The sequence below is a fragment of the Lyngbya aestuarii BL J genome (genome assembly GCF_000478195.2).
GTDB classification, from domain to species: domain Bacteria; phylum Cyanobacteriota; class Cyanobacteriia; order Cyanobacteriales; family Microcoleaceae; genus Capilliphycus; species Capilliphycus aestuarii.
In genome coordinates this window covers 1-57,671 of sequence record NZ_AUZM01000028.1, presented here as the reverse complement: position 1 = coordinate 57,671, position 57,671 = coordinate 1, and the positions used below count along the sequence as shown (strand labels likewise).

The following is a 57,671-nucleotide window of genomic DNA, read 5'->3' as shown; positions in this document are numbered from 1 at the left end:
CTTCAAAAGTTGTGATTGTTGTCGATTCTTCGGGTTCAATGGTGGGGAGAAAGTTATCGGGAGTTCAGAATACTTTGCGATATTATATCGAAAGTTTGGGGGTGAAAGAAAGAATTGCGCTGATTGATTTTGACTCGGAAATTCGCCCGCCTGTTGTGGTAGATGGAACGTCAGAAGGACGCAATCAAGGAATGCTATTTATTAATAATTTGAAAGCGGAAGGCGGTACAAAATTGTATGATGCAACTTTATCTGCTCAAACTTGGCTGCAACAAAACCAACAACCGGATGCGATTAATGCGGTGATTATTTTGACGGATGGAGAAGATTCTGCATCTCAAATTTCTTTAGATAAACTTCAACAAGAACTCAAAAAAACAGGCTTTAATACGGATCAACGAATTGCCTTTTTTACGATTGGCTATGGAAAAAAAGGCGAGTTTAATTCAACAGTTTTACAGGAAATTGCTGACTTGAATAGCGGTTATTATCGCCAGGGAGATCCGGAAACGATTTCTACTTTGATGGCAGATTTACAAGTTGAGTTTTAAAGGATTGAAAATATATAAAGGAGGGGAACATGATTAAATTAGCGAATCCAATCTATTATCCTATTGCTGTTTTGATGGGAGGAATTACTCTGGTTGCGGGTGTTCGTTTGGCGGGGTTATCTAATAAGATTATCCTTCCTACAGTCGCAGTGGTTACGGTGGCGACTGCATCGGTTTTAAAATCCCGAGAACCGGAGGCGAAAACAATTGCTCAACAGCAACTACAACAAGAAGTAGAACTGTTGAAAGTCTCCAGTCAAAATCTAGCTATCAAAGCCGAAGAATTGCGTCAGGAAGCCAATAAGTTAATGAATAAAACCTCTTTTAATATCGAGGTTTTGGTGGCGGTTCAGGACATTTGCGATCGCACTATTGAATTACCCCAAAAAATTGATAAAATTGCCGAACGTTTACCGGAACAGGAGTCTTTACTCTCGGTTAATGAACTGGAAAAACAGCTTTTAGAGGTGAAAAGTAAAATTCGTTCGAGTTCGGGTATTACCCGTCAAAATTTGGAGCAGTTAGCAGCAAGTTTAGAACGCAATATGGCGTTAGTTCAAGCGGGTCAAGATACTCGCGAAGCTAAAATTATTAGCCTTTCTACGAGCATTCAAAACTCGGCAGGTGTGTTACAAAAGCTTCAGAATAAGTTGAGAACGGCTGACTTGAGTAATTCAAAAGATTTGCAAGAATTGAGAAGTTTGAGTAATGAACTGAATGATTATCAAGCCAATCTGGATATTTTTATTAATTGAGGAATGATCGGCAATTTTACAAGAGATTAGGTTAGAAGTTTAGCAATCTTTGAGTATGACTAGAACCAGGACAAAACCAACCGACAAAAATACTCTATTGATAACAGTTATTGGTTTGCCAATATTAATACTGTTCTTCGGTAGTTCAACTCAGTTAACTTGTGAACGATTAGAACGAAATTATGTCACTTGTCAATTTGATAATCAATATCTATTCGGTTTCTTATCAGATTCATCGCCTCCTTTTCGACTATCAACTTTTCAAGTAAAAACAAAGGAGATCATTCGTAGAGATTCCGAAGGTACATCTTATAAAGAAATCAACTATGAAGCCTACATTACCCCTAAAGAGGGCGAGGAGATTTTTTTTAAAGATTATGGCTCTAATGATTATAAAGCGCGTGAAGATGAGGGGAAAATTATTGAATTGGGTATCAATACGGGAGCATCGGTAGTCACTTTACATGGTTCTTCTTTCTGGATAAAAATACAATATTTAGGAAGGATTATTTATGTTTTTATTTGGTTTGTTCCGGGAGTATTAACTCTATTTTATCGTTTATTCCAAGGAGTAAAAAACTAATGAACTTCATTAAAACAACAGCATTACTGGGTTTCTTGACTGGATTAATTATCCTCATGGGTTATTTACTCATTGGAGGTGTAATGGGTGCGGGGATTGGTTTAGTTATTGCTATTGGAATCAACTTTTATCTCTGGTTTCATTCCGATAAAATTGTCTTGTCGGTTTATCAGGCTCGTTCTCCCAATTCCCCAGAAAAAAAATTACTCGATCCGATTGTTAAATTACTCTGTTATCGTGCTGATTTACCCGTTCCCAAAGTCTATATTATTCCGTCATCTATGGCGAATGCTTTTGCTTCTGGACGCAATCCAGAAAACTCTGTTATCGGGATAACGGAGGGATTATTAAGAATGCTTCACGAAGATGAATTAGAAGCAGTTATCGCCCATGAAATCAGCCATATTAAACACAGAGATCCGTTAATTGTAACCATTGCAGCCACATTAGCCGGAGCCATTTCGCTGTTAACACAGTTGGGAACTACGGTCTTTTTAGGCAGTATTTTTAATTTAAGAAGTGCAAATCCTTTGCGTCAATTTTCCTTGCTGTTAATGGTTCTTTTAGCGCCCATTACTGCAACATTAATCCGATTATCGATTTCTCGAACTCGCGAATATGCAGCCGATGCGGGAGCCGCTTCATTAACCGGAAATCCCCGGGCTTTAGCGAAAGCATTGGAACGAATAGAAAAGAGTCAAAAAATCCCTTTTTCCAGCCAAGCGACCTATGCTTCTCTTTTGATTATTAATCCCTTTCAGGGGAAAATGTTTAATCAGTTATTCTCAACTCATCCTCCTACGGAGTCACGAATTCAACAGTTACTCGGAATGCAAACGAGACAAAAAACGGTTTCAAAAATGAACAATAATTCTCCCCTTAAACGACATAAACGACTGATAACTTCTACGATTTTGGCGAGTCTGGTTGTGGGTTTAGCTTATGCACCCATTCCCGGACTTGAACAGAAAATTGTTGTGGTGAGTGGTAGCGAACTCGCCGAACCTTTACAACAACTAGAAACGAAGTTTGAACAAAAATATCCTAATATTAACCTCGAACTTAAGTTTCAAGGTTCATCGGATATGGTGAATAATTACATTCATCAAAATAATGATTTTAAGCCTACAGTTTTAATTCCAGCTAGTCAAGAATTTTTAGAGGAATTAAGTCAACGTTGGCAAGTCTCAAATGATGGTGAACTCTTTTACAAACCTCCCCAAGCGATCGCCAAAACCTTTTTAGTCGGAATTGCTTGGCCGGAAAGAGGTAAAATATTGTTTCCCAATAATCAATTTTCTTGGCAACGAATTGAACAAGCAATGCAAGCGAAAACCTGGGATAAAATGGGCGGACAAGAGAATTGGGGAAGTTTTGATTTTGTAATGACCGATCCGACTCGTTCTAATAGTGGTCAAGTGACGCTGAGTTTGTGGCTGAATTCCAAGCAGGGAAATTCGCTAAACTTGAATACTTCCAGCGCCGAATCTTTGTTTAAAATGATCGAACAATCTGTTTATCAACCGCCCCGTTCAACTGATATTTTATTGCAAGAATTTATCACACGCGGCCCCAACGATGCTGATGTGACGACTGTTTACGAAAGTATTGCTTTATCTCGTTGGCAACAGGCGGGAATCAATCAAAGCAGACCTTATCAAATCTATTATCTCAATCCCACTATCGAAAGCGTTGCAACGGCTGCAATTTTGCGTCATCATGTTAATTTAAGGACTGCTCATGCTGCCAGTAAATTTGTGGATTTTCTGAGTGAACCTGAGCAACAAAAGGTATTTGTTCAGTATGGTTTTCGACCGATTTATTCTAATGTTAATCTAGAATCGGTTGCTAACAGTCCCTGGAATCAACATATTCCTGGCGCTCAAGTCAATCCTCAAATCTCTGTTTTAGATGCTCCTCAGCCGAATGAACTGCGAGAAATTCAACGATTATGGCAGCGTGTGAGTCCTTAATTCTAACTGAATTTCAACCCATTAACAGTACAATGTATCCTCATGAAAATCTTCACACGATATCGGAGTTACATTTCTAAACCCTAAACTTTCCAGATAGGATTTCCAACTGGTGGGATGATCTTCAATATTTAGATTTCCGAGCAAACGGGCAACATTAGCAATCCAAGGGAGAGTGGAAATCCGATATCCTTGCCAATTAATTGCGACAGATAACCAATCGGGTAAGTTATTGATATCTAAGTCAATTGAGGCTTCGTAACTTGCCCGAAAACAGTAAATTTTGCTGAGATTAGACATTTTGAATTGATGTGACTCCCCATAAAGATTAATCAAGCCAACATTATAAATGATCAGCTCTAAATGACAAGCTTTTAAGACAAATTAACGAACGTAGGAAGCGCCGTTAATATCAATTGTCGTTCCAGTCGTATGGGGAGATAAACCTGACGCCAAAAACGCCACAACATAACCAACATCTTCGGGCGATGCCATTTCACCCATTGGAATATCTTTGGTGAGGTTTGCTTCTCCGTAGGCTTGAATCGCAGTATCAATAATTCGATCAGTGCGAACAAAACCGGGAGCAATTGCATAGGCTAAAATATTATCCTGGGCAAACCCTCTAGCGATACTTCGAGTCAGAGAAATAACTCCTCCTTTAGAAGCGGCGTAATGAATATAGTCGGGTGTATCGCCCCGAAAGGCTGCACGACTAGCAATATTAATGATGATTCCGCCGTTTTGTTGTTTAAAATGATGAATGGCTTCTCGACACAAGTCAGCCACCGCAATGACATTGACTTGCAGTGTTTGTTGCCAAGTTTGGTTCCAAGTTTCTAATTCATCATTAATACTCGCGGGAACAATTATTCCGGCATTATTGACAATGACATCTATTTTTCCTTTCCATGAAATCGCTTGTTTCCATAAGTCAATTGCTGCATTTTTTTCGGCTAAATTTTCCTGAACTAAATAACAAGATTCTTCCCCTAAATTTTGTACAATTTCTTCAGCTTTTTCTTGACTATTTCCATAGTGGAGAATGACATTTGCTCCGGCTTGGTTTAAGATTTTTACTGTTGCTGCCCCAATGCCCTGACTTCCTCCTGTTACCAAAATAACTTTTCCGGTTAAATCAATCATGGTTAAAATTCATTCATCCAATAAATTAACTTTGACTTACTGTTAATCGACGAGCAAAAAATCGACTAATCTCACCTATCCACAGAACAATTGAAGTGCCACCAATAATGATTAGCCAGTCGGTTAAACAGAGTGGAACTGTTCTAAAGACTTCTCCGCCAAACTGAACCATCAAAATTTGACCGATTAAAATAACAACTGCAATGCCAACAAAACTCAAATTTGAAAAGAGATTGCTAAAAGCTGACTGCTTCAAACCAAAACATCTTGCATTAAATAAATTCCAGAATTGCAACATCACAAAGGTTGTAAAAAACAGTGACAATTCATAGGGAGTAATAACTTGATCTCGCTGAATGTAAACTAAAAATCCAATCAGAAACACCAGAAAAATTAGCCCAACACTAAAGATACTGGTTGCCATCGGTTTAGAAATAATAAATGCTTGCGAATCCCGAGGCGGCATTTCCATCACCTTTTGACTCGGGGGTTCTGTGGCTAATGCTAAGGCGGCGAAGGTATCCATAATTAAGTTTACCCAGAGTAATTGAGTGACGGTTAAGGGTAAATCAATCCCAATAAATGGCCCTAACAATGCAATCCCACAAGCGGCGACATTAATAGTGAGTTGAAACAGAATAAATTTCTGAATATTTTGATACAGTGAACGCCCCCATAATACGGCTCGTTCGACACTACCAAAAGAATTATCCAGTAATATAATATCACTCGCTTCTTTACAGACAAACGTGCCACTTCCCATTGCTAAACCGACTTGAGCTTGTGATAACGCCGACGCATCATTGGTTCCATCTCCGGTGACAGCTACTACTTCACCTCTTGCTTGTAAAAGTTGTACAATTCGCTGTTTATCTTGAGGACGAACCCGAGCAATGACTTTCGCATTTTGCAAAACAGATTGAGCGGTTTCATCATCCATCAAACGCAATTGTGAACCCATAATATAAACATCGGGACTATCATCTTGAGTTGCAATGCCAATTTGTTGAGCAATTTGTTGAGCCGTTAATAAACTATCCCCTGTAATCATTTTCACACTAATTCCCGCCTTCAAACATTCTCGTACTGCTTCTGGAACTTCTGGCCTAACGGGGTCAGCAATCGCAACAAATCCCAACCAAATCATGTCTTCATGTTCTTCTAATTTGACATCTTGTTGTTGGATTGTGGGTTCAGGAATATAGGCAAATGCTAGGGTTCGTTTTCCCATCGACTCATAAAGTCTTAACTCCTCTAAGAGTTCATTTCTTTCTTGGAGTTGAATAGAAGTTACACCTTCGGGGGTTAGAATTTGGTTGCAATGGGAGAGCAAGATATCCGGTGCGCCTTTAATATGAAGAACCGAACGACCTGTCGAGGGAGAAATTCCTAAAGTTGTCATGTACTTGCGTTCGGAGGTAAATGCAAGTTGATGGGTGACAACAAACTGTTCACGAGAGGTGACATAATCAACAGAAAAATCTGCTAACCACAGTAATAAAGCGCCTTCTGTGGGATTTCCTAAAGGGTGAGAAGCTTCTCCGGGATGACGTTCGAGGTTAGCGGTACTATTCGCTGTAATGGCTTCAACGAGGAGAGGATTTTCTTTGGCTGAACTATTCCATAAACAAGGAAAATCATAATTACTCACTCGCATTTGATTGAGTGTTAATGTTCCTGTTTTATCTGAACAAATAACGGTTGTCGCTCCAATCGTTTCACAGGCGTGCATTCGACGAACAAGATTATTTTGTTTCGCCATTTTTTCCATGCTATAACCCAAACTTAGGGTAACGCTAAGAGCTAATCCTTCTGGAACTGCAACCACAATCACGGCAACAGCAATCATAAAATAGGTGAGAAATTCAGCCGCGACTGAAGTCGGTATCCATTGCGTCGGAGAACCTGAAATCCAGTTTAATCCATAGCCAATTCCGGTCGTTGTGGCGAATAGAAGACATCCTAAACTTAAGGTTTTTAAAGTCTCGCTCCAGTTATTTTCTTCAGAGTCTTCGGAAGATTTTTGATCAATTCCTGCGAGTTCTAAACCATCAGAAACGATTGGCATCCAAACGGGAATCAGAGCAATTGTTAGACTCCCAAACAAAGAAGTGATGATGTACCATTGGGAGAACGTGAGATTGAGTTCACCTGTGATTATTCCGCGTACAATCAGAGCAATATCAATCAAAATGGCGATCGCTAATCCTAAGACTCCAATTAAGCGGCTAAGACGATCAAGTTGTAAATTTAACGGGGTTTCTACATCACTTTGTGTCGCTACAGAACGTGCTGTTTTACCAATTTCGGTGTGATCTCCAACTGCAATAACTTCAAGAACTCCATGTCCATCGGTGACATAGGTTCCTCGAAGAACTTGATCCGGAGGATAAGCTAAATCTTCGTGCCAATCATCGGAAGTTGCCACGGTGACTTTATTGACAGAAGCCGATTCCCCCGTTAAGTTCGCTTCATTAACCTTTAGAGAAACAGCATCTAAAATTCGAGCATCAGCCGGAATTTCTTCGCCTAATTCCACTAAAACAATGTCTCCGATCACAATATCTTTTTTGGGGACGGTTGTAAAGCTATCATCTCGAATGACTTTAATTGGAACTTCGTCATTCATTTGATTGAGGATATTAAATTCTTGATTGGCTTTATATTCGTTGAGAAAAGCAACGGTTGTTGCCAGTAAAATAGCGACAATAATACCGAATCCTTCTAGAGCATTTCCTTCAAAAATACCGACTACAATGGCGATAATTGCAGCAGTAATTAAAATTCTAATGATCGGATCATCAAATTTTTCTAAAAACTGTTTCCAAATCGGATCACGTTCAGGCGGTGTGAGAATATTGGAGCCGTGAGCTTGGCGACTCGCCTCAACTTCTACGGATGTTAGTCCTTTGAGGTGGTTCATGTCAGGTGTTGGATGAGTAGGTCGGTGTCTGTGCGTGTGAAACAAGCTGAATACCGCTTCAGGATCAATAGAGAATGTACCTTTGGTTCTCTAGTAACAAAACGACTAAACCCAGATGGGGGGAGTTTTTTGATACACAAGCTGAAGGCTCAGTTCGTTGTGAGGAAGTCAAGCGCGGTATACGAGCATATTTCTTCAGCCTAGCAGAATTGCCAAAAAATTGTAACAGAGTGAACTTTTTTGCTCTAAAGTCATAGGTATAAATTCCTGATATCTGCCATGAGTTAACTTAAAGGATGAGATGCGCTATTCTAACAGGTTTACTGACTCTAGATTTTTATTGAAACTCAATCATAACATTTGAAACTTTGATATTTTTGAGAGCGGTAAATTTTAGAGATTTTTTAGATTTTAACTCACTTGAACACCATAGACTCACTCTTTAAATTGTTAATTTTTTAAGTCAAATAAAATGTATCAAAATGATCAGAAGTAAAAACTAAATTATGCTTTAAGGTTAATTTCTTTTCCATTAGAGTTAGGTTGTAGTTCCAAGCGAGGAACACCAATTGAAATTCCGACTTGATCAAATCTTCGCTTCAAACGACGACGAAATTCTCGACCAACATTCCACTGTTCTATCGGTTTTGTTTTAACCCAAGATGGAAAATTAATCACCACAGGTTATGCAGGAAAAAGTGATGATGCTTGATTGTGGTGGTTCAACTCAATTAATTGTGACTGGAACAGAGTTGGTTTCTTAAAGTTATACCGTACCTCGAACTATTCCGCAAGCCATTGGAGTTTTAACAGGAAGAAAAAAGGGAGAATGATCTGGGCTTCTCCCTGAATAATCTCTAATAAGTTTAAGCTTTTAATTCTTACGACTTCTGAGCCAGCTATCAATAGAAATTTGGTTAAAAGTGTAACCCGCTAACAAGATAAACAACACAACACAATAAATTAATTGTGAGGAGGCTGTATCCCATTTCTGAAGCAAGCAAACTCCAAACATTAAAGGAAGCATTAACACAAAACTGGCAATAATTGCATTACGAGTCTGAAAGCCAATAATCATTAAAACACCCGCAATTAATTCAACGATGGGAATAAAAAAAGCAGGAATTGAAATCATAAACTCAGGGATAGGTAATCCTTCATACAAAGCCACTTGGGAGGCTACAAAGCCAGGAATATTACCAATTCGGACTAACCCATGTACCATAAAGTTAATCCCAAATACCAGACGTAACAGGGTGTAAGCTAAGATGATATCCTGACGACGAAGTAAAATCGGAGTCTCGTTAAATTTCATGGTTTTACTGGGAGTAGATGTTATCTTCTATAACTATTGACTTGCTTTCCCGAGATTGGTTCAAAATATCAGTTTATTGGATTATTCACACTCACTCATAATAACATTATATAGAGAGTCTGGATATTCTGAGTGATTAATTTGCAACCGATTTTAAATGCTGATTTAGGAAGGTAATTGTCTTTTTCCAAGCATCTTCAGCAGCTTCGGCATTATAACGAGTACCCGAAGGATTTGCAAAAGCATGATCTGCATTTTCATAGATGTAGATTTCGGGTGACTTTCCTAAATCTTTTAACGCCGTTTCAAACTGACGAACTGTTTCTACAGAAGGATTATCATCAAGTTCTCCAAAAATTCCTAAAATGGGCATTTCTAAAGCTTTAAGTTGATTCGGATTGGTTTCAATTCCACCTCCATAATAAATGACGGTAGCATCGAGTTCTTTAGGAAAAAGCAATGCTGTGTTTAGTGACCAACTTCCCCCAAAACACCAACCTATACTCCCAATTTTGGGTACATTTTGTTCTTGTTCTAAATATTGATAAGCTTGACGAATATTATTTTTTAACTGTTGTTCATTATTTCTCGCTGCGGTCACTAATTCTCTGGCTTGTTCGGGAGTATCCCCAACTTTTCCTTCATACAAATCAACAGCTAAAGCTACATAACCTTCTCCGGCGAGTCGTTCAGTCATCATTTTAATATTATCATTGAGTCCCCACCATTCATGGATAATAATTAAACCCGGTAAAGACTCCTCAGCTTGTGCTGGACGAGCAAGATATCCCACTAAATCTTGATTATTTAAACTTCCATAGGTGACTGAATTTGTCTCAACAGGTTGACTCGGTTCAACCGCAACCAGAGGAGAAGAAATCGGAAGATCTTGCTGATGAGATCTCCACATCTGGATAACTGGATCTGGAGTTGGGTTCTCACTCGCGTTACCTGAGTATTGATTTCCCCACAATAGGATTCCTAAAAAGATAACTAAAGCAAGTCCTAAGAACCGACGCATAGTTTTTTGTTGTCATAGTTTTACTGTTCAGAGTTTAGCGCATCTCATCGACTTTTTCACGGAATATTAATTGAATTCGTTCTCTTTACCTGAGAGAAGTCTTGAAACAAAAACATTGAGTCATCTAAAAATAAAATTTTGGTAAAAATTGCAACATTTTAAGATGGGCTTTTATGTTAGAAAGAGATTGAACTCACTCACAAAAAATATCTTTAAAAATAAGCTTTAAATAAACTTAAAACAAACCAAAATTTTAGATTAAACCGATTTTAAATGATATAATCAACCTAGACCAACGCTTAGGAGAACTGTTATGATTAAACCTCATATCCTCTGGGGAACCTTAGCCTTAGTATTCAGTTTCAGTGTACCTGTTAACGCTCAAAATTGTACACCTTTAGCGGTTGTTAAAGGAGAAGGAACATCGGTGACAAAACGAGTTTCTGCCCCCAATGCAGGTATTCTTCCGTTTGTTCCGGTAGGTTTTCGAGGAAATTGGGATACTGACTTTGCGATTTCAGGTAATGCGAGTTATCGATACTTTATTGGTACGATTCAATCCGCTTCTGAAGACCCTGCTCCATTTAAAATTCAAATGTTCCTTAAATATAGTGATGGAACAGCCGATAGAGTCTTTGATGAAACGGTAAGATTGGAACCGAATGAATCTCAACAAATGACAGGTCGCCCTCGTCCTGGTGATCTTCCTTTTCAAGTTAACTTAAATGTTGGTGGGAAGAATGCAATTGGACATAGTTATACAATTCAGGTTGAAGGTTGTCAATAAAATTGTTAAGTCAAATAGGAGTTCTCAGTCTATTCTTTCTGACCCGCTAGAGATGCAGAAAAGCGGGTCTATTCTCCTGAATCTGAACACCGTTTACCCAAATCTAACGCGGTTTTGGCCCAGAAAATAACCCCAATATCGGGCCTAAAATTGCTCCAAACACAAATCCACCTGCGTGCGCCCAGTATGCAACTCCTCCCGGTTCAGAACCCATCACGGCATCCACATTTAGGCTTGCTACCCCATTCATCAACTGCGTCACAAACCAAAATCCGAGAAAGAAAATTGCAGATAAACGAACGGGAATCGGAATCAATAAAAAGGGCAAAAGCGTAATTTTAGCGCGAGGAAAACGAATAATATAGGCTCCTAAAACCCCTGCAATTGCCCCACTTGCTCCCAATGTTGGTATGGCGGAATCGGGTGCAAAAAAGCCTTGAGTCAAAGCCGCCAACATCCCACAAACAATGTAAAAAATCAGAAACTTAAAATGACCTAAACAATCTTCAACATTATTCCCAAAAATAGCAAGATAGAGCATATTCCCGATAATATGTCCAAAACCCCCGTGCAGAAATTGAGACGTAATCAAAGTAATCCATTCGGGAAAAGGAGAACCCGGCAGCGCAACCGGACAAGAATTCGTCAGTTGACAAGGGACAAATGCCCAAGTATAGAAAAAATCTTCAAGTTGTTCTGGGTCTAACCCTAACTCAACAATAAAGAAGATAATATTGGCTAAAATCAACACCCTCGTTATCCAAGGCGTAATACTAACTGGATTTTCGTCATGTATAGGAACCAAGGAACACCTCACTTTAAAAATTTGTGCTTACATTAGCTTATTTATCATATTGCTGACAACTGCCACTTTGCCAAAATCAATCCATAAACAATCTATCAAAAATAATTTACTGCCCGATCTTCACAAAATTTTATTCGTTTTGAGGTTCAGAATCGATTAAAATTTTAACGAGGATAATTTTATCTTCTCAACTGACCGCATCGCTGACCGACTCACAACAATGGAAACAGCCTTTGATCAATTTTGGTCTTTAGTTTGGGGAACGCTCACCCTCAATCCTGAAGTCTACACCCAAATTAGCACGATTTCTGGAGGAAAAACCGTCGCCCTCACAATCGTCATTATTGCGGGATTATCCCAAGCGATTGGTCAATGCGTTGTTTTGTTTATTAACCGAGTCAAACCGCTACGTTTTTTCTTCAGTCTGGGTATCGCCGCTATCTTATTTGTTTTTGCCTACATTTTTTGGGCAATTAGTGTGTGGTTAGGGAGTCATTTATTATCTGGAACTCGACTGACTGAACTAGAACTAATTGCTGTTCTACGAACCTTGGGACTGAGCTATGCTCCATTATTATTTAGCTTTTTAACCGGATTACCTTACTTTGGTATACCCATTTTTATTTTACTTTCACTCTGGAGTTTGTTAGCAGAAATTGTTGGATTACAAACCCTAATTAATTTGGGAACTTGGGAAGCTTTTGTCTGTGCGGGAATGGGTTGGGTGGTGTTTCAAAGCCTTCAACGAACTGTTGGTCGTCCCATTGTTGCTTTAGGACGATGGATACAAAATAAAGTCGCTGGAACACAACTGGTTACAGATCGTCAAGGACTTGAACAAATCGTTTTAGCTGGAAACCCAACGACGCTCAAAGACGTCAGTAATGAAGTTTTAATCGAAGCCAGTACCACCGTAAAAAGTGGACGTTCACCGCGAAAATTATTGAGATGGCAACTGATTTTAATTGCATTTTTTGTGTTTGCAGTCGTCATCTTTTTATCAACAAACTCTCCTAGTAATATTTTTACCTGGTATCGAACATTAGGCGTTACCGTTAAACTTATTTTAAACCTGATTGGGATTAGTTTAGTTGCTCTATTTATTTCCATTCTATTAACCCCTTTAGAAGCATTAGGATGGTGGGCTGGATGGTATGGAACAGAACCTTTAGAATACTTAGGAAGTCCTGTTGAGACGATTTCCTCCTCGACTCAAATTGATCGCTACATTATGTATTTAGACGGAATTAACCAGGGTTCCTCTGAATATCTTCCGAGCGTTCAACAGTTACTGAATGAATTAGCCAGCGGTCTTCCTAAAAATGTTTTAATTGTTCAGGGAATTATGCCCTATTCTGTTAACAACCAATCCCTCAGCGAAAATTATCAAGTGGGTTTTTTATGGCGAATTATTGAGTCGATCTCCCTGAAAAATCCCGCTAATCCTATTGGTTTGATCATCAATATTCGTAATATTGTCGCCGTTGCCATTTCCGCAGATCCTCGTTACGGCCCGATTCAAAATCAAGGTTTAGCACAGGTTTTATTTAATAGTTTGGTGAGTTTTGGTTATCCCGTCGGCAGTCAAACGCCTGTCACATTAATTGGCTACAGCGGTGGGGGTCAGATGTCGATGGGGGCAGTTTCATATTTAAAACAAACTCTCAACGCACCGATAGAAGTGATTTCCCTCGCCGGGGTAATGAGTGGAAATACCGGGGCGATGCAAGTTGAACAGCTTTATCACCTGGTTGGCGACAAAGATACCGTTGAACCGTTGGGGCCGATCATGTTTCCTGGACGTTGGCCGCTGTGGTTTCTCTCCTATTGGAATTGTGCCAAACGTCGAGGTAAAATTTCCCTGATTTCTCTTGGCCCTGTCGGTCATAACGGTTTTGAGGGACCGATGGCAGCAGAGACTTTTTTACCAGATGGTCGGACTCATCTTCAGCAAACTGTCGATATTATTACTGGAATTTTACTAAAAGATTGGGAAAAAACGGGCTTAGATCCGGAAAAATTCAAAAGAATTAGCAACTATGAACGCTATAAAAAGGCTTTATTTAATCAACCCAGTTATTATCCTCTCCATCAATCTATTAACCGAGAATATTATCAACCTGTTGGGACTTGGATCGGACGTTTAATTTTACCTCCTGTCGAAGAACGTCAAAAGATTAAAGGGGTTTGGTTAGAAATTTATCAGGCTAGTCATGCCAATCAACATCGTATCGGTCAAATTGTTAATTTACGTTGGCATCATGAGACTCGGGTACAAACTTACGTTAAATTAGTCACTCAAGATGTTAATTTTATCGATCAAGCTTATCTCAGTCAACGTCAAGGAAATATTCACCCAGAACGGATTAAGGGTTGGCAAAAAGTTGATCCGTTAGAGTCCTTAGCAGGGGCTTTACCGGAAGATGATATTATTGTAAAATTACCCGATCCTGTTCGAGTAGAAGATAACGGATCAGAACGTCCTAGCGTTTATATTAATCGCGATCCCATTCAAATTATTGGACGGTTTTATGGATTGGTTAAAATTGTGCAGTTTAAAGGCGGTGATTTATTTGCTGTTCGTCACTACAACCGTCAATCTAAACAGTTTGATCGCTTAGAAGAAATCGTTTATATTCCCACCGTGATCGCGAATAGAAATGGTGTTTTTCCATCCAGTAATTATGAACTTGAAAAATCTCCCCTCAACTCATCCGGTTGGTACATTTATGGGGCAAAAAATTCACAGGGAATGTTTGTTGTTGAAGCGATTGCACCCCGTTCACTATTTTCTGTCAAACCGGATCGTGTGATCAAAGGGAAAAAAGCAACACTCAACTTTATGAACTTTCATGCTTGGGATAATACAGTTGAAAATAAAGGTCACGCTTATACCACGTTTCTCAATCCAGAAATTGAAAATAATATTAACAAAAAATCACAAGATTGGCAAGAAGGAGAACAGGCGTTACTGATGCACGTTTTTGGTGGAATTGGGGGAAAAAATCCCGAGTTTTCACCCTTCGGAATTTATTTCGGTCATTTTGCTTTTGGATTTGCCAAAGTCATTCGAGATCCCCTCAGTGGTGAATTGCGATTTGATATTGAATATCGCCAAATTTATACCCATAATAGCAGTGGAATTACCTCTGGAACATTAGATTGGACACGATATATGGGGGCGCGTCAGTGGGGATGGTTAGGGTGTCGTCCAACTTGTGATATTTTGGTTAAATTTAGTCCTCTAACCGAAGACTATGATTTTGATGGGTTAACCTTTTCTCCTCTGAATTATGTGATGAATGAACTGGAAATTATGGCGGCGCGATATCGCATTGGGGACGGCACTGGAACAACATTTGTGAGTGCGATTAATTCTTGTGTACAAGATTCAAGTCAAGCGTTTTATACTGCTTTATCGCGGATGATGGCTGAGATTGAGTTAAATCCTCTAATTATGAAATGGTTGAAAGAACATCCTCAGCATGAACAAACTCAACGATTTATCTTATTAGTTGATTTGGTTAAAAATTTACAGCGATATCTCACACCGATCAAAAAAGTTAGACCCGATTGGCGGTATAATATATCTACATTAGGCAGTTTTCCTCTAGAAACTCCTGGAGAAACTCTCTTAAAAGTAATAGCGAGTTGGCGAACTTTACTTCCCCGTTGGACTTGCGATCAAGTGGCAATGATTTTCCTTCAGTTAGGCGCTTCACTTTTGCTCATTCGGACAAACCAAGTTGGGGGAAATGATCCGAGTCTTCAACCCATTGCACCTACCGATTTTTCGATTTCTGTTCCCAAAATTAAACAATCTAAACACATTCATAAAGCGATTGGGTAAAAGATTTTTCTCTAGAGTTTATATTCTCCAAAATTTACAAAAAATTAGCAAAAACTTCTTCTTTTTTTAAGAATAATTATTCTTTGGGATTAACTAAATTAATCATTGGATGAACAATTGTTTCGTTTTGCCTTTGACCCTCTTCGTTTTTACTCTTTCCACATGGTATAATACTCAATATAATCAAAAAAATCCCAGAAATTGATCACTCTCTTAACCCCCTAAATCTTGAACGAGTAAACATTTATATGACTGCTACCCTTGCCCTGATTGCTCACGATCGCAAAAAAGACGAACTTGTTGATTTTGTCCTTCAATATCAAGCCATTTTTTCTCGTTATCGCTTGATTGCCACTGAAACAACTGGACAACAAATTCAGCAAGGAACAAACCTACCCATCGAACAAATGCTTTCAGGACAACAAGGGGGAGATATACAAATTGCCGCCCAAGTTGCTGAGGGAGAAGTATTAGCCGTTATTTTCTTGATTGATCCGCTTTTTTCCAAACTCCACGAACCCGATATTCAAGTCTTACAACGCATTTGTGCGATTCATAATGTTCCTTTAGCGATTAATATTGCTACCGCAGAAGCTATTCTTGAAAAACTGCGTCATTCACGAGTCGCCCATCTAATTTTTAATCCGGTTGCCGGTTCTGGAAATGGCAATCAAGACTTATCTTTAATTCGCCAATTACTCAAACCCCATATGCACTTGCGAGTCTATCAAACGACAGCCGATGAAAGTGCAGAAGAACTGACAATCAAAGCAATAGAAACCCATCCTGATCTGATCATTGCGAGTGGAGGTGATGGTACAATTTCTGCGGTAGCGGGAACATTAATTGGAACTCAAATTCCATTGGGTATTATTCCGAGAGGAACTGCTAATGCTTTTGCAGTGGCTTTAGGAATTCCTCTGGCTTTAACGCCCATTAGAAGTGCGTGTCAGGTGATTATTAATGGGAATACTCGGGTTGTTGATGCTGCTTATTGTAACCAAAAGCCAATGATTTTACTCGCAGGCATTGGCTATGAAGCTGAAACAATTGATAAAGCAAGCAGAGACATGAAAGAACAATGGGGGGCTTTAGCGTATTTAATTGCCGGTTGGAAGCAACTCAATGAACAACAATTATTTGAAGCAGAAATTGAAATTGATCATGAAGTTTATCAACTCACTTGCGCTGCAATTACGATTGCTAACGCCGCCCCTCCAACCTCTATATTAGCTCAAGGAAAAGGTGAAGTTATTTTTGATGATCATCTCCTAGATGTAACGATTGGAACAATCAATACAAATCCTCAGCAACTCGTTAATAATCCGAAATTACAAGCGGTGACTACCATGATTAATATGCTCGGTGCAGCCTTAATTAAAACTAGCCCTGATCTTCCGAATGTTTATCACTTGAGAACCTCAAAAATAAAAGTGACTGCAAACCCTCCGCAAAAAATTGTGGTTGATGGGGAAATGATTGGTACAACTCCGGTGGAAATTGAATGTATTCCTGATGGGTTAACTGTATTTGTTCCTGGAAATAATGGTTCACCGAAGTAGAATTGCCAAAACTCAGCCCACAGAATTATGATCAATTCAAGACTTAATTTAAGACTCAAACTCTCTGGTGAAAACGATGCAACGATCTACCCCTTCCCAACCCCTGGCTCAAGCTTTACGTTCTCGTCGAGAACACCTGGCAAAATTAATCGATTTTCCGGCTATTCTGTGGTCAGGGGGTGATTATTCTCGCAATTTTCCCGCCAATACTTACCCCTTTCGCGCCAGTAGTCATTTTCTCTACTTTGCCGGACTCGCGCTCAAAAATACGGTGATTCGCCTAGAAGGTGGTAAACTTGAACTGTTTAAGGATGATCCACCCGCGAGTTATGCCCTCTGGCATGGAGAAATGCCCAACCGTGATACAATAGCTGCAACAATTGGCGCAGATGCAGCATTTCCTCTGGCTGAGTTAGAGTCTCGGGTCAAAAATGCGGCGACGATATTACCACAAAACCCGATCACCCAAACTCAACAGTTTCAGTTACTCAAACGTTCGGTTCCTCTGCCAAAAGCAGCGACAGGCATTGATTTAGAACTCATTAAAGCGATTATTACGTTACGCTCGTGTCACGATCAGGCTGCTTTAACAGAACTTCGCCAAGCCGCCAAAATTACCGTAGAAGCTCACAAAGCAGGTATGGCAGTCACGACACAGGCAAAAACCGAAGCGCAAGTGAGAGCAGAAATGGAAAAGGTTATACTTTCCCACAATACAACTTGCTCTTACAATAGCATTGTCACGGTTCACGGTCAAGTTCTGCACAACGAACAGTATTTTCACCCTCTACAAACGGGGGATTTACTATTAGCTGATGTGGGTGCTGAGACTCCAATGGGATGGGCAGGAGATGTTACCCGAACTTGGCCTGTTTCTGGTCAATTTTCCCCAACTCAACGGGATATTTATGAGATCATTTTAGCCGCCCATGATGCTTGTATTGATCAGATGAAACCTGGAGTAGAATATCGGGATATTCATCTGTTAGCGGCTTTAAAGATAGCAGAAGGATTGGTTGATATAGGAATATTAAAAGGTCAACCGAGTGATTTAGTCGAACAAGATGCTCATGCTTTATTTTTCCCCCATGGAATTGGTCATTTATTGGGGTTAGATGTGCATGATATGGAAGATTTAGGAGATTTAGCCGGATACGAAGCAGGAAGAACAAGAAGCGAACGGTTTGGGTTAGGATATTTGCGGTTAAATCGTCCGTTAAAAGCAGGAATGTTAGTGACAATTGAACCCGGTTTTTATCAAGTTCCGGCGATTTTAAATAATCCAGAAAATCGGAAAAAATATCAAAATGTAGTGAATTGGGAGAAGCTAGAACAATTTGCGGATGTCCGGGGAATTCGTATTGAAGATGATGTCTTAATCACAGAAACCGGAACCGAAGTCTTGACGGCAGACTTACCGAACTCAGCCAGTCAAGTTGAAGCCCTTGTTCAAAGTCATCGGTACTCCGGCGATGATCGCCGGAGCCGGCGATGACTCGATTCCCGAGTCAATATTAACCTCACTCAAGAAAACTTTACCTTTTCTGAAAACAGCAAATATTGCGAAACTTGTATTGAGTAGTTCTGAACCCCAAAGAGCAATTGCGATTAATCAACTGAGTTTTGTAACCGTTACCACAGATATTCCTGAACCCATTTATACAAAAAGTTTACTTAGTCTGGGTTTACTGGGTTTTGGGGTAAAATCAAAGAAAAAATGTCAAAGCTAACCCCTAATATTTACAAATCCTCAAAAAGATTGTAAGATCTAAAAAGATAAATTACCTCAGACAAAACGCCTTTTATTTTCGTGAAACGAGCGTCTACCTTTACCCCAAATTAGAAGTCTGTGGCTTATCGATTTTATAGCTTTCAATCCAACGGACAAAGTAACCCCGATGGTTCACTCTGTCAGGGAATCATTTATCAAAGTTTTACATTACAATCTTTCGCCGATCAAAAGTGGTTAGAAATCCATCAATATGTTGCAGGTTCTGCAAGATTACAAGGAACATCTAAATTCATACCCCTCAACTTTTTTGAACCCCAACCCATTCTCCCCAAAAAGCCGATCATCAAGGAATCTTTTCAACCGATTTACGCATCTGCTGGATTCAGATGAGCCATTTTCCAAGTCACAAACGTACCCACAGGACTCCAGAGAATATAGGGAAGTAAAAGAATCATCGCCCATTGAGAAATCGGTAAAACACTAATCGCTAACATCACACACAAAATCGCCCCTGTCCCACCAATAATCGTCCCAACTTGTAGACTTCTGGTTTTACACATAACAGGAGTATAAGCAATCGTCACCACCTCAACCAACAAATACAATCCCATCAATAACCAAGTTCGCAACGTTCCCGGTTCTTGTTCCCAAACAATCACCGCAGACCAAGCCAACCCAATAAAAACCACCGTCCAAATCAGAGGAATAAGCCGTTCAAATACCAACCAACGCGGGCGTTGTAATCGTCGAAACCATTTCTGATCATCAGATTGAAAAAAGAGATTTCCGCCAAAAGCAACCAGAAAAGCAACTCCTCCAATCACCATCCAAGACTTAATCATTAATACTGACTCCTAGCGGAATAGTGAAGCTGGAATGCGAGAAAATAGAACGAGGGAGTCGTTCTGTTCGTTGAAAGTCAACCTTTCATCCGACTGACTTATTTTAATCGGTTTAGACGACTCCCCAGTTCTTCCTTGAGACAGATTTACCTAACCCAAACGATGGGTATTTTCCATCTGTAAACCCGAATCTTCCGAAGGAGAACCCATCAACAATCTCTTATTTTTAGATTGAAATACGCCTTCAATAACTTTCATGAGACGATTCGACCTCACTTGACCATTCATAGTGAACCGTTGTTGTACCTTTCTACTGAGATGTCGCATCACAGAAGCATCCAACTCCTCAATAAATTGGTCAGCAATTTGTTCTCCCATGTAGTCAATTGCTTCTGAATATTGTTCCATCAGCATCTCAATCGCCCCGGAAGCTTGTTGAGTCAATTCTTCTGAGTTTTCAGATAAATTATTCTCAGCGGAATGATTAGCAGAATGATTAACAGAAGGCTGAGGGGGGAAAACAGGTTGTTCTATCGGTTGAGAGTGAGGCGCAGAATTCACCCCAGAAGACGGCGCAGTAGAAGAACGATTTAGACGACGACTAACGAGATGTTTGTACTCATCAATACTCATTCCCAAATTTTGTAAATGATGATGAACATGATCAATTAACTCCACTTCATTCGGCGCATACATCCCGTGATTTCCATTCAACCCATGCAATTGCGCCCAAGTTCTCAGCGTTGCTTCATCACCAATCCGATAACGTTCTAACAATTGAGTTGTTGTTAAATTTGTTTCAGGTGTCGGTTTAAAATCACTCATTGGAACATCCTCCTCTTAGTAGTAGATTACTCCCCAACACAGTTCTCAGTTTTCAGTAACCCGTTCTTGATTTAGGACTGTCCGTTTCTAGACATCACAACTTCGTGTTCAAGGCTTCGTTAACAAGCAACATATTGGCTTTGTGAATAGGTCACTGAAAAAGCGGTCATGTGAGAGGAAAGGTTCAGCTTTCGTATTATGCCCGATATTGCGATTAAATGAGCGTTAAATCTTGTTGATCAAATTGGGGCAACTGTCTGTTTTACCCAAGTCAAGCTAAAATTAGCAATAATAGAGCCTACACAATGCCTTACCCTAAACCTTACCATGCCGATCTACGACTATTTCTGTCCGAGCAATAACCGAAAAGTCGAAGTTATGCACAGCATTCACCAAGACGTTAAAACTTGGGGTGAAGTCTGTCAGCTAGCCGAATGCGAGTTAGGAGAGACACCCGAAGACGCCCCTGTACGTCGAGTTTTGAGTGCGCCGATGGTGTCTGTCCCTCTCACCAATAGTGATTATCGTAACGCTGGATTTACTAAATTGGTCAAACGAGATCAAGGCGTTTATGAAAATGTTACCGCTACTGATTAACACATTCAATTGATTCCAAAACATGACATGACAAAAACCACCCCCGTTGCCATTTCAGCCGACTCTCCTTTAACTACAAAAGCCGGAGTTCAAATTGCCCAACTGGGGGGAAATGCAATTGATATTGCAGTTGGGGCTGCACTCGCTGCCACCTTATCAGAAATTTTAATGTGTTCTCTGGGGGGTTCAGCATTTTTAATGATTCATAAACCCGGACAACCCCCGGAATTGATTGATGGTGCCGATGCTATGCCCAGTGGTCATCTCAAACTTGACCCCAATTCTGCCGGATGGCAAGAAGTTGATCTTCCCTATGGCGATGGTATCACAGTCAGAGCCGGACTTGCCTCGATCGCGGTGCCGGGAATGTTGGCCGCCTTAGAAACCGCTTGGCAACGTGGGGGTTCTCTCCCCTGGTTAGAAATCGTCGCCCCAGCGCTAGAATTAGCCCGGAATGGGTTTAATTTGAGTCCAACTACGGCGCGTTGGTTGTCTTTGGCAGGGAAACCGTTATTTTATCCCCAACAAGCCAGTCGAGACTGCTTTTTCCCCAACGGTTGTCAAGCGGTAGCTAACGAACCTTTTAATATTCCTGACATGGCGGAAACCCTAGAATTAATTGCCCAAGAAGGCGCAAAAGCTTTCTATCAAGGGGATATCGCCGCTGCTTTTGTTCAAGAAATGGCTGAACATGGCGGGTTTGTAACTCGTTCGGACTTAGCGAATTATCGCGCTATTGTTCGTCAACCGCTACAATTAACCTCTATGGGCTTTGAACTCGCTTTAAACCCTCCCCCAGCGGTTGGAGGCGCTGCGGTGGGAAGTTTGATGAAACTATTAGAACTCACCACCCAATCCGATTTTACCCCCGCCCAACGCACGTTACAACAGGTGAAAGCGATAATTGCGTTATGGGAACTGCGAACCCAAGAAAACCCCGAAGTCTTCCTCGCCGAAGAAACCCTACGCCGCTATTTACCTGCGATACAGTCTCCCAACACGATGCACTTATCTGTCGCCACAGGTTCAGGGGAAATGGTTTCTGTGACTATGAGTAATGGTTATGGTTCAGGTATTACCATTCCCGGAACCGGAATAACTTGCAATAACAGTTTAGGCGAACCGGAGTTGAACCCCCAAGGCTTCTTAGGCGCTGCGGTTGGCGAACGGATGATATCGAATATGGCGCCGAGTTTAGCATGGCATCCAGACGGGCGCTGTTTGGCGTTTGGAACTCCGGGGGCGAGTCGAATAACCACTGCTATGGCGCAGATGTGGACTCGCTACGCCCGAGAAGGGGTTTCCCTGGAAGAAGCGGTAAAGGCACCGAGGCTACACGTTGAACCGAAAGAGAATAAATGGCGGGTTTTGTATGAACCTGGAATTGATACAACGCTGTTAGAAACTGAAGGGAAAAATCTAGAACTTTATCCCTTTGAACAGCTTGATATGTTTTTTGGCGCGATTAAAATTGCTGGAATTAATGCAGAGGGAACATTAGAAGCGGTTGCTGACAATCGACGGGAAGGTTCTGTAGAAATAATACCATAAGCCGAAAATATTGTGAAGCTTTTTCAGCGGAAATCCGATAGAATAAGTCACAAAGTTGTTCAAGCGCAGCATCTATTCAATCAATGTATCCTCGTTTACTAGCCCTTCCCACCTTAGCAACGTTGACCACAATTTGCTGTGCAACTACAGTCACAGCCCAGATTATCCCAGATAACAGCTTAGGTTCAGAAAACTCTGTTGTTACACCTAATGTTAACATTCGCGGGATACCTAGCGATCGCATAGATGGGGGAGCGGTTCGGGGAGGAAATTTATTTCACAGTTTTGAAGAATTTAACGTAGAAGAAGGACGGGGCGCTTATTTTTCAAATCCCGATAATATTATTAATATTCTGACTCGGGTTACAGGTGGGAATATTTCAGAAATTTTAGGAACGTTAGGCGTTTTAGGGAATGCAAATTTATTTTTAATTAATCCTTCGGGGATTGTATTTGGGCCAAACGCACGGTTAGATGTAGGCGGTTCATTTTTTGCAACAACAGCCGATGGAGTATTATTTGAAAATGGTGTTGAATTTGCAGCAAGTAACCCCGAAGCCCCGCCATTATTAACGATAAATATTCCCATCGGATTAAATATTCGAGAAAATCCGGGAACAATTGTTAATCAAGCCACTCTAACAACCTTGGAAGATGGAAGTTCCTTAAGAAATGATGCAGGATTTCTAGTTCCTCAAGGGTTAAATGTTCCTCAAAATAAAACATTAGCTTTAGTTGGGGGCGATGTATTCTTTAATAACGGAGTTGCTATTTCTCCCGGTAGTAATATCGAACTCGGCGGATTATCAGAACCGGGAATAGTTGAATTAAATAATGTAGGGGCGAATGGCAATACGCCCATTCTTCAGTTTCCCACAAATATTCAACAAGCAGACATTATATTAACGAATCAATCTCAGATTAATGTTCGTGCCGATGGTGGTGGAGATGTTAACATTAATGCTGGTAATTTTGGGATGGCTAACGGGAGTATTATTAGAGGGGGATTTGATGAAGGGTTAGGTTCTCCAGAGGTGAAAGGCGGAGATGTTAATATTAATGCTCAAGAAAACGTTCTTCTAACAGATAATAGCTTTATTTCCAATATCATTGATATTGATTCTCTAGGCGAACCCGGTGATATTAACATCAAAACTAGCTCATTATTCATGGAAAATGGCGCAGACCTCAGCGCCAGCACTTTCGCCCCCGGAAATGCAGGTTCGGTTTCTATTTTAGCAACAAATTCGGTTGAATTATCAAATGCCAATATCTTTAGTTCTGCCGAAGTTGGTGCGGTGGGTAATGGAGGAGCGGTTGAAATTATTACAGAGAATTTATTGCTGTCTAACGGTTCTCAAGTGATAACCGACACATCCGGAGAAGGAAATGCGGGTAATATAACCGTACAAGCTAAATCTATCGAACTTACGGGAACTTCTGCCAATGATAGCGAGATTATCAGCGGTTTTTTTGCGGATGTAAATGAGACAGCCATCGGCAATGGTGGTAAAATTACAATTGAAACTGAACAATTACGATTGAGCGATGGAGCGCAAATCTCCAGCAGTACATTTGGACAAGGAAATGCGGGTTTAGTCTCTATTTTAGCAACAGATTCGGTTGAGTTGTTGGGTAGCAGTATTATCAGTAATGTGGTGGAAGGTGGAACTGGAAATGCTAACGCTGTCAATATCGAAACTCGAAATTTATTGGTGTCTGGGGGGTCACAAATTCAATCTTTAACTTTTGGAAACGGAGACGCAGGTAATATCAATATCAAAGCTGAATCTCTCGAACTCACCGGAACTTCAACAGAAGACAGTTTGCAGAGTAGTACAATCACTGCGAGTTCTAGAAGTGGAGAAGGAAATAGCGGAAATATTATCATAGAAGCCGAACGTCTTCGGATAACCGATGCTAGTGGAATCATAGCCAGTGCTACCGGAAGGGGAAACGCCGGAACCATTTTTATCAAAGCAACTGATATACAATTATTCGGGTTTGCTCCCAATTCAACAGCCCCTTCTGCTATTACTGCAAATATCGAAGACCAAGGAACAGGAAATAGCGGAAATATTATCATTGAAACCGCACGTTTACTTCTAGAAGATGGTGGATTGATTAGAGTTAATACCGCCGCAAATACACCCGAAAATTCCGGTCAGGTTTTAATTATTGCCTCTGAATCTGTTACACTAAACAATGCTGTTGGGATTAATACAGATACAGTTGGCCCCACAAATGCGGCTCCCATTACCATTTTTACTCGCTCTCTGTCAATTGAAGGAAGGTCAGGAATTGTTGCCAACTCGGGTACACTAGAGAACCCAACAGATGCAACAGGTCAAGGCGGAGAAATTTCAATATTCGCTTCTGAGCAAGTTCAGTTGAGAGGAAGAACTCAGACCGACGAAACCCCATTAATTTCTTCTGTTACTTTTGGAGGAGGGAGAGCAGGAAAGATTAGAATAGAAACCGGAGAGTTAATTGTTGACAAGGGATTAATTTCTGTTTTAAGTAACGATACGGCAAGTGGAAATGCAGGTAATATTGAAGTTTTAGCCTCAGATTTTGTAGAGTTATCTCGTCTTGAAAGTGGCTTATTGGCAGGGACAGACGGAGTAGGAAATGCTGGAAATATTTCGGTTAAAACTCCCGAGTTAGTGCTGAAAGATGAAGCATCTATTGGAGTGGGAAGTTTGTCTGGAAGTGGAAACGCAGGTAATATTACAATAGAGTCTAATCAGTTGTTTATTCAAGATGAAGCCAATGTATTAGCAGCAACAATAGATGGAGATGGAGATGCCGGAAATATTAATATTAATAGCTCCGAGTTAGTAGAAATCAGAAATCAAGGGAATATCCGAGCAGGCACTCAAGGGAGTGGAAATGCTGGAAATGTGAGAATTGAAACAGAACAATTTCAACTTCGTGATGGCGGTTCAGTAAATGTTAGTTCTACAGCATCAGGAATTCCGGGTAATATTGATATTTCTGCAAACGAAACCCTTTTAAACAATCAAGCTCAACTGAATGCAAATTCAGAAGCGGGTCAAGGCGGTAACATTAGACTTTTATCCGATGACATTCGTTTGTTTAATGAAAGTAGAATTTTAGCCTCGGGAAGTGACAGCGGTCAAACCTTTGAAGGGAATATTGAAATTGATGCTAATCTTTTACTTTTACTTCAACAAAGTCGTATTTTAACTGATGCTTTCAACCCAACCGGAGGAAGTAATATTACTATTCGTCCTTTAGGAAATTCAGAACTCGGACTTTTACAATCTACTGATAGTATTATTAATGCAGCCGGAGAACTTTCGATTGATGATACCCTCAATTTTGACCCGCCAGAAACACCCGAAGTAGAATTCATTGACCCGGCTGAATTAATCGCTCAAGACCCCTGCAAACAAGGTCAAGACAGCGAATTTATTATTACAGGACGTGGCGGTATTGCACCCAACCCAACCCAAGCTTTAACCTCAATTGAAGGGTTAGTCGAGTTAGAATCTCTCCTAATTGAACCCGTTACTCCTCAATCCAATTCTTCCTCAGAATCTCAACAAAAATCACAAAAACGAGAAAATAATCCAGTTGATTCTAGAACAATAATTCCGGCAAGAGGTTGGATAAAAGATGAAAATGGTGATATTATTTTAGTGGGTTATGACCCGACTAAAACCGGAGTCCAACGTCAGCAATATAACCCTTTCTCCTGTCAATCTTAGAAGATTAGCTTTTCATTGTTAAGACAATATACACCTGTAAATACTGTATTTTAGGAGAATTTTATCATGTCGGAAATTCTAGGAACGGCAGGCAATGATGAATTAGTTGGCGGACAAGGCGGTGATTCTCTATTTGGTTTAGAGGGTGATGACACTATTTTTGGACAAGAAGGAGACGACTTTATTTTTGGGAATCAAGGGTTAGACTTTATCGGTGGCAGCGAGGGAAATGATATTATTTTTGGAGGAAAAGGAGATGATTTTCTTGGTGATATTGGTGGAGGAGATGACCAATTTTTTGGCAACCTAGACAATGATTTGCTAAACGGAGGAGAGGGTAACGATCAACTATTTGGGGGTCAAGGCGATGATCGTGTATTTGGTAGTGGAGGAAATGATTTAGTCTCAGGAGATAAAGGAGATGACATTTTGATTGGAGTTGACTTGGAAAATATCACGAACCCAGGATTGGGTGAAATTGATACTTTAGTTGGCGGTGAAGGAAGCGATCTCTTTACTTTGGGGTTTGATTCTCCCTCTTATTATGTGGGTTCGGGAAATAGTGACTTTGGATTAATTACTGATTTCAACGTAGCAGAAGATTTAATTTTTGTAAGTATAACTGATAACTTAACGGTCAGTGATCTTGACCTCGCTGAGTTTGGGTCGGGAGCGGGTATTTTTAGCCAAAACGGAGATTTGATTGGGTTGGTTCAGGGTGTAGCGGCGAATCAACTGAGCTTTGATCTTAACATTATTCGCGCATAAATAAGAATGAAAATTGAATGACTTCGATACTTTATTATAGAAAAATGTCAACCCCAACAACAATTAAGTCCACCACCAAGGGCGGACTCTTAAAAATATTGCACTGCTGGTAATTAAAATAATACTCTAAGGTTCTACAATCACCGTTGTTCCCATTTCAATTTGAGAAAATAAGGCAACAACATCTTCATTTCGCATCCGTACACAACCATGAGAAGCAGCGCTCCCAATAGAATTAACCGTCGGCGTTCCATGAAAGCCAATGGTATCTTTACCATCAGTCCAAAAGCCAATCCAACGCAATCCTAACGCACTATTCGGCCCCGGTTGGGTGACTTCTCCCGTCCAGGGATTTTGCCAAGTGGGGTTTTCGACCATTTGAATCACTTGAAATTCACCTGTTGGGGTTTCCCAACCGGGTTTTCCCACCGCTACCGGATAACTCGCTACTTGTTGATCATTGCGATAAACAAAAACTCGCCGTTGAGCTAACCGCAATACTAACTGCATTTTGGGTTTTCCGAGCGGTAGAAACCGAGACGGATCATCTAACCCTGGTAAAGTTGGATTTAACAAATTTGAGGGAATCACCGCCGCTCGGGTCGATGTCCCTTGAGCAACATTTGAACTCGTTGGAGTCGAAGCCCCCACCTGAGATGAAGCCATGATCGAAAGCATGAAAGCACTCACACCCACCTGAATCAAACGTTGAAATCGATTTTGATTAACTTTAAAAATCATAGAATTGAACTCCTCACCAAATCAAAATGGAAAAACGACAACATCGTTAGTTTGAGGTTCCTCGCCACTGAGGTTTGTAATTAATGTAACTTACGCGCGCCCCCTGCTTAAAACTTGTAATCCGTTACTCCAGACTTCCATCACTTTAACCGGATTTTTTTTATTTTTTGAGTTCCTTTAATGCTTCTTGTGTCTTTTTCACCCCTTCGCTATCACCCTGTTGTTCATAAAGTTTAAGGGCTTTTTCCAAAGCGGCGATCGCTTGTTGATCTCGACCGCCTCGACCTTTGATCGCCATTCCCAAGTGATAATGAGCATTAGCATTTTCAGGAACTCGATTAATCACTCGCCGAAAACTAACAATTGCCCCGATATATTCCTCTTTTTGTAACTGGATTTCTCCAATTGCCACATCCGCTTCAACTAAATCTGGATTAAAAGCTAAAGCGCGTTGATAAGCTTCCATCGCCGCATCCAAGTCATCCTGAGATTTCAGCACTTCCGCAATTTGAAACTGAATCTCCCCATCGCGAGGACTCAAGGCTGCGGCTTGTTCAAAGGCTGTAATCGCCCCCACTTGATCCCCACTTCGCAATAACGCCACCCCAAGCTTAATTTGAATACTCGCTTCATTCGGTGCAAGTATCGCTGCTTGTTGCAGGGTTTCAATCGCTTTGGGGGTATTGTCCTGACGCAACAACGCCATCCCCATTGAAGCATAGGCTTGCCAATTATTGGGGTCTGATGCAATTACCATTTCATAGGTTGTGACTGCACTCCCATAGTCACCTTGACGGAATAAACTCACCGCCAACCCCAAATAGGCATTGAGATGATCCGGTTTGAGACTGATGGCTTTACGATAGGCATCAGCGGCGCCGCTATAATCTTCTGACTTGACCAAACTATAAGCTAAACCATATTGAAAATCAGGATTCTGGGGGTCAAGAACGAGTGCATCTCGATAAAATTTAGCTGCCGCTTGGTAGTTGCCCCGCAAGGCTTCTAAATAAGCAATCCCAGAGTAAATTTTGGGATCACTGGGATCAAGTCCTGCCGCTTGTACATAAACCAAAACAGCTTCATCAATCTTTCCGGCATCAACTAATTCGCGCCCTTGTTCGAGTAATTGGTTAAGCTGGTCAGTGGATTGAGTGTTAGATTGAGTGTTGGCTTGAGCAACAACTTCAACCGAATGAGCCATCTTCGGTGTTACAGTGGCGACAAATGCGACTAAAATACTACTGACAATCAATCGAATCGGTTTATACACGGCCTGTTTAGTGTGAGTGGTTCTAGAGTCCTGCACGGTTTCCATTGCGAACGATATCGGTCACAATATTGTGACTGATGTTGATGATAAAACAGTTCATGCCGATCAGGAATAAATCGGGGTGATGTTTTTAAGTTTAGGCTTGATATCGCCCGACGAACAATTCAAGCAACGGCTTCCGTACAGCGATGGATTAATTCTATAACCGTTGGTCAATAGAGCAGATTGATTAATCTGTAGAAGTGTTCCCTGGGATGGTTTGACATGAGTGACGAACAAGATGTTTTAGCGGCTAATACTGCCTTTTATCGGGCTTTTGAGAAAAAGGATATTGAAGCGATGAGTGCGATCTGGTCAAAAGGAACAGCGAGTCTGTGTATTCATCCGGGACGAGATGTGATTCGGGGGTGGGATGGAGTTCGGTCTTCTTGGGAACAAATTTTTCGAGGAACTCAGTATTTAGAGATTAATACAAAAGTGATCTCGACGGAAATCAGTGGGGATTTGGCTTATGTGGTTTTAGTTGAAGAAGTCATGCAAGTTTTGGGTCGGCGACAGATGAAAGCGGAATCAATGGCGACTAATATTTTTACTCGCATGGCAAATCAATGGTATCTGATTCATCATCATGGTAGCCCGATTATGAGTTAATCTAATTTTTTTAAACTCGCAGGTAATGGCGAACGTTGGTTGAGTTTATAGCCTCGTTTTTTAATCAGTTTTTCCAGTCGTTGAATTCGATTTTGGGACGGGGGATGAGTTCGTAAAAAGTCAATATTGTCTCCTCTATCTTCGGCTTTTATCCGTTCAAAAAAGTCGGTTGCACCTGCAACATGACCATAATTTTCTTGGAGTAAGGTTAAGCCAAATTCATCGGCTTGTCGTTCTTGGGATTGGGAAAATTGGGCGCTAGAAATGGCAGCCGCAAAAGACTCTAAACTGCCAACATTCGGAAAAAAAAGTGATAAAACCGTTTGGATAAATAGACTGCGACTAATTCCCCGTAAATGATCGCGATGGGCGAAATGACCGAGTTCATGTCCTAATATCATCATTAACTCGTTTTCTGACTCGACTTGATTTAATAACCCCTCAAAGATGACAATGTGATCGCCTGGAAGGGCGTATGCGTTAATGGTAGAATCGGGAATATATAAAACCCGATAATCTCGGTTTTCAAGTTCGGAGTCCAAATGGGTTTCTAAACGGTCTAAAAGTTGGTTTAATGTGGTTTGAGTCGCTGAAGGTTTAGCCTGACGTTCAAAAGCAGGAACCACCAACCGTCCGAGTTGTTGTTCAAATTGCGGGGGAATCAACCAAACCAACTGTTCAAACAAGAACCATAAAGCCACAATAGTTGCAATGATAAATCCCCCAAAAATTGCCAGTAAAATTAATAACTGTCGGTTGCTTGGGGGTGGATTTCTAGAACTAAATTCGGGTTCAGACATAGAGACTATCTTATTTAAAACGCTTTAAAAACTATTAATTAAAAACTCATTAATTTCCACTACTTTTGAGCGGTCGGAATGGATCTAAAAAGTTCAGAAGTGAGACTAATTGACGAGATTGAATCCAAAGTTTACCTTCACCTCGAAAGCGACAAACTAACCCTTCCCCGCCCAAAATTCCGGTTTTTAAGTTCTTAAATGATAAACCTCCAATCACTTCTACATTGTAATCTAGCGTATCTTCAAACGCCACAATATAACCCGTATCAACAACATAATCCCCCTCAACCGGAATCTCTAAAATTCCCCCATAAGAACTTAACCAAATATCCCCTTGTCCCGTCGCCCGAATTAAAAACAAAGATTCCCCACTAAAAAACCCTTTAAACCCTTGAAAATTGGTATCAATATTCACCTCATTTCCAGAAGCCACAAACCCAGAAGACTGAATCATCAATCCCTTTCCATTCAAATAATAATGCTGAATATCACCCGGAATACCCGGAGAAAGAAACAACTGTCCCGGTTTATTTTTAGCCGTAAATTCGCTCAGAAAAAGCGACTCACCACTCAACATTCTTCCCACCCCTTTCATCAGTCCGCCTTTCATTTTAGACTGCATTTTAATACAGCTATCCATCGCCGCCATCGCCCCGGATTCCACCACAACGGTTTGATTGGGTTGTAAGTCCAATCTCAACGAAGCATAAGAGGGAGAATGTTCAATTTGATAAGCAATTTTATTTTGCATTGTTTCAGTCCCGATTGATTTTATAATTGTCAATTTTGGATTTTAAAACCTAACTTTCTTTCGCGGGTAAACGCGGCCCAACCAACTGTCCAAACGCCGTCGAATTATGAGTTTGACAATAGAGTTTTCCCTGTCCTCGAAACCGACAAACCAAACCTTCTCCCCCTAAAAATGCACCAATCCAACTCGAACCGGATTTAGTAATTTCAAAGTTTAACGTTTTTTCAAAAGCAACAATATGACCCGTATCCACAATATATTCATCCTTGACATCTACTTCATAAATTCCCCCAAAAGAGTTAATCAAAACATCTCCCTGACCACTCAAATCTAACCAAAAGATATTTTCACCCGAAAACAAAGATTTAAACCCTTGAAATCCTAAATCAATATCAACATCTGAATGACTCGCTAAATAAGAAGTCGCCTGTACAACCAACCCCGAACCCGCAACTTGATAGTGCAAAATATCGCCCAACAGCTTCGGGGCTAAAAACACTTCTCCCCCCGAAATCGGAGAACGAAAAACACTCAAAAACAGCGATTCTCCCGCAACCATTCGTTTGAGTCCGCCTAAAATTCCGCCCCCTTTTCCTTGTCGTAAAGTTGTGCTAGTATTAATAGATTCGCTCATCGCCACCATAGCACCCGCTTCAGCAACTAATTCTTCGCGAGTTTCGAGTGTCACCCGAGCAATTGCACAGTCTGGCTGTTGTAAAATTTTGATTTTCATAAATTGCGTCCTGTAGTTTAAATTAACGACATTTGGGACTGAGAAACTTCACTAATCCATCAATACTGCGAGACTGTAAATATATCACCCCATTCCCTCGAAGTTTATTAATAAATCCTTCCCCAGAAGTCAGAGAGCCTAACAAACCTCCCGCTAACCCAACACCCATTTTAATTCCCGGTTCGTAGGCAACTAAATGACCATTATCAACAATAAATTCTTGGGTAATTTGTTTTGGAGTAATGCCGCCATAAGCCCCAAAAAAGACTAAACCCGGGCCTGTTACTTTCAGCTTAAATAACCCTTCTCGCGCAAACCAACTCGCCAATCCTGCCCATCCCACACCCAGTTTAACGGCTTTGCTACTGGCAATATAGGCTCCCGGTTCCGATCTCAAAGTTCTTGTCCACGTTGCAATTCTACTGCTACAATATCACCGATAGTTGCCTGAGACAGAACGACCTCTAAGGGTTGATTCGTTTTATTGGTAAATGTATTGACAAATAGCGATTCTCCACCCAATAAATTTTTAATGAAAGCAGAGAAAAATCCCCCCGAGAACGTAGTCTTGATCGAAACTTTACCCTCCATCCCGACCATTGCTCCCGCTTCGGCTATAATACTGTCACCCGGTTGTAGGGTCATAAAAAGGGTAGCAAAGGCAGGTTTGTAACGAATTTCATATTCCATCACAGGGACTTCCTTTTGTTAAAATTTTAGTCTAACTACAAGTTAGCGAATCTCGTTTCCTGAAAATACAAGACTTTACAAAAATTTGATAAAAAACACCATGTCTTATCCTCGTAAACAATTCGCTCAACACTGGCTTCGTAGCCCAACAGCTTTGAACCAAATTGTCAAAGCCGCCCAATTATCAACCGATGATCATCTTTTAGAAATTGGCCCTGGAACGGGAATTTTAACCGAACGTCTGTTAACACTGGCTCAAACTGTTTTGGCTGTAGAAATTGATCGAGATTTATGCAAAAAATTAGTCCAAAAATTTGGCAAACGTGACAACTTCCTACTTCTACAAGGCGATATCCTCACCCTTCGTCTAGAAGACTACCTACAAGATTTTTCCCAATTTCAAAACCCCAATAAAGTAGTCGCTAATATTCCCTACAATATTACCGGGCCAATTCTGGAAAAACTCTTAGGAAATATCGCCCAACCGAATCCTCAACCCTATGATTTAATGGTATTATTAGTTCAGAAAGAGGTTGCTCAACGTCTCTGTGCGGGGCCAGGTTCTAGAACCTTTGGGGCGTTATCGGTGCGAGTTCAATATTTAGCAAAATGCGAGTTTATTTGTGATGTTCCATCCAAAGCCTTTTATCCACCTCCCAAAGTTGATTCTGCGGTGGTACGGTTGCGTCCTCGTTCTATAGAACATCCGGCAGAAAGTCCTAAACATCTCGAAATGGCGGTAAAATTGGGATTCGCCAGTAAACGTAAAATGTTACGGAATAATTTACAAAGTGTGATTGATCGCGATCAATTGACCCAAATTCTGGAACAATTAAAAGTTAATCCCCAAGCTCGTGCAGAAGATTTAAGCGTTGAGCAATGGGTGAGTCTCAGTAACCAACTGGTTCATTTAACCTCTTAAAACCCCCATTTATTCTCATGCGTTCTTACTCCCTGATTGCTCCTGCCAAAATTAACTTATACTTAGAAATTATTGGTGATCGCCCTGATGGTTATCACGAACTGGCGATGGTTCTTCAAAGTATATCTCTGGCTGATAAAGTTGACATTCGGCCGATAGAAATTGATACAATATTTGTTCAATGTAATCACGCCGCAGTTCCCAACGATCAAACGAACTTAGCGTATCGGGCGGCAGCATTGATGGCGCAACAATTTCCCGAGGCGATGGCACAATATGGCGGGGTTGAGATTACAATTGATAAACAAATCCCTGTCGCAGCAGGTTTGGCGGGCGGTTCAACCGATGCGGCGGCGGTGTTGGTGGGGTTAGATTTACTCTGGAAATTGGGACTGACTCAGGGCGAATTAGAAGACCTTGCCGCCCAAATTGGTTCTGATATTCCCTTTTGTATCAAAGGCGGAACGGCTTTAGCAACGGGGCGAGGTGAAGTGCTTTCGCCGTTGGTTAATTTGGATAACTTGTCTGTGGTGTTAGCCAAATACCGCAGTTTGGCTATTTCGACCCCTTGGGCTTACAAAACTTACCGGACTCAGTTTGGCGATACCTACGTTAGAAAGGCGGAAGATTTACAAAGTCGGCGTCAACGAGTACACTCAGGAGGAATTGTTTCGGCTATTATGCAGCGAGATCGCGCGAAAATTGGTCAACTTCTACACAATGATTTAGAAAAAGTGGCATTACCCGAATATCCCGAAGTTTTGCAACTGCGAGAAGCGTTTGCATCTCAAAATGTATTGGGTACAATGATGTCTGGTTCCGGGCCTACCGTGTTTGCATTAACCGAATCCGAACGGCAGGCTTTAGAAGTAGCAGAAACCGTTCGCAACCAACTGGCAAATCCCGATTTAGACTTCTGGACGGCTCAACTGAGTTCAACTGGAATTACCCTAGCCTAGTATTCTTAGTTTACCTTATTTTTTATCAAAAATCAATGAGCGAATCCCCTTCTAAATCTAACCCTGAATCTTCTAAAAACAACCTCGACGGCGTGACTCCTTTTCGGTGTTTAAGTAATGCGGCTGTCTTGGGTAGTATTGCCACAGCGCTGTATTTTTTAACTCAATCTGTCGCCCAAACCTACGCCGCCAAACCCATTCATTCCGATAATATTGCAGTCGTTCAAATGTCCGTCACAGTGCGAACTTTAGTCACGGGTTTATGTATGATGGGAACGGGTGTATTTGCCTTTCTCACCTGCGGATTAATTTTTGTCGCTATTCAACTCTCAATTCAGCGTATTTTCAAACGAGATACCCCCTCATCTGATGCTTAAGCTGTATAAGTATCAAGTCTATTTTACAGCTTTTAAACAACTATGTTAATTCAATTTAGTGTAGAAAATTATCGTTCAATTCGAGAAAAAATAACGTTCAGTATGGTAGCGTCAGAGGATATAGAAACGCTACCCAAAAATACTTTTGCTGTTCCGGGAAATGAGGAAATTCGTTTACTCAAAAGTGCTGTAATCTACGGGCCAAATGCAGCCGGAAAGAGTAATTTAGTTAGAGCGATGTATACCCTGGAAAATATTGTCTTACAATCCGCGAAAGGAATGGGCGGGAGTCGAGATAAGCTACCCATAGAATCATTTAGATTAGATACAGAATCCAACCAAAAACCAACATTATTTGAGTTAATCTTTATCTGTGAAGAAGTTCGTTACGAGTTTGGAATTTCTCTAGATCAAGAAAGAATTTATGAAGAATGGTTAATCGCTTATTTTGACAATGAACAACAAAATTTGTATGAGCGAAATTTTATCCCCGATCATCGCGAATTAAAACCAGACTATAAACAGTATAACTGGAAATTTGGAGAATATCTAGATCTATCAGAAGAAAACAGACTCATTAAAAATTTAGTTCGTCGTAATTCTTTATTCTTATCTCATGCGGCTCAAAATAGTCATCCTCAGTTAGAGAAAATATATAATTGGTTTGGAGATAACTTTAATGAAGATCAGTTTAATATTTTCAGTCCAAGCTTTCCCGGTGGGGGATATACAGCAGCAAGAAGCTTAGAAGATCATGTTTTTCGCAAGGAAATTGTCAATTTTTTACAAAAAGCAGATCTTGGAATTTCAGACTTTAGAGTAAAAGAAAATTTGATATTACTAACAGAAAAAAGTTCTATTAAGATTATTCCACGAGCTAGTGTTAGTGAAACTGAAGGAGATGAATTATTATACAAACAGAATAGCCGTGTGCAATTAGACATTATCACAAGCCATAAGATGGTAGATTCTGATGAAGAAAGAGAATTCTACATGGTGGAACATGAATCAAAAGGAACACAACGCTTATTTGAGATAGGAGGACTATGGTTAACCGTTCTAGAAAGGGGAGAAATATTGGTTATTGATGAAATGGAGAGCAGTTTACATCCAATATTATCAAGATTTTTAGTAAAAATGTTTAACAATCCAGAGATCAATAAAAATAATGCTCAACTTATTTTTACAACTCACGATACAACATTTTTGTGCGATGACTTATTTAGACAAGATCAAGTTTGGTTTGTTGAAAAAGAAAAGATGAGCATCACTCGCTTATATTCTCTACTTGAATTTCAGCCCAAAGAAGATGAATCTCTACAAACTGGTTATTTATTAGGTCGATATGGAGCCATTCCATTTATTGGAGGGTTTAGTTTTTAATCATGTCACGACGGGGGAAATCTACAGATAAATTAAAGAGAAATCGTGGACAACGAAAACCCAGAAAGCTTATTTTGATTGTTGTAGAAGGAAAGGAGACAGAATATAATTATTTTAACGATCTTAAAGCAGAACTTAGACTACCAACGACTGAAATTAAATTACATTCGGGTTCGGGTGGTGATCCTTGTCAAATTGTAGAGAAAGCTAATTCTTATCAAAATCAAATGACATCAAAACCAGATGAAATTTTTTGTGTATTTGACCATGACAATAAACCAGAAAAGTATGAACAAGCTATTAAAAAAGCACAAGATTATGGTTTTGAAGACTCTATAACCTCTATTCCCTGTTTTGAAATTTGGCTACTCTTACATTTTAGATTTACAACTCGTTCATTTCAAAATTGTTCGGAGGTTGAAACTCAAGTTCAAAGAGAGTTAGTCAATACAAGCTCAGTCAATAAAACAACAAATTATGAGAAATCTCAAGACTACTACAATTTACTAAAGGATAAACTTAATCAAGCGATTGAAAACGCTGAACGTTTAGAAAAAGAACAGCAAGAAATGGGTCAAGTTCATGCTAATCCTTCTACAAAAGTTCATTTATTAGTAAAAAAACTGCAAGAAGAAAAAGCCAAAGTTCCTTAGCTCCTCAAACGTCTCTAAATTTAGAACATTTTTTTAAACCTCATCTTTTCTGTAAATTTTAGTGAAGTATTTTCTCCAAAAACCCTAAGTATCTATACTTGAAACTCTAGATAATATAAAGTTTTATCTCATAAACATTAATTTAATCTAAAGAAAACCCAACCTAACCGAATTAATTTTCTACGCTAACAGAATATAGAGCTACTATCAAATTAGGAGTATCCTAACGATCGCTCATCAAACCCATACAACAGAACACGACAATACCGTAATCGGCTTTTTAATAGCTTTTATCCTGTTGTTGTGTGTATTCACCTTTGTGATCTTGATTGGTATCTTTTAGCCCATTTTCAGAGCATAATCAAGGTTTCAAGTAAAATCTAGTGAGCATTTTGACGGATTGAACTTTTCGACCTGGTTTTGACTCAAGCAGATTTAAACAGTTTCTTTATTCAACCTCAACAATGCTCAATGGAATTATAAGTTCGAGAAAAAATCAGAGAAAACATCTCAACACAATTGGAGTTTTAACAAATGAATACGAATCAATTCTTAAGCTGGATCGATGCTGGTGAGAAAAACTTTCCGGGGATTTGTTTACATGGTGTTAATTTAAGTGGAGTTGATCTCAGTCAACTGAATTTAAGTCGAGCGGATCTTAGTGGTGCGGATCTCAGTGGTGCGAATTTAAGCGGAACCGATTTAAGTCAAGCAAATTTAACCGATGCTGATTTGAATAAAGCTGATTTACGCAGTGCAAATCTTAGTCAAGTGAACTTAATTGGAGCGAGTTTAATTGAAGCAAATATGGGACGAGTTAACCTCACCCGTGCAGATCTTCGCAGCGCCAACTTAACCAACGCTGACTTAATTGGTGCAATTCTAACTGATGTAGAACTCAGTGGCGCAGATTTAACCAACGCCAATATCAACGAAGCTGAATTGAACCAAGGAATGTGTTGTGTGGGGGTTTCCCATGATTGGGTAAGCTGGTCAGGTGAATAGAGAATTCCGAAATCTTGCTTAGACTAGAATTATAATATTAGGGACGGAAAATATTTCTGTCCTTTTTTGGTGTTTGTATGATAAAAAATAAGGGGTGAATCTCTCAAAACTCATCAATTCAAATTAAGGAGTTTCATGGCTGGTAGTCAAATTAACGCCGATCTTTGGTTAAGTGATTATCTTACCCCTTGGGATCTCTACGCTCATGGGATCACTCGTATTCTCACCTGCAAACAGACTCCCTATCAACAAATGTATGTTGTCGAAACGGATACCTATGGCAAAGCCTTAGTTTTAGATGGGAAGTTACAGTCAACCACTGGCGATGAATTTCTCTATCACGAACCCCTTGTTCATCCGGCTATGATTTATCAGGGTGAACCTCGAACAGTTCTGATTTTGGGAGGGGGTGAAGGTGCGACGTTACGGGAAGTTTTGCGCTGGAAAACCGTTGAAAAAGTGATGATGATTGATATTGATGGGGAAGTTGTCGAGGCTTGTCGTCAGTATTTACCGGAAATGAATGCGAATACTTTTGATGATCCTCGAGTTGAACTTATTATTGGAGATGCTTTTGAATATTTGAATAAAATTAAACACCCTTGGGATGTGATTATTTCTGATCTTTCTGAACCCGTCGAATCCGGGCCATCTTTTCGGTTATTCACTCAAGAATATTATCAACAATTGCGTGATTTGTTAACTCCAGGAGGTGTTTTAGGGGTACAAGCGGGATCGACTTCTGTGCTGAGAATAAAATTTCATGCCCGTCTAGCCAAAACCCTCAGTCAAGTCTTTTCGAGCATTCATCCTTATAGCAGTCATGTTCCCAGTTTTGGTGAAGCTTGGGGGTTTATTTTAGCCTCTGAAAACGAGATTAACCCTCAACCCAATCCAGAAGAAATTGAACGCTTATTAGCTGAAAAAACCACCCAAGAATTCAAAATGTTAGATGGAATTACACTCCTGGGAATTCTGCAAACTCCCGCTCATATTCGCACCCGGATCGCTAACGAAACTCAAACCTATACTCTCGCCAAACCTCCGACAGATTTTGAACAAAATTTATTGGGTTAATTCGCTTAAAAAACTATTCTAAGGTTCGGGGTTGATCTACAACTAAATTTAGAGCGTTTTGATAAAGTGTGAACCAATATCTATCAAGATTGAGAGGATAAAACACACTTTCTGGCGGAATTTCAACTTGACTTTTTATTAAACTTAGATTAAAATTAAACTGATTTTGAAAGTGTAGAATTCGCCCTTGTTGATAGCCAAATGCTGGAACTGTTAACGACAGAGGTAAACTCCAACTCGGTTGAGTATAAGTCAGCCGACAGAGAATATTTTCGCCTTGAGAAACCGTCACCCTATTGTGTCCTTCCCACTTAAATTCTGCCAATTGTTTCGGAAGTCCCCAAATTTCTCGCCCCCCTGCAACCGAATCTTCATCATCAACATAAATATGAGAAATCCATCCGCCCCATTCACCCGAATACCTCACCAGTCCAGCACTAATAATCAGTTCATTGTATTCTAAACTAGAACCCGATTGATAAGTCGAAATATAAATTCCGCCGAGGGTTTGATTCGGCCAAGGAGAAATAATCTTGAAGGGCGAGGGAATCATCGGGCGAACTTTTGCCACATCAACCCATTGTAGAGTCTGAAGGGCATAACCTTTGAGAGTCCAGGGTGCGGCAGGATAGGTCATAATTTTTAAGGATTGAGAACATCAATTGTAGACTTGATCAATAATTGACCTATTTTTGTTACAAAAGTTTGCTGAATCCGGAAACGAATTTGCGAAAATAGAAATAGACCAATGGTCGAAGATTACAGTAATTATGAAGTATCCCGTTATTAGGGGAGCCTATGTTTACTCTATACCTATTCTGTTTAGTTGTGGGCGGTGTTTTTGTGGCATTAGCTGCTTTCGCCGGACTAGATGGCGTTGATTTTGATCAGGACTTTGATTCAGACATTACACTTGTTGATAAATCCGCTCAAACAGAAGAAAATAAATATATCCCCCGGAAGAACAGGCGACGCCCCCGAGGACTAGGATTACCGTTTTTCAGCTTGCGGTTTTGGACATTTGGTGGATGTTTTTTTGGTTTAACAGGAGTTATCCTTTCCCGACTGAACCCGGCGATGTCCCCTCAGTTGATTTTGTGGATATCAATTGCGGTTGGCGTTGTGAGTGGAACTGCGATGGTTTGGGCGTTACGTTTTCTGCAAAGACAACAAGCTGATAGTTTGGTACGCACCGATGATTTATTGGGTTTACCGAGTATAGTAGAAATCCCATTCGATCACAATAGTAGAGGCAAAGTGCGGTTAAGGATTAAAGGAACAACCCTCGATCTGATGGCGATGACAGAAGACTTAAAAGCATTTTCTCAAGGAGATCAAGCCTTTGTCGTCGGAGTCGAAAAAAACAAAGTCTGGGTTGTCTCTGAAGCTTCCTTTAGACAATCTTCAGAGGAGTAACTGGACTCCAAACCTCTCAAAAAAATCACATTAACCGATTACAATTGACTCTAAATCGCTAAAAAACTAGGAAAACAGATCCGTTCTCTCGTTGGAGTTACAGACCCATCATAAATATGCACAAAATCTTAGCCTTCATTTCATAAAATTATCCCCACGCCCTAAGCGGTGATTGACAAACACTCACTCAATCTCAAATTGATTCAGAGATTAACAAATCGGAACTCAACATTGTATCTATTCAACCTAAAAAAATGAACAATAAATTTGTAGCCTATGCTGAAGAAGACGCGATTTTAGTAGAAGTCGCGCAAGTTCAACCTGTGGAGTCTATCCCAACGAACCGCAGCGAATTACCTGCACAAATCTCCACCGCGTTACCCATCGCCCTGACCATTTTTGGTACTGTTATTCTGATTTGGTTTCTCAATACCTTTCTACAAATTTGTAAACCCAACGAAATTTTAATCCTCTCCGGTCGCAAAAATCGCAGTAAAGAAGGCGAAGTTGGTTATCGAGTAATTTTTGGCGGACGCACCATTTGTATTCCGATTTTGGAAACGGTCAAAACAATGGATCTGCGAACCATGCCCGTTCCCGTCGAAATCACCAACGCCTACTCCCGAGGTGGAACCCCTCTCCATATTCAAGCCATTGCCAATGTGAAAATCTCCAGTGATCGGGCAATTGTGGGTAATGCCATTGAACGTTTTCTCGATCGCGATCGCTCTGAAATCTCCCGAGTCGCCCGTGAAACCCTAGAAGGCAACCTGAGAGGTGTTGTCAGTACCCTCACCCCCGAACAACTCAACGAAGACCGCCTACGCTTCGCCCAACGCATCGCTGAAGACGTTTCTCGCGATCTCAGCAAACTCGGTTTACAGCTTGATACACTCAAAATTCAAAGCGTTTCCGATGACGTTGATTATCTCAAATCGATTGGACGTCGGCAAATTGCCCTGATTATGCGAGATGCAGAAATCGCCGAGTCTAACGCCCTGGCTGAAGCTGAACAAATCGAAGCCGACTGCAAACGACAATCCGAAGTCGCCAAAACTCAAGCCCTATCTATTATTCAACAAAAAGACAACGAACTGCGAAAAATCAAAGCTGAACTCGAACAGCAAGCCCGTTCTGAGGAAGAACGCACCATCGCTGCCGCTAAAGAAGCCCGCGCCCGTGCCGAACAACTCCTACAAACGGTTCGCGCTGAATTAGAACGGTTACGCTTAGAAGCAGATGAAGTCTTACCTGCTGAAGCCGAACGTCAAGCCAAGGAACTGCAAGCTAAAGGAAAAGCCGCACCGTTGATCGAAAATGCTCAGGCTGAGGCCCTTGTTAACGATTTGCTCTCCAAAGTTTGGCATGATATGGATCAAGATGCCTCCGAATTGTTCTACTTGCAGCAAATTGAAATGATCCTCAAAGAAGCTGCAAAAGTTCCTAGCCGAGTAGAACTTCGCAATGTCAATGTGATTGATAATGGCGACGGGAAATCAATTGCGAGTTTAGTAAAAGCTTATCCTGAAATCTTTAGTCAGTTCCTCGATAGTGTGGATCACATCTTAGGGGTAAAAGTTGCCGCCACTCGCGCCGAAACCAATGGACGCAAAAAACCTCAAGAATTTACCCTGAACAATTAGTGATTTTGACGACCCATAAACTCATTCATTCAAAACGATGGAAATTATCATTGCATTACTCGCAACATTAGGTTTAGGTACAGGTGCCGGAGCATTTATTATTCGCAACCTTTACTATGTTTGTCAACCCAGCGAAGTGCTAATTTTTGCAGGTGGACATCGGCGTGTAGAGGACAGAGAAGAAGTTGGATATCGTTTGGTTAAAGGCGGAAGTAGCATTCGAGTTCCCCTACTTGAACAGGCTTTTCGGATGGATTTAACCAACATGATTATTGAGTTGAAAGTTGCCAATGCTTACTCAAAAGGGGGAATTCCGCTCACGGTTGAAAGTGTAGCTAATATTAAAATTGCTGGGGAAGAACCGACGATTCATAATGCCATTGAACGTTTACTCGGTAAAACCCGCAACGAAATCGAACAAATGGCAAAAGAGACTTTAGAAGGGAATTTACGGGGGGTATTAGCAAGCTTAACTCCTGAACAGGTCAACGGTGATAAGTTGGCTTTTGCTAAAAGTTTATTAGAAGAAGCTGAGGATGATTTAGAACGGTTAGGGTTGATTTTAGATACCCTACAAATTCAAAATATTTCTGATGAAGTCGGTTATCTCGATTCTATCGGACGTCAACAACAGGCTGAACTCCTCCGGGATGCTCGCATGGCTGAAGCCCAAGCCCAAGCCACTTCGGTGATTCGGAATGCAGAAAACAAGAAAAATACATCTCTCAAACAGTTAGAAACTGAGATAGAAGTCGCTCGCGCCGAAGCTGAACGTCGAGTTAAAGATGCGATGACTAAGCGAGATGCGGTGATTGCTGAATCTGAGTCGGAAATTGCTTCAGAAGTAGCCCGAACTCAGGCTGAACTTCCGGTTCAAAAAGCACGGATTATTCAAGTTGAACAGAGGCTACAAGCTGATATTGTGGCACCAGCAGAAGCAGAATGTAAACGTGCAATTGCCCGTGCAAAAGGAGATGCAGCTCAGATTATTGAAGAAGGAAAAGCCAGAGCCGAAGGGACTCAACGGTTAGCGGAATCTTGGAAAGCCGCAGGTACAAATGCCCGAGAAATTTTTCTCTATCAAAAACTGGAAGGATTGCTACAAACTCTTGTTTCTACAATTCCTGAAGTTGAGGTGGATAATCTCACGGTTATTAATAGTGAAAATGGGACTAATGCCACAAAAATTGCCGGATTTTTAGAACAGTTGCGTCAAACGACTGGAATCGATGTTGCCGATGCAGTTCGCAATGTGAGTCAACCTCGTTCACCTGACAACAGTATGGAGCAATTAGACCTCTTAAAAAAGGGAAAATCTTTGCCAACTTATGGGTCTAACTCAACCGGAACAAATGAAGAATTTTTGAAGTCTGTTCAATCAGAAGTTCAACAATTCCTCACTCAAATTGCTGAAAACACACAAACGAATATAGAAGCTGAACGCGCTGTTGAGCAGAAGATTAAAACGGATGCACAATTCAAATTACGTTTGCAAAAAGCTCTAAACATGGGGGGTCAAGACACTTTCAAGACGATGTTTAGTCATTCTAAAGTTTACATTCCGACTGCAATGGTTCAGAGTTGGTTAGAGCAAGCATAAATTCTGTTTAGGGTAGGGTAGGCAATGCTTACCTTACTTTACTTTTGAGACTTGAGCGACTTCCAAATCAATTAAAAGCCTCCTTCCGATTTATCACTGGAAGAAGGCTTTTACATATTATCCTGGCATCGAGCTATTTTCCCAGGCAGCTACCCACCAAGTATCTTCGCCGTGTCAACGTTTCACATCCGAGTTCGAGATGGATCGGTGTGGTTCCATCGAGCCATAGACACCAGAAAAGCTTTAAAATGCTTTTTTAGGTCTTTTGTGCTAACGAGCAGCTTCCTTTCCGTTAGGTTAGGCGTTTTGCTGTTTCTCTTGCACACTTCAACTACTATATAGCCTTTCTTTGAGCTTGTCAACCCCCCGAAGTCAAAATTTTTTCGTGTCGTTGTCCTTGAGCGAACTTTAACTCACTCCGAAGCTGTCCCGTGAAAATGACCCCCAACCGGATAGATGAGCTTTGTTTTTTCCCGTCAGGGGTTGGCGATGTCTCAACACAGACGACCTTCATTGTTGACCTTGCGGTTAAATTTCACTCATTTACAAATCAAATTTCTTCACAGGTCCGCAATCGGATTGATTACAGTCTGAACTTCCCATTCCGTTGCTTTCAACCTCCTAAACAAGACACTGATTATACAAAAATTGAACGATTCTCACGAAAGGGGTTTGATCACTCTCCCCTTGCCACATTCTGATAAGATAGAAAGATAATTTTTCCGTTCTTTTACTATCCCAGAGAGTTATATGAGCTTGAAACGTTTACCCAATATTCTCATCGCCTGTGTGTTGGCATTGTCGCTGTTTGTTTCCGGTTGCAATGCAACGATGACCTCTGCTCCTCCAACGGCAGATCAATCCAATTCAGGCGGCCAAATCGTGGCGGAGGAACCTGTGTCGGGGGGTGAGTTTAATAAATTTTTCCCAAAAAGTCAGGGAGACTATAAAGTTAATTTTCGTCAGGAAAAATCAGGATTTGCTCAGGCCAAAGTTTCTGAAGGAGGTGAAGAAGTCGCCTTACTTTCGATTAATGATACAGCCAATAATCCCACGGCGGCTTCTAAATTTCAAAACAGCAATAAGAGTATTGCCGGATATCCGGCTGTGACTCAAGGTAGCAATACAACTGCTCTTTTAGTCGCGAATCGCTATCAGGTAAAAGTCACCTCTAAGAGTTTGAGTGATAGCGAACGTGAACAATGGTTAACTCAGTTTAATTTGACGGGTTTAGCCCGAGTTAAGTAAACTGTTTTTTGGAGAGTCCCAGACAACTTTGTTTTTTTGGTCGCTAAAAGCTCAAAAACTAGAGCTAAAAAAGGAGAATTATTGTGAGTAAATCAATTATTGAGTTAGTCGATGAACTGCCGACGGGTGGTATTACCGTTATGGTGTTGAGAGGTTTGGATTTTGCGGTTCCTGGCGAATGGGAGAATGTTGTTGGTTTTGCCAATACAGTCGAAAAATACACGGGAGAAACTGATCCAGCCTTAGTTCAACAAATTAGTGAACGGGCATTATGGCTGTATAATGATAAGTCTGAAGGATATCAACGGGCATTGTGGTTATATCAGACTATTGATAGTGCAGGAACAGCTTTAGGAACCGCAGCTTTAGCCAATAAAATTGGTGAACAGGTCAGTTTTTTGGGGATTTTAAATAAACTAACACCCAAAGCGGATAAAGCCCAAGCGATTGATTTATCGTTAAAAGTTGTCGTTGAATTAGTTGCTTTTTGTCAGATTAATGGAATTCCTGGTGATAGTATTGGGGATTTTGTTGGGGCTTTATCAGACTATGGCGGTGAAGCATTAATGCGGATGGCGGCGTTGGTCTGTTTGGATGGTTTAATTCCTTTAGGGCCGAATTTTCTACAAGCTGTATTAGAAAAAATTGAAAGTCTCACGCCGAAAGAATTAGAAAAACATGAAGGCTTTAAGCGGATTAATCCCATGATTCCCGGCGAGAACCCTGAAGGGAAATTGAACTTCATTCAAGAAAGTGTTCATTCCGTTACGGGTTGGATGGGAAATTTTGTCGCTCAACGAGATTTAACCCCCGAAAAGGTCGTGAATAATCTGCAAAACTTTGTTGATATTAGTAACGACAAACTCGATTATGTGGCGGCGTTTCTCGATATGACCACGAATTACTACACTCATACAGGTGTACAAACTTTAACCCGTCGTTTAGTTGAACGGGCTTATGCGGAAATTTAACCCTTGAAACTCAAGTTTGACAGCCTGTCTTTTGACGCACTTTAACCCCTGACTTACAATCCAACTACTGAATTTTTAATGTAAGTTTTTTAGTCAGGAGTTGTATTCTTAAATGAGCATTAGGTGTTTTCTCACATTAGCTACAGTTGTGACTGTAATTTTGTTTGGAAATTCACTGAGTCGGGGTGAAGTGCAAAGAAGTTTAGCAGTTGAACTGTCTCACGAATCTCACGGAGAACATGGTCACGGACAAGGGATGAATCACAATCACGAACCGATGGAAATTCCCGAGGGTCAACCCATTCCCAGCGTTGATTTGGTGGTTCATCCTGATCAGATGAAAGGATGGAACTTGGAGGTGAAAGTCTCGAATTTTCGCTTCGCACCCGAACACGCCAGCAGCAATGACCGCCCCGGAGAAGGACACGCTCACTTATACGTTAACGGAGAAAAAATTACGAGAATTTATGGAAACTGGTATTATCTTGGTACTCTCGAACCTGGACAAAATCAACTGCGAGTGAATTTGAATTCCAATGATCATAAACAGTTAGTCCATCAAGGTCAACCGATTGAGGATGTAGAAGTGATCGAGGTCGATGCTTCAGCCAATTGATCGGGTCAATGTTCTATTTTTTTCGCGATCTGGCTAGACTTCCCCTCAGAGAACGGTATAATAAGATGGGCATTTTGCTCCGAAGTTCGTAGCAGTCAGTGATGGGGTGATTGATCACTTCTCTTTTCTCTGAATCTAGAGAAAAAACCGATACGCTGATTACTAATTCTCGTGAGTTGTTGCTGAGATTTGAGCAAGGAAATATCAATGTCAGAAGAAACTGAATCTAAAAAGCCAGCAGCGAAAAAAGAAAAGCCGCCTGCCGTTGAAGATAAACCCTTTCCTGAGTTTATCGAACAGCATTATATTCCCGCTTTGCGAGATGCGTTGACCAGTCAAGGTCTTGAGGACTTGGAGTTGAAATTTGCCAAGGAAAAGCTTCCTGCCAGTGTAGGGACTTCTGAACCCTGTTGGCAAGTGATGGGTCAATGGAAAGGGGGTAAACGTCAATTTAATGTTTACTTCCCCAATGAAGATATTAAAGCTCAAAAGGTATTCTCTTGCGCGGATAATGGTTCTAAGCCCAGTGGAATTGAGCCGTTTTTGGGAGATGAACGTCGCATCAACCTGTCTTTGCTGGTGTTTGGTGTGGTTCAGCGACTGAATGCTCAGAAGTGGTTAAATCGAAATTAGAGGCAATAAAATTATTCTCTCCTCGCTTCTAGATTGCTATTGAATTCGATTGAGCGGAAGTCAGTTTTTCAAAGAATGCTGACTTCTTTATTTTTGAGTGCGGCGAATTGTTAAGTTTTATCAAAATCATTATAATTTACAAATAAATACCCCTATTAATTACCCAGTCTGAAATTATGGTTGAGAAAGTTCAAAAGTCAGAACAAGAGTGGAAACAACAACTCACTCCCGAACAGTTCAAAGTTACCCGTAAACACGGAACAGAACCAGCTTTTACAGGCAAATATCACGACAATAAACAATCGGGAACCTACAAATGCGTCTGTTGTGGGACTGAGTTATTTACCTCCGAGGCTAAATATGATTCAGGAACAGGTTGGCCGAGTTTTTGGAAACCTGCTAGCGAAGAAAACATTAGCTACAAAGAAGATAGTAGCCTGTTTATGAAACGCACAGAAGTCTTATGTGGAGCTTGCGATGCTCATCTGGGTCACGTCTTTAATGATGGCCCTGCTCCCACAGGTCAACGTTATTGCATGAACTCCGCCGCCCTTGACTTTGTTCCGAGTGAGTCCTAACAACCGAAGGTGGAGTGATGGGGTGATGGGGTGATCTTCCCTGTAGCAAGATTGCCTTTTGTCGCATTGTTTTTTCAATTTCATTCAATTGAGCATTGGGACAACCCAACCTGACGGGTTGCCCCTAATTGTCATCAATGAATCAAGTTTTTAGGAGACTCGCTCCCATTCACGCTAGGGCTTTGTTTTAATTGTGACCGGGCCGTTAACCATTGTTTGGCAAGCGAGTCGATAACTTTCCGGTTTTTTCTTGAGAATACGCTTTTCGGTATCAGTACGAGGGGAGAGATTTTCCATTCCTTCAACCACTTCAACAATACAAGTCCCACATTGACCATAACCCCCACAATTCATCATTTTACCCATGAAAGTATAGAGGTCAATTTGCTTTTCTAGGGCTTTAATCCTCAAGTTGGCTCCGTCGGCTGCAATAATTTCCTGATTTTCGTTGACAAATTTAATGTTAGCCATTCGAGATTCCTGAATTCAATTTCTTTAAACTTATAAAAAAATGTTAACAAAATGAGGGCATTCGTGATTATGTGATAAGCGTACATAACCGAACACACCTACATTGCAAGTTAGAGACAAGAAGCTTTATTAGGGCAATGCTTGCAGATTGTTATCCGGAAGATTGCTCACCGCGCGTTGTAAACGAGACAAAGCCCGGTTATAACCAATCACCGCCTGTAGCAACTGGTTTTGAGCGCGAGTTAAATCCGTTTCTTGGTTAATCACATCAAGCTGAGTTCCCACACCCGCCTGAAACCGTAACCGAGCCAAACGTAACGCTTCTGTCGCTTCTTCAACCCCTAAATTCGCCACACCAATATTTTCAAACGTCGCCTGCAAGTCATAAAACGCACTTTCGACTTCTAAGCGAATATCATTGATTAATTCAGAATACCGTTCCTCAGCGATCGCAATATTAATCTCCTGCTGACGAGCATTTGCTTTGGCTAAACCGCCATCAAAGAAATTCCAGCGCATTTGTAACTGAACGTCGTAACCATCCGCCCAACCTTGGTTCGCAAACGGATCGCTGTTATCGGATAATACTCCTAAAACATTATAATTGGCGACGGTCGTTAAATTCGGTCGTTGAGCAGCACGGGCAGCAATGCGTCTTTGTTCAGCGAGGTTGCGGTTCACCAATTCCTGTTCTAGTTCCGCTCGGTTGTCATAAGCGAGGACAATACTTTCCTCTAAGGTGAAATCCCAAGCCCCAGCCAAGGCGATCGCATCTGCTGCAATCAAGTTAACATTTTGACTAACATTCAAAATATTCGCCAATTCTCGCCGTCGGGTTCTTTGGTTACTAATCGCATTGGTGAGATCCTGCTGAACTCGGGATAAAGTGACTCGCGCCTGCAACACTTCAAACCGAGTTCCTACCCCCGCTCGTTCCAAAGCTTCTGCATCTTCCAAACTTTTTTGGGAGTTCCGAACCGCAGCCCGTTGAATCTCAACTTCAGCATCAGCTTCCTGCAAATTATAATAGGCTTCGGTCACATCCAGACGTAACTGTTCGACACTGCGTTCAAACTCCAACCGCGCCAAACGCAACTGTTCTTCTGCGGCTTGAATTCGCGCCCCACGCGCCCCACTCAGGTCAAAATCATACTGGAATTGGAATGTATTCTCAAACGTAGTCACCCCAAAGGTTCGGGAAAAACTGATGGCTTGTCGTTGTTCCTGTTGTTGATCTTCATTTTGCTCGTTTTGCTCTCGAATACGTTCATTGGCAATCCGAGTCTCACGGTTTCTTGCGGAGTTGGCAATATCGTTGGCCGCACTGAACGAACGAGTAATCGTTGAAATCCAGCTTAGAGTCGGATAAAGATCCGCTTGCGCTTGTCTGAGAGCGGCTAAATTTTGTTCAACTTGCAATTCAAACACCCGAATTTCTTCGTTATTACGTCGAGCCAAGTCCACCGCTTGCGATAAAGTAATCGGTACAGTTTCTTGAATTTCGACTTCCCGAGGCCGATTTGGAGTATACAAAGGATTAGAACTCGGTAACGTAATCGGGGGCGGATTGGTTTGTAAGATACCGCTAGGAGTCGGCTGGGGAAAGGGTTCGTTTGGGGGACTCAGATCAGGAGTTTCTAGGGTTGGGGTGTCGCCTGCTTGAGCAATCTGGGGAGGTTTCCCCGAAATACTTTCAGGAAGAAGTTGAGAGAGTTCAAATAAGTTTGGAGTTGAGTTGCTAGATCTCCGTTGATTGTTTAAAGGAGCAGAAGAAACAGATGGCTGTGGTGATGAGAGTCTCTGAGAGGTTGTATTTGGACTTAATGAGGTGGGGATACTACTGTTGCTCGGAGTTGAGGGTTTAACAGCATTTTCTTTAAACACTGTTTCCTCTGAAGCCTGAGAATTGTCTACAGTTGGCTGTTGTGAACTAGCAGAGGTGAAATTATTGATAATTGATGGTTGTGATGCTGAACTTGAGGATTTAACCGCATTTTCTTTAAATACCGTTTCCTCTGAAGACTCGGAATTGTCTACAGTTGGCTGTTGTGAACTAGCAGAGGTGAAATTATTGATAATTGATGGTTGTGATGCTGAACTTGAGGATTTAACCGCATTTTCTTTAAATACCGTTTCCTCTGAAGACTCGGAATTGTCTACAGTTGGCTGATCTGAACTAGCAGAGGTAAAATTATTGAGAATTGACGGTTGTGATGCTGAACTTGAGGATTTAACCGCATTTTCTTTAAATACCGTTTCCTCTGAAGACTCGGAATTGTCTACAGTTGGCTGATCTGAACTAGCAGAGGTAAAATTATTGAGAATTGACGGTTGTGATGCTGAACTTGAGGCAGTCGGTTTAACGGGATTTTCTTTAAACACCGTTTCCACTGAAGCCTGAAGATTTTCAGAAGTTGGCTTGTCGGAACTCGAAGAAATAAATTTATCGAGAATTCTGGGTAGAGTTGAACCGATGACAACGGATTTAGTTGGATTTTGCTTCAACACCTTTTCTAGAGAAGATTCCGCCTTATTGAGTGTCAGATTCTCCTCCGTCGTTGAAGTTGTAAAATGATTGATAATCGCCCGGGGAGAAGTCGGTTTAACGGGATTTTGTTTGATAGAAACTTCGACAGTATTAGAAACAGAATCCGGCGGAGAGGGTTCTGGTGAAGCTTCTAAGGGTTGATTTGGGGCTGGGGTTGCATCTGCGGTAGATTGGGCTGATCGAGTTTTAGTTAAATTTTGTTTAAAACTCGTTTGGGAAATCGAGTTTTGACCCTGAGATTCAATCGACGTCGGGACTGCTATCCCTTGTCCTAAATAAATAAATGTAATCGCGCCGCTCACTCCCACAGCCAATAAATTTTGAAAAACAGGCATAAGTTTTTTTACTGCGTCTGCAAGTCCAGAAACAATTTTAGTGCAATCAGGGTATGCTGCTACACAGAATTAAGCTGAAAAAGTGCGAGATAATAAAAAATTGCAGTCGAGTTACTACAAGCGTCCAGCAACAACCATCCAGCATCAACGATTAATCGTTCAAAGCTTTAGAGATTAATGCTTCGACATCAGTTACAGGCAAAATCGGGGTTTGAAGTTGCTGAGACAGTTCGGCTACACTCATATCATCGAGAAAGAGGGTATCTTCGTGTTTGAGCATCACCGACGGTAGTAGTATGCAATCACCTAAATTTTTTCCTTGAAGACCCTGAAGTAAATCTTGACCCGTGAGTAACCCTGTTACCGTGATGGTTTGTCCCCAGTATTGACTGCATAGGGCGATCATGTCAACTGTCAATCCAGAAATTTGGTTAAACCGTTCAACGACAGGTGCAAACGCGACTTCTACTGCATTTCCTACAACCCAAGTGAATCTTCGAGGGGTTTGTCTGTGATTGGGAAATTTAGCGATCGCAATTTCAAATTCTTGCAGAAATTTACGAATTGAACCGACTCCATTCCCAATTTGCGGATAATCTTGATAATGGGAAGTTGGGGGTAACGGTTGACGAGCAATTAAAAACCATTCATCAGCTAACCATACACAATTTTTGTCATATTTTTGCTGAAGTTTTTCTTGTATGGTTTGCACTTGAGTAATAACTTCTGTCGCTTTTTCTGGAGTTACAGGAATTAATTCATCTTCGGGAGGACGAAACCGAGTTAACCCCACCGGAACCACTGCAACCGAAGCAACAGTCGGAATTTCTCCGGTATGAAACCCGGCTAAATCTTGTAGAGTTGTTTCGAGATGTTGACCATCATTAATTCCCGGACAAACTACCACTTGAGCGTGAATTTGGAGACGATTTTCTTGAAACCATTGAAGTTGTTTTAAAATTTCCCCCGCCCGAGAATTTTTCAACAAACGAACTCGCACATCCGCTTCTGTGGCGTGAACAGAAACATAAAGCGGGGAAAGTCGCATTTGCGCGATTCGTTGCCATTCTCGTGGCGGTAAATTAGTTAACGTTAAATAAGAACCGTATAGAAAACTCAGGCGATAATCATCATCTTTAAGATAAAGTGTTTCTCGTTTTCCGGGAGGTTGCTGATCGATAAAACAAAACGGACAACGATTATTACATTGAATTAAACCATCAAATAATGCCGTTTCAAACTCTAATCCCAAATCCTGATCATAGTCTTTCTCGATTTCCACCTGATGAACTTTTCCCCGACTATCGAGAACTTCGAGTTCTAAAATTTCATCTGCACAGAAAAATTGATAATCGATTAAATCACGGGGATGCTGTCCGTTAATAGAAATAATTGCATCTCCGGGTTCAAAACCCATTTCATCCGCAATCGAATCCGGAAGAACTTTAGTAATTTGAGCGGGACGAAATGAACGGTTACTCATCTTATTTGTTCCTTTTAGATGTTAGGAGTTAGTTGAGAGTTCGGACAACCAACCCCTAACAATTGAATGATGCACCATGTAACTGTTTTAACTATTTTCGATAGCCCCTCCAGCAACCGCCGCGATAATGGCGACTCCAAAAGCCAATCGATACCAAACAAAAATCCAAGTATTCTGAGTTTGTAGATAACGAATTAACCAAGCGATCGCCAGGTAGGAAAATAAAGCTGATGAAATCAAGCCTGCAACCAGGGGAACGCCAGCAATACTCCCTAATCCTTCATCTAACAACCCTTTTAATTCTACTAAACCTGCCAAAGTAATCGCCGGAATTCCTAAAAGAAAAGAAAATCGAGCCGCAGTCGCCCGTTCCAGCCCCATAAAAAGTCCAGCAGTAATGGTTGAACCAGAGCGGGAAACCCCAGGAACCAAGGCTAAAGTTTGAGCCAATCCCATTAATACCCCATCTCGCACATCAAGCTGTTCATAATTACGCTTACGAGTGCCGATTTTTTCCGCTAATCCTAAGAGTAATGCCATGACAATAGAAGCGATTGCAATGGATAGGATACTGCGTAAGGGAGAGTTATCAAAATCGGGAATGAAAATTTTAATCAGCAAGCCAAAAAAAACAATCGGTATTGTTCCTAAAGCAATTCCTAAAGCAAGACGAAACTCCGAAGATTGATAATCTGAATGGGTAATGGCTTTAAATGCACCAACTGTAACTTGTGTTAAGTCATTCCAAAAATACGACAGCACTGCGGCAATACTTCCGAGTTGAATCACTGCCGTGAACGCAACACCCGGATCTCCCCAACCCAATGCTACGGGTACAACCTTTAAATGCGCTGTACTACTAATGGGTATAAACTCGGTTAGTCCTTGTACCAACCCTAAGATAATTGCGCGAAATACATTAATATCTGTTGTTGTAACTACAGTTGATGGTTCCACAAGCTTTTACACGACAAAGGTGAACGATTGGTGGTGAACAATCCCTATGGTGTATCACCTAATAATAGTCTGGCATTCTCCTTTAGTAACGGCAAGTCTAATGGCTATGAGAAACCAATTTAAAACTCCCTTAAATCCAGATTGATTAAGCTTTGAGATGACAACCCAACCTCTGATCATCAACTGAGTTTAATCTAGTCATCAATCTCTCCTCCTTTCCCCTGTACCCCTTCAATAATTCGGGACAGTTCGCTTTTTTCATTGACACTAATTCGAGTCGGAGAACCGCTAATAATTCGTTCATACTCCCGGAAAGAATCAGTGATCAGAGGGCCTTTATCGGTAATCGTATATTCTCGGATGCCTTTATCGTGCCATGAGCCTCTCATTTTAAACACGTTGAGCGCGCGAGACATTTCCCCTCGAATTTCTACATATTGCAGCATCAAAATGGTATCAGTGATCGTAGAAATATGAGAATCAGTAATTGAGTTAGACCCCATAAACTGATCCGTTGTGTTGGTAAAAAATCCAGTAATTTCCTCTTGTTTGGCGTATCCTGTCACCCCAATTACAAACTGTCGAAACGCATTATTACTCACCCCCCGAGCGAGGGCAGATAAAGAATCAATGGCAATTCGAGCAGGCTTAAATTCTGTAATTTCTGATTTAATAATTTGCAGATGATCTTCTACTCCGGCAGATTCGGGATAACTACACAAAATCCGGAGTAATCCTTTCTGTTCCATGTCTTCAAAGTCAATCCCCCAGGAGTTGGCATTTCTCAGCAATTGAGCGCGAGATTCTTCATAGGCAAATAAAATGGCTCGTTCACCGTTTTTACAAGCATTATTGAGGAAAACACTCACCAGTAAAGTTTTTCCGGTTCCTGTTGCACCCGTTGCCAAAATAATTGAGTCTTTAAAAAATCCACCTCCACACATTTGATCGAGGGTTTCATTTCCAGAGGAAACTCTCACATTAGAAGAACGTTGAGTCAATCGCATTGCGCCCAAGGGGAAGATACTAATGCCGTTATTGGTAATGGTAAAAGGGAATTCTCCTTTCATGTGAGTAGTTCCCCGTAGTTTGAGAATTTCCATCGTTCGGCGACGACGTTCTCCCTCTAAAACATTGCGGACAATAATCACATTATCAGAAACAAATTCTTCAACGCCAAAACGAGCAACCGGACCATATTCTTGTTCTCGTTCGGTTGTCATGATCGTCGTTGCTCCGACTTGTTTTAAGCGAGCCACCAAGCGAAAGATTTCCCGTCTAACCACGCCTGCGGCTTCGTATTGTTGGAAAACCGCAGTTACGGAGTCAATCGAAACTCGTCTGGCTTTGTATTTGCGAATCGCGTATTGAATCCGTTCAATCAGAGCAGACAAATCAAAGTTGCCAACAATATCTTGTCCTTCCGGATCAGGAGAAGCATCTAAAATAAACAGTTTTCCTTGTTCGACTAATTCTTGTAAATCCCAACCAAAACTAGAGGCGTTTTTAATAATATCATTAGGAGATTCTTCAAAAGTAACAAAAATACCAGGTTCATCAAAATTGATAATTCCGTTGTAGAGAAACTGAACGGCAAACAGCGTTTTACCTGTGCCGGATGTCCCACTGACTAAAGTTGTTCTTCCTAAGGGCATTCCCCCATGACTAATATCATCAAATCCTTCGACCATCGTTCGGATTTTTTGAACGCCAATCAGTTTACGTCCATTTGTCTTCGCGTTTTGACTGCTTTCACTCATAATCTTTAGGTTTTAAAAATCCACCTCTAAATTAATGCTAAAATACGATTTGCCTATTGCTACATTTACCACAAAACATGGATGGACTGTGTAGATTGTTGGCTCAAATGCCAAAGTCAGGGGGTTGGCTCAGAAATTGGCTAGACGATTTAGCGCTATATCAAGATTCAGTTTAGAGGTTTAGTCCATCATCACCAAGTTCTTCATAGAGTAGGTCAAGTCCGATCAATACTTTTTCTCGATCTGAGAGGTCGCCAATGATTTTTCGCACAGGTGGAGGTAAAATTTTAGAAAGGGTCGGTGTGGCAAGAATCTTGTCTTCCTCGGCAAGTTGAGGATTTTTCAGAACGTCAATGACTTTGAGTGCATAAACGCCCTGAAACTCTTGTTCTAAGATTTCTTTTAGGGTTTTGAGCGCTCGTACAGAGTTCGGGGTATTTCCGGCAACGTAGAGTTTGAGAACATAGGTTTTTTTTAAAGGACTCATAGATTTTCAAGGATAACTTGACAGATAGATTTTATCGTGAATGGTTTTCTTCTGTTCCTTGATCTCCGATTTGTTGGTTATTGACTAAAAGTTGGATTTTTTAACGTCTAGAATGATCTCCTCTAGAAGTCGGATGTATCGTTTCAACTTTTAAAGATCGACAGAAGAACTAGGACTCTCTTGGAATAGAGCGTCGATACATTTCACACAAATGAGCGACCATATCGATTAATGTAAGACGGTAATCCAACAAGACATCTTCGCTGCGTCCTTCTAATTTCAATTGTTTGGAAAAGTTATCCATCAGCTCCATATGAATTTCCACAATCCGAGTCACGGGAACATCGGCAAAGAATGCAATATTAACATATTCATCAATTTTATTGTTAAGGGCTGGATCTCCGGAAAAATAACTTAAAACAATCTGCCGATATTTTAATTTAAGTTGTTCGAGTAATTCTTGGCGTTCGGCTGGAGGCAAATTCCGCAGAAAGTTTTGAGAACTGCGCTTATAGTAGACTCCTAAGTATCCCAACCGCTCATGTAGTTTATCGGCGAGTCTTTTTTGTTGACGCATGATAAAGTTTGTCAACTCTGTCGGTGTATCAACATCAAGGGAGTCATCCGTCAGACGAGTCGTAACGGCTTGGGTAATAAATTGACTGATCGCTTTGTCTACATAACCACTGATCTGATTGAGTTGGTTGACTCCCATACGAACTTCACTGCTGTGATAGATGTAGTTAAGCGAGTCTGAAAAAGATTGAGTCGAAGCAGAGGTTTCACTTTGAGCAGTGGGTTGAGAAGACTTGATCTGAGGATCAAGAATAACAGTCGGTAAAGAGATCCCTTGCTGTTGAAATTGATCTACCAACAGCGTCAGATCCATATCTACTTGTACGATTAAGCAATCGAGTTGTTCTCTTTCTTGACTCACGTATTGCAGTAACTCCTCAACGGAATCAACCAGAGTGACAGCATAGCGATCACTCTGCAAACTAGACATCACAGAATCAGCTATCGATTCTGAGGGTACAAATACACAGATCGAAAGATGTGGACGCCATACGGCGGCATGGGTTGAAGTTAAGTTACCCGCTAGAGAGTCGCTCAGAGATCCAGTCTCCTTTACTAACATTTCGAGATTCTATAAAAGATTTAATCATAAATTGTAACTAATCTTAACCGTGCAATTTGCCAAATCTTTTACACCAGAACAGCCGCTTGTCACTCAAACCGGGATCATCGGAACCCTTGATCTCGTTCATCGGCTATAAATTTACAGACAAGCTGCCTATTCTACAAGAATCTATAGTTTACAATTGTAACTGTTTTCTGACTCGTGAACTACTCACACTGACCGCCGCGGTACAATGTGAGCTTCTGATTTCTCAGCCCGATGCCCTTTCACCGTCGCGGTTATCTGGTCTTAAACAGGCTCCCTCAGCAGAGACGGGGTTCCCTCCGCCAAAATGTATTATTCTGATGCCTTCATTTCTTATGTTGAGTGCGGCGTTACTGTCACAATCGTGGTGAGTTTTACAGTTAAGACAATCCCATTCTCTGATATTTAGAAGCAGCGAATCCACA

General features: G+C 40.9%; 54 protein-coding genes and 1 rRNA gene (1 of these 55 running past the window's edge). 30 read left to right on the top strand and 25 right to left on the bottom strand.

The window, feature by feature from the left end; genetic code table 11:
- The 4 genes in view from M595_RS13615 to M595_RS13600 are tightly spaced (at most 55 nt apart) and all read left to right on the top strand, a layout consistent with a single transcriptional unit that may run on beyond the window.
- Positions 1-551 carry the end of an extracellular solute-binding protein gene (locus M595_RS13615; RefSeq protein ID WP_023066820.1) on the top strand. It extends 1,144 nt beyond the left edge of the window, so only the last 551 of its 1,695 coding nucleotides appear in the window; its start codon lies beyond the left edge, outside the window; its stop codon occupies positions 549-551.
- A 29-nt stretch (positions 552-580) separates the two neighbouring features.
- Positions 581-1,306: a hypothetical protein gene (locus M595_RS13610; RefSeq protein WP_023066854.1), complete on the top strand. Its 726-nt coding sequence runs from the start codon at positions 581-583 to the stop codon at positions 1,304-1,306.
- A 55-nt stretch (positions 1,307-1,361) separates the two neighbouring features.
- Positions 1,362-1,889 carry a hypothetical protein gene (locus M595_RS13605; RefSeq protein ID WP_040484085.1) on the top strand — a complete coding sequence of 176 codons (528 nt, stop codon included), beginning with the start codon at positions 1,362-1,364 and terminating at the stop codon, positions 1,887-1,889.
- On the top strand, positions 1,889-3,862 hold the full coding sequence (locus tag M595_RS13600; RefSeq protein WP_023066867.1) for a M48 family metalloprotease: 1,974 nt from the start codon (positions 1,889-1,891) through the stop codon (positions 3,860-3,862). The genes M595_RS13605 and M595_RS13600 overlap by 1 nt, the downstream gene beginning before the upstream one ends.
- Before the next feature lie 21 nt (positions 3,863-3,883).
- On the opposite strand, the gene M595_RS13595 is transcribed toward M595_RS13600, so the two are convergent.
- The 6 genes from M595_RS13595 to M595_RS13570 form a co-directional block, all read right to left on the bottom strand.
- The gene (locus M595_RS13595; RefSeq protein ID WP_023066858.1) at positions 3,884-4,162 is read right to left on the bottom strand and encodes a hypothetical protein; all 279 of its coding nucleotides are present in this window, start codon (positions 4,160-4,162) and stop codon (positions 3,884-3,886) included.
- 84 nt (positions 4,163-4,246) lie between these two features.
- On the bottom strand, positions 4,247-5,008 hold the full coding sequence (locus tag M595_RS13590; protein WP_023066824.1) for an SDR family NAD(P)-dependent oxidoreductase: 762 nt from the start codon (positions 5,006-5,008) through the stop codon (positions 4,247-4,249).
- A gap of 25 nt (positions 5,009-5,033) precedes the next feature.
- Positions 5,034-7,931 carry a calcium-translocating P-type ATPase, PMCA-type gene (locus M595_RS13585; RefSeq protein ID WP_023066855.1) on the bottom strand — a complete coding sequence of 966 codons (2,898 nt, stop codon included), beginning with the start codon at positions 7,929-7,931 and terminating at the stop codon, positions 5,034-5,036.
- Between the two features lie 504 nt (positions 7,932-8,435).
- Positions 8,436-8,612 carry a hypothetical protein gene (locus M595_RS31175; protein WP_023066840.1) on the bottom strand — a complete coding sequence of 59 codons (177 nt, stop codon included), beginning with the start codon at positions 8,610-8,612 and terminating at the stop codon, positions 8,436-8,438.
- A gap of 193 nt (positions 8,613-8,805) precedes the next feature.
- Positions 8,806-9,246: a DoxX family protein gene (locus M595_RS13575; RefSeq protein WP_023066856.1), complete on the bottom strand. Its 441-nt coding sequence runs from the start codon at positions 9,244-9,246 to the stop codon at positions 8,806-8,808.
- Positions 9,247-9,382: 136 nt separating this feature from the next.
- Complete coding sequence (locus M595_RS13570; RefSeq protein WP_023066861.1) at positions 9,383-10,267, bottom strand: dienelactone hydrolase family protein; 885 nt, start codon at positions 10,265-10,267, stop codon at positions 9,383-9,385.
- 313 nt (positions 10,268-10,580) lie between these two features.
- On the opposite strand from M595_RS13570, the gene M595_RS13565 reads away from it, so the two are divergent.
- The gene (locus M595_RS13565) at positions 10,581-11,054 is read left to right on the top strand and encodes a hypothetical protein (RefSeq protein ID WP_023066862.1); all 474 of its coding nucleotides are present in this window, start codon (positions 10,581-10,583) and stop codon (positions 11,052-11,054) included.
- A 103-nt stretch (positions 11,055-11,157) separates the two neighbouring features.
- Here the strand turns inward: M595_RS13565 and M595_RS13560 are convergent, their stop codons facing one another.
- Positions 11,158-11,859 carry a rhomboid family intramembrane serine protease gene (locus M595_RS13560; RefSeq protein ID WP_023066851.1) on the bottom strand — a complete coding sequence of 234 codons (702 nt, stop codon included), beginning with the start codon at positions 11,857-11,859 and terminating at the stop codon, positions 11,158-11,160.
- 220 nt (positions 11,860-12,079) lie between these two features.
- Here M595_RS13560 and M595_RS13555 point away from each other — a divergent pair, with 220 nt between their 5' ends.
- From M595_RS13555 to M595_RS13535, 5 genes are all read left to right on the top strand, one after another.
- Positions 12,080-15,709: a membrane protein gene (locus M595_RS13555; protein WP_023066830.1), complete on the top strand. Its 3,630-nt coding sequence runs from the start codon at positions 12,080-12,082 to the stop codon at positions 15,707-15,709.
- Between the two features lie 248 nt (positions 15,710-15,957).
- Positions 15,958-17,271: a methylglyoxal synthase gene (gene mgsA / locus M595_RS13550; RefSeq protein WP_023066819.1), complete on the top strand. Its 1,314-nt coding sequence runs from the start codon at positions 15,958-15,960 to the stop codon at positions 17,269-17,271.
- 76 nt (positions 17,272-17,347) lie between these two features.
- Entirely contained in the window at positions 17,348-18,766 is a 1,419-nt protein-coding gene (locus M595_RS13545; RefSeq protein WP_023066833.1) for an aminopeptidase P family protein, read from the top strand.
- Entirely contained in the window at positions 18,717-19,001 is a 285-nt protein-coding gene (locus tag M595_RS13540) for a hypothetical protein (RefSeq protein ID WP_152983574.1), read from the top strand. Before M595_RS13545 ends, M595_RS13540 begins: the two co-directional genes overlap by 50 nt.
- A gap of 119 nt (positions 19,002-19,120) precedes the next feature.
- On the top strand, positions 19,121-19,393 hold the full coding sequence (locus tag M595_RS13535; protein ID WP_023066879.1) for a hypothetical protein: 273 nt from the start codon (positions 19,121-19,123) through the stop codon (positions 19,391-19,393).
- On the opposite strand, the gene M595_RS13530 is transcribed toward M595_RS13535, so the two are convergent.
- Together M595_RS13530 and M595_RS13525 are read right to left on the bottom strand one after the other, a co-directional pair.
- The gene (locus tag M595_RS13530; protein ID WP_023066827.1) at positions 19,369-19,845 is read right to left on the bottom strand and encodes a TspO/MBR family protein; all 477 of its coding nucleotides are present in this window, start codon (positions 19,843-19,845) and stop codon (positions 19,369-19,371) included. The genes M595_RS13535 and M595_RS13530 overlap by 25 nt on opposite strands.
- A 150-nt stretch (positions 19,846-19,995) precedes the next feature.
- Entirely contained in the window at positions 19,996-20,670 is a 675-nt protein-coding gene (locus M595_RS13525) for a hypothetical protein (protein WP_023066843.1), read from the bottom strand.
- A 327-nt stretch (positions 20,671-20,997) separates the two neighbouring features.
- On the opposite strand from M595_RS13525, the gene M595_RS13520 reads away from it, so the two are divergent.
- The 4 genes from M595_RS13520 (at position 20,998) to M595_RS13505 (ending at position 27,320) form a co-directional block, all read left to right on the top strand.
- Positions 20,998-21,267: an FmdB family zinc ribbon protein gene (locus tag M595_RS13520; RefSeq protein WP_040484083.1), complete on the top strand. Its 270-nt coding sequence runs from the start codon at positions 20,998-21,000 to the stop codon at positions 21,265-21,267.
- 27 nt (positions 21,268-21,294) lie between these two features.
- The gene (locus tag M595_RS13515; RefSeq protein WP_023066814.1) at positions 21,295-22,818 is read left to right on the top strand and encodes a gamma-glutamyltransferase; all 1,524 of its coding nucleotides are present in this window, start codon (positions 21,295-21,297) and stop codon (positions 22,816-22,818) included.
- 83 nt (positions 22,819-22,901) lie between these two features.
- Entirely contained in the window at positions 22,902-26,552 is a 3,651-nt protein-coding gene (locus M595_RS13510; protein ID WP_023066828.1) for a two-partner secretion domain-containing protein, read from the top strand.
- Positions 26,553-26,618: 66 nt separating this feature from the next.
- Positions 26,619-27,320 carry a calcium-binding protein gene (locus M595_RS13505; RefSeq protein WP_023066853.1) on the top strand — a complete coding sequence of 234 codons (702 nt, stop codon included), beginning with the start codon at positions 26,619-26,621 and terminating at the stop codon, positions 27,318-27,320.
- Between the two features lie 126 nt (positions 27,321-27,446).
- Here M595_RS13505 and M595_RS13500 read toward each other — a convergent pair whose 3' ends face one another.
- A complete protein-coding gene (locus tag M595_RS13500; protein WP_023066859.1) occupies positions 27,447-28,061 on the bottom strand; it encodes a L,D-transpeptidase in 615 nt (204 codons plus the stop codon).
- Positions 28,062-28,221: 160 nt separating this feature from the next.
- A complete protein-coding gene (locus M595_RS13495; protein WP_023066864.1) occupies positions 28,222-29,334 on the bottom strand; it encodes a tetratricopeptide repeat protein in 1,113 nt (370 codons plus the stop codon).
- A gap of 264 nt (positions 29,335-29,598) precedes the next feature.
- Between M595_RS13495 and M595_RS13490 the strand changes: the two genes are divergently transcribed.
- The gene (locus M595_RS13490) at positions 29,599-29,985 is read left to right on the top strand and encodes a nuclear transport factor 2 family protein (protein ID WP_023066868.1); all 387 of its coding nucleotides are present in this window, start codon (positions 29,599-29,601) and stop codon (positions 29,983-29,985) included.
- Here the strand turns inward: M595_RS13490 and M595_RS13485 are convergent.
- The 5 genes from M595_RS13485 to M595_RS32885 are packed head-to-tail and all read right to left on the bottom strand — an operon-like array spanning position 29,982 to position 32,959.
- The gene (locus tag M595_RS13485) at positions 29,982-30,785 is read right to left on the bottom strand and encodes a M48 family metallopeptidase (RefSeq protein WP_023066846.1); all 804 of its coding nucleotides are present in this window, start codon (positions 30,783-30,785) and stop codon (positions 29,982-29,984) included. The genes M595_RS13490 and M595_RS13485 overlap by 4 nt on opposite strands.
- Positions 30,786-30,834: 49 nt before the next feature.
- Positions 30,835-31,536: a TIGR00266 family protein gene (locus tag M595_RS13480; protein WP_023066839.1), complete on the bottom strand. Its 702-nt coding sequence runs from the start codon at positions 31,534-31,536 to the stop codon at positions 30,835-30,837.
- Between the two features lie 49 nt (positions 31,537-31,585).
- Positions 31,586-32,269 (bottom strand): TIGR00266 family protein, encoded by a 684-nt coding sequence (locus tag M595_RS13475; RefSeq protein WP_023066878.1) that lies wholly within the window; start codon positions 32,267-32,269, stop codon positions 31,586-31,588.
- Between the two features lie 22 nt (positions 32,270-32,291).
- Positions 32,292-32,666 (bottom strand): TIGR00266 family protein, encoded by a 375-nt coding sequence (locus M595_RS32890; protein ID WP_023066832.1) that lies wholly within the window; start codon positions 32,664-32,666, stop codon positions 32,292-32,294.
- Positions 32,663-32,959 (bottom strand): AIM24 family protein, encoded by a 297-nt coding sequence (locus M595_RS32885; RefSeq protein WP_023066813.1) that lies wholly within the window; start codon positions 32,957-32,959, stop codon positions 32,663-32,665. Before M595_RS32885 ends, M595_RS32890 begins: the two co-directional genes overlap by 4 nt.
- 100 nt (positions 32,960-33,059) lie before the next feature.
- Here M595_RS32885 and rsmA point away from each other — a divergent pair, with 100 nt between their 5' ends.
- From rsmA to M595_RS13435, 7 genes are all read left to right on the top strand, one after another.
- The gene (gene rsmA, locus M595_RS13465) at positions 33,060-33,881 is read left to right on the top strand and encodes a 16S rRNA (adenine(1518)-N(6)/adenine(1519)-N(6))-dimethyltransferase RsmA (protein ID WP_023066831.1); all 822 of its coding nucleotides are present in this window, start codon (positions 33,060-33,062) and stop codon (positions 33,879-33,881) included.
- A gap of 17 nt (positions 33,882-33,898) precedes the next feature.
- Positions 33,899-34,840: a 4-(cytidine 5'-diphospho)-2-C-methyl-D-erythritol kinase gene (gene ispE, locus M595_RS13460; RefSeq protein ID WP_023066869.1), complete on the top strand. Its 942-nt coding sequence runs from the start codon at positions 33,899-33,901 to the stop codon at positions 34,838-34,840.
- A 35-nt stretch (positions 34,841-34,875) separates the two neighbouring features.
- Positions 34,876-35,217, top strand: a complete 342-nt coding sequence (locus M595_RS13455; protein WP_023066848.1) for a DUF3082 domain-containing protein — start codon at positions 34,876-34,878, stop codon at positions 35,215-35,217.
- A 42-nt stretch (positions 35,218-35,259) separates the two neighbouring features.
- Positions 35,260-36,600, top strand: coding sequence for an AAA family ATPase (locus tag M595_RS13450; RefSeq protein WP_023066850.1), 1,341 nt, complete (start codon positions 35,260-35,262; stop codon positions 36,598-36,600).
- A 2-nt stretch (positions 36,601-36,602) separates the two neighbouring features.
- The gene (locus M595_RS13445; protein WP_023066837.1) at positions 36,603-37,253 is read left to right on the top strand and encodes an RloB family protein; all 651 of its coding nucleotides are present in this window, start codon (positions 36,603-36,605) and stop codon (positions 37,251-37,253) included.
- A gap of 534 nt (positions 37,254-37,787) precedes the next feature.
- On the top strand, positions 37,788-38,258 hold the full coding sequence (locus tag M595_RS13440) for a pentapeptide repeat-containing protein (RefSeq protein WP_023066866.1): 471 nt from the start codon (positions 37,788-37,790) through the stop codon (positions 38,256-38,258).
- Between the two features lie 135 nt (positions 38,259-38,393).
- Positions 38,394-39,335, top strand: coding sequence for a spermine/spermidine synthase domain-containing protein (locus M595_RS13435; RefSeq protein WP_023066860.1), 942 nt, complete (start codon positions 38,394-38,396; stop codon positions 39,333-39,335).
- A gap of 13 nt (positions 39,336-39,348) precedes the next feature.
- Here M595_RS13435 and M595_RS13430 read toward each other — a convergent pair whose 3' ends face one another.
- On the bottom strand, positions 39,349-39,972 hold the full coding sequence (locus M595_RS13430; protein WP_023066836.1) for an acetoacetate decarboxylase family protein: 624 nt from the start codon (positions 39,970-39,972) through the stop codon (positions 39,349-39,351).
- Between the two features lie 161 nt (positions 39,973-40,133).
- On the opposite strand from M595_RS13430, the gene M595_RS13425 reads away from it, so the two are divergent.
- The 3 genes from M595_RS13425 (at position 40,134) to M595_RS13415 (ending at position 43,994) form a co-directional block, all read left to right on the top strand.
- Positions 40,134-40,751: a hypothetical protein gene (locus tag M595_RS13425; RefSeq protein ID WP_023066835.1), complete on the top strand. Its 618-nt coding sequence runs from the start codon at positions 40,134-40,136 to the stop codon at positions 40,749-40,751.
- Positions 40,752-41,005: 254 nt separating this feature from the next.
- Positions 41,006-42,394: a flotillin family protein gene (locus tag M595_RS13420; RefSeq protein ID WP_023066863.1), complete on the top strand. Its 1,389-nt coding sequence runs from the start codon at positions 41,006-41,008 to the stop codon at positions 42,392-42,394.
- Positions 42,395-42,431: 37 nt separating this feature from the next.
- A complete protein-coding gene (locus tag M595_RS13415) occupies positions 42,432-43,994 on the top strand; it encodes a flotillin family protein (protein ID WP_023066815.1) in 1,563 nt (520 codons plus the stop codon).
- 120 nt (positions 43,995-44,114) lie between these two features.
- On the opposite strand, the gene rrf is transcribed toward M595_RS13415, so the two are convergent.
- A 5S ribosomal RNA gene (gene rrf / locus M595_RS13410) occupies positions 44,115-44,231 on the bottom strand.
- A 513-nt stretch (positions 44,232-44,744) separates the two neighbouring features.
- On the opposite strand from rrf, the gene M595_RS13405 reads away from it, so the two are divergent.
- The 5 genes from M595_RS13405 (at position 44,745) to msrB (ending at position 48,040) form a co-directional block, all read left to right on the top strand.
- On the top strand, positions 44,745-45,242 hold the full coding sequence (locus M595_RS13405) for a hypothetical protein (protein WP_023066872.1): 498 nt from the start codon (positions 44,745-44,747) through the stop codon (positions 45,240-45,242).
- Positions 45,243-45,325: 83 nt separating this feature from the next.
- Complete coding sequence (locus tag M595_RS13400) at positions 45,326-46,213, top strand: hypothetical protein (RefSeq protein ID WP_023066857.1); 888 nt, start codon at positions 45,326-45,328, stop codon at positions 46,211-46,213.
- A gap of 112 nt (positions 46,214-46,325) precedes the next feature.
- A complete protein-coding gene (locus M595_RS13395) occupies positions 46,326-46,829 on the top strand; it encodes a hypothetical protein (protein ID WP_040484082.1) in 504 nt (167 codons plus the stop codon).
- 207 nt (positions 46,830-47,036) lie between these two features.
- On the top strand, positions 47,037-47,462 hold the full coding sequence (locus M595_RS13390) for a DUF2996 domain-containing protein (RefSeq protein WP_023066816.1): 426 nt from the start codon (positions 47,037-47,039) through the stop codon (positions 47,460-47,462).
- A 176-nt stretch (positions 47,463-47,638) separates the two neighbouring features.
- Positions 47,639-48,040 carry a peptide-methionine (R)-S-oxide reductase MsrB gene (gene msrB / locus M595_RS13385; RefSeq protein ID WP_023066822.1) on the top strand — a complete coding sequence of 134 codons (402 nt, stop codon included), beginning with the start codon at positions 47,639-47,641 and terminating at the stop codon, positions 48,038-48,040.
- 174 nt (positions 48,041-48,214) lie between these two features.
- Here the strand turns inward: msrB and M595_RS13380 are convergent, their stop codons facing one another.
- From M595_RS13380 to M595_RS13350, 7 genes are all read right to left on the bottom strand, one after another.
- Complete coding sequence (locus M595_RS13380; RefSeq protein ID WP_023066838.1) at positions 48,215-48,511, bottom strand: 2Fe-2S iron-sulfur cluster-binding protein; 297 nt, start codon at positions 48,509-48,511, stop codon at positions 48,215-48,217.
- 129 nt (positions 48,512-48,640) lie between these two features.
- Positions 48,641-51,394, bottom strand: coding sequence for a TolC family protein (locus tag M595_RS13375; RefSeq protein ID WP_023066821.1), 2,754 nt, complete (start codon positions 51,392-51,394; stop codon positions 48,641-48,643).
- Between the two features lie 151 nt (positions 51,395-51,545).
- On the bottom strand, positions 51,546-52,877 hold the full coding sequence (locus M595_RS13370) for a TIGR03279 family radical SAM protein (protein WP_023066849.1): 1,332 nt from the start codon (positions 52,875-52,877) through the stop codon (positions 51,546-51,548).
- Between the two features lie 87 nt (positions 52,878-52,964).
- Positions 52,965-53,834 carry an undecaprenyl-diphosphate phosphatase gene (locus M595_RS13365; RefSeq protein ID WP_023066877.1) on the bottom strand — a complete coding sequence of 290 codons (870 nt, stop codon included), beginning with the start codon at positions 53,832-53,834 and terminating at the stop codon, positions 52,965-52,967.
- 194 nt (positions 53,835-54,028) lie between these two features.
- Positions 54,029-55,594, bottom strand: a complete 1,566-nt coding sequence (gene kaiC, locus M595_RS13360) for a circadian clock protein KaiC (protein WP_023066874.1) — start codon at positions 55,592-55,594, stop codon at positions 54,029-54,031.
- A gap of 172 nt (positions 55,595-55,766) precedes the next feature.
- The gene (gene kaiB / locus M595_RS13355; protein WP_009782897.1) at positions 55,767-56,081 is read right to left on the bottom strand and encodes a circadian clock protein KaiB; all 315 of its coding nucleotides are present in this window, start codon (positions 56,079-56,081) and stop codon (positions 55,767-55,769) included.
- A gap of 169 nt (positions 56,082-56,250) precedes the next feature.
- Positions 56,251-57,219, bottom strand: coding sequence for a circadian clock protein KaiA (locus M595_RS13350; RefSeq protein WP_023066844.1), 969 nt, complete (start codon positions 57,217-57,219; stop codon positions 56,251-56,253).
- Between the last annotated feature and the right edge of the window lie 452 nt (positions 57,220-57,671).

Bases quoted from the DNA above. Each gene is read 5' to 3' on its own strand.
- M595_RS13610 (WP_023066854.1), top strand. From the start codon at position 581: ATGATTAAATTAGCGAATCCAATCTATTATCCTATTGCTGTTTTGATG.
- M595_RS13605 (WP_040484085.1), top strand. From the start codon at position 1,362: ATGACTAGAACCAGGACAAAACCAACCGACAAAAATACTCTATTGATA.
- M595_RS13600 (WP_023066867.1), top strand. From the start codon at position 1,889: ATGAACTTCATTAAAACAACAGCATTACTGGGTTTCTTGACTGGATTA.
- M595_RS13595 (WP_023066858.1), bottom strand. From the start codon at position 4,162: ATGTCTAATCTCAGCAAAATTTACTGTTTTCGGGCAAGTTACGAAGCC.
- M595_RS13590 (WP_023066824.1), bottom strand. From the start codon at position 5,008: ATGATTGATTTAACCGGAAAAGTTATTTTGGTAACAGGAGGAAGTCAG.
- M595_RS13585 (WP_023066855.1), bottom strand. From the start codon at position 7,931: ATGAACCACCTCAAAGGACTAACATCCGTAGAAGTTGAGGCGAGTCGC.
- M595_RS13575 (WP_023066856.1), bottom strand. From the start codon at position 9,246: ATGAAATTTAACGAGACTCCGATTTTACTTCGTCGTCAGGATATCATC.
- M595_RS13570 (WP_023066861.1), bottom strand. From the start codon at position 10,267: ATGCGTCGGTTCTTAGGACTTGCTTTAGTTATCTTTTTAGGAATCCTA.
- M595_RS13565 (WP_023066862.1), top strand. From the start codon at position 10,581: ATGATTAAACCTCATATCCTCTGGGGAACCTTAGCCTTAGTATTCAGT.
- M595_RS13555 (WP_023066830.1), top strand. From the start codon at position 12,080: ATGGAAACAGCCTTTGATCAATTTTGGTCTTTAGTTTGGGGAACGCTC.
- mgsA (WP_023066819.1), top strand. From the start codon at position 15,958: ATGACTGCTACCCTTGCCCTGATTGCTCACGATCGCAAAAAAGACGAA.
- M595_RS13545 (WP_023066833.1), top strand. From the start codon at position 17,348: ATGCAACGATCTACCCCTTCCCAACCCCTGGCTCAAGCTTTACGTTCT.
- M595_RS13530 (WP_023066827.1), bottom strand. From the start codon at position 19,845: ATGATTAAGTCTTGGATGGTGATTGGAGGAGTTGCTTTTCTGGTTGCT.
- M595_RS13525 (WP_023066843.1), bottom strand. From the start codon at position 20,670: ATGAGTGATTTTAAACCGACACCTGAAACAAATTTAACAACAACTCAA.
- M595_RS13520 (WP_040484083.1), top strand. From the start codon at position 20,998: ATGCCGATCTACGACTATTTCTGTCCGAGCAATAACCGAAAAGTCGAA.
- M595_RS13515 (WP_023066814.1), top strand. From the start codon at position 21,295: ATGACAAAAACCACCCCCGTTGCCATTTCAGCCGACTCTCCTTTAACT.
- M595_RS13510 (WP_023066828.1), top strand. From the start codon at position 22,902: ATGTATCCTCGTTTACTAGCCCTTCCCACCTTAGCAACGTTGACCACA.
- M595_RS13505 (WP_023066853.1), top strand. From the start codon at position 26,619: ATGTCGGAAATTCTAGGAACGGCAGGCAATGATGAATTAGTTGGCGGA.
- M595_RS13500 (WP_023066859.1), bottom strand. From the start codon at position 28,061: ATGATTTTTAAAGTTAATCAAAATCGATTTCAACGTTTGATTCAGGTG.
- M595_RS13490 (WP_023066868.1), top strand. From the start codon at position 29,599: ATGAGTGACGAACAAGATGTTTTAGCGGCTAATACTGCCTTTTATCGG.
- M595_RS13485 (WP_023066846.1), bottom strand. From the start codon at position 30,785: ATGTCTGAACCCGAATTTAGTTCTAGAAATCCACCCCCAAGCAACCGA.
- M595_RS13480 (WP_023066839.1), bottom strand. From the start codon at position 31,536: ATGCAAAATAAAATTGCTTATCAAATTGAACATTCTCCCTCTTATGCT.
- M595_RS13475 (WP_023066878.1), bottom strand. From the start codon at position 32,269: ATGAAAATCAAAATTTTACAACAGCCAGACTGTGCAATTGCTCGGGTG.
- M595_RS32885 (WP_023066813.1), bottom strand. From the start codon at position 32,959: ATGGAATATGAAATTCGTTACAAACCTGCCTTTGCTACCCTTTTTATG.
- rsmA (WP_023066831.1), top strand. From the start codon at position 33,060: ATGTCTTATCCTCGTAAACAATTCGCTCAACACTGGCTTCGTAGCCCA.
- ispE (WP_023066869.1), top strand. From the start codon at position 33,899: ATGCGTTCTTACTCCCTGATTGCTCCTGCCAAAATTAACTTATACTTA.
- M595_RS13455 (WP_023066848.1), top strand. From the start codon at position 34,876: ATGAGCGAATCCCCTTCTAAATCTAACCCTGAATCTTCTAAAAACAAC.
- M595_RS13450 (WP_023066850.1), top strand. From the start codon at position 35,260: ATGTTAATTCAATTTAGTGTAGAAAATTATCGTTCAATTCGAGAAAAA.
- M595_RS13445 (WP_023066837.1), top strand. From the start codon at position 36,603: ATGTCACGACGGGGGAAATCTACAGATAAATTAAAGAGAAATCGTGGA.
- M595_RS13440 (WP_023066866.1), top strand. From the start codon at position 37,788: ATGAATACGAATCAATTCTTAAGCTGGATCGATGCTGGTGAGAAAAAC.
- M595_RS13435 (WP_023066860.1), top strand. From the start codon at position 38,394: ATGGCTGGTAGTCAAATTAACGCCGATCTTTGGTTAAGTGATTATCTT.
- M595_RS13430 (WP_023066836.1), bottom strand. From the start codon at position 39,972: ATGACCTATCCTGCCGCACCCTGGACTCTCAAAGGTTATGCCCTTCAG.
- M595_RS13425 (WP_023066835.1), top strand. From the start codon at position 40,134: ATGTTTACTCTATACCTATTCTGTTTAGTTGTGGGCGGTGTTTTTGTG.
- M595_RS13420 (WP_023066863.1), top strand. From the start codon at position 41,006: ATGAACAATAAATTTGTAGCCTATGCTGAAGAAGACGCGATTTTAGTA.
- M595_RS13415 (WP_023066815.1), top strand. From the start codon at position 42,432: ATGGAAATTATCATTGCATTACTCGCAACATTAGGTTTAGGTACAGGT.
- M595_RS13405 (WP_023066872.1), top strand. From the start codon at position 44,745: ATGAGCTTGAAACGTTTACCCAATATTCTCATCGCCTGTGTGTTGGCA.
- M595_RS13395 (WP_040484082.1), top strand. From the start codon at position 46,326: ATGAGCATTAGGTGTTTTCTCACATTAGCTACAGTTGTGACTGTAATT.
- M595_RS13390 (WP_023066816.1), top strand. From the start codon at position 47,037: ATGTCAGAAGAAACTGAATCTAAAAAGCCAGCAGCGAAAAAAGAAAAG.
- msrB (WP_023066822.1), top strand. From the start codon at position 47,639: ATGGTTGAGAAAGTTCAAAAGTCAGAACAAGAGTGGAAACAACAACTC.
- M595_RS13380 (WP_023066838.1), bottom strand. From the start codon at position 48,511: ATGGCTAACATTAAATTTGTCAACGAAAATCAGGAAATTATTGCAGCC.
- M595_RS13375 (WP_023066821.1), bottom strand. From the start codon at position 51,394: ATGCCTGTTTTTCAAAATTTATTGGCTGTGGGAGTGAGCGGCGCGATT.
- M595_RS13370 (WP_023066849.1), bottom strand. From the start codon at position 52,877: ATGAGTAACCGTTCATTTCGTCCCGCTCAAATTACTAAAGTTCTTCCG.
- kaiC (WP_023066874.1), bottom strand. From the start codon at position 55,594: ATGAGTGAAAGCAGTCAAAACGCGAAGACAAATGGACGTAAACTGATT.
- kaiB (WP_009782897.1), bottom strand. From the start codon at position 56,081: ATGAGTCCTTTAAAAAAAACCTATGTTCTCAAACTCTACGTTGCCGGA.
- M595_RS13350 (WP_023066844.1), bottom strand. From the start codon at position 57,219: ATGTTAGTAAAGGAGACTGGATCTCTGAGCGACTCTCTAGCGGGTAAC.